The 45,850-nt window shown below is 41.3% G+C and carries 47 protein-coding genes and 2 pseudogenes; 29 read left to right on the forward strand and 20 right to left on the reverse strand.

The annotated features are described in order from the left end of the window. Positions 1–603: 603 nt before the first annotated feature. The 18 genes from AABI08_RS08415 to AABI08_RS03285 all read left to right on the forward strand — a co-directional run bounded on the left by AABI08_RS08415 (position 604) and on the right by AABI08_RS03285 (position 13,523). A complete protein-coding gene (locus AABI08_RS08415) occupies positions 604–708 on the forward strand; it encodes a putative holin-like toxin (RefSeq protein ID WP_421823466.1) in 105 nt (34 codons plus the stop codon). A gap of 205 nt (positions 709–913) precedes the next feature. Then, positions 914–1,288, forward strand: coding sequence for an ASCH domain-containing protein (locus AABI08_RS03210; RefSeq protein WP_338344218.1), 375 nt, complete (start codon positions 914–916; stop codon positions 1,286–1,288). Positions 1,289–1,314: 26 nt separating this feature from the next. Further along, complete coding sequence (locus AABI08_RS03215; RefSeq protein WP_338344220.1) at positions 1,315–1,503, forward strand: hypothetical protein; 189 nt, start codon at positions 1,315–1,317, stop codon at positions 1,501–1,503. A gap of 129 nt (positions 1,504–1,632) precedes the next feature. Beyond that, positions 1,633–1,737 carry a putative holin-like toxin gene (locus AABI08_RS08420; RefSeq protein ID WP_421823466.1) on the forward strand — a complete coding sequence of 35 codons (105 nt, stop codon included), beginning with the start codon at positions 1,633–1,635 and terminating at the stop codon, positions 1,735–1,737. 206 nt (positions 1,738–1,943) lie between these two features. Continuing rightward, the gene (locus AABI08_RS03220; RefSeq protein WP_338343768.1) at positions 1,944–2,486 is read left to right on the forward strand and encodes a DUF3801 domain-containing protein; all 543 of its coding nucleotides are present in this window, start codon (positions 1,944–1,946) and stop codon (positions 2,484–2,486) included. Next, positions 2,486–4,276: a VirD4-like conjugal transfer protein, CD1115 family gene (locus AABI08_RS03225; protein WP_338344221.1), complete on the forward strand. Its 1,791-nt coding sequence runs from the start codon at positions 2,486–2,488 to the stop codon at positions 4,274–4,276. The genes AABI08_RS03220 and AABI08_RS03225 overlap by 1 nt, the downstream gene beginning before the upstream one ends. 89 nt (positions 4,277–4,365) lie before the next feature. Further along, a complete protein-coding gene (locus tag AABI08_RS03230; protein WP_338343766.1) occupies positions 4,366–4,566 on the forward strand; it encodes a hypothetical protein in 201 nt (66 codons plus the stop codon). 71 nt (positions 4,567–4,637) lie between these two features. Next, positions 4,638–5,744: a toprim domain-containing protein gene (locus AABI08_RS03235; RefSeq protein ID WP_338343765.1), complete on the forward strand. Its 1,107-nt coding sequence runs from the start codon at positions 4,638–4,640 to the stop codon at positions 5,742–5,744. Positions 5,745–5,756: 12 nt separating this feature from the next. Further along, positions 5,757–6,920: a hypothetical protein gene (locus tag AABI08_RS03240; protein ID WP_338344222.1), complete on the forward strand. Its 1,164-nt coding sequence runs from the start codon at positions 5,757–5,759 to the stop codon at positions 6,918–6,920. Positions 6,921–6,993: 73 nt separating this feature from the next. After that, positions 6,994–8,724: an ArdC-like ssDNA-binding domain-containing protein gene (locus AABI08_RS03245; protein WP_338343763.1), complete on the forward strand. Its 1,731-nt coding sequence runs from the start codon at positions 6,994–6,996 to the stop codon at positions 8,722–8,724. 93 nt (positions 8,725–8,817) lie between these two features. Beyond that, positions 8,818–9,090, forward strand: a complete 273-nt coding sequence (locus tag AABI08_RS03250; protein WP_338343762.1) for a hypothetical protein — start codon at positions 8,818–8,820, stop codon at positions 9,088–9,090. Between the two features lie 233 nt (positions 9,091–9,323). Beyond that, complete coding sequence (locus AABI08_RS03255) at positions 9,324–9,671, forward strand: plasmid mobilization protein (protein WP_338343761.1); 348 nt, start codon at positions 9,324–9,326, stop codon at positions 9,669–9,671. 16 nt (positions 9,672–9,687) lie between these two features. Then, positions 9,688–11,334 (forward strand): relaxase/mobilization nuclease domain-containing protein, encoded by a 1,647-nt coding sequence (locus AABI08_RS03260; RefSeq protein WP_338343760.1) that lies wholly within the window; start codon positions 9,688–9,690, stop codon positions 11,332–11,334. Positions 11,335–11,347: 13 nt separating this feature from the next. Beyond that, positions 11,348–11,827, forward strand: coding sequence for a hypothetical protein (locus AABI08_RS03265; RefSeq protein ID WP_338343759.1), 480 nt, complete (start codon positions 11,348–11,350; stop codon positions 11,825–11,827). A 162-nt stretch (positions 11,828–11,989) separates the two neighbouring features. Next, positions 11,990–12,313 (forward strand): hypothetical protein, encoded by a 324-nt coding sequence (locus AABI08_RS03270; protein ID WP_338343758.1) that lies wholly within the window; start codon positions 11,990–11,992, stop codon positions 12,311–12,313. Between the two features lie 55 nt (positions 12,314–12,368). After that, positions 12,369–12,599 (forward strand): hypothetical protein, encoded by a 231-nt coding sequence (locus AABI08_RS03275; protein WP_338343757.1) that lies wholly within the window; start codon positions 12,369–12,371, stop codon positions 12,597–12,599. A 66-nt stretch (positions 12,600–12,665) separates the two neighbouring features. After that, the gene (locus AABI08_RS03280; protein WP_338343756.1) at positions 12,666–12,962 is read left to right on the forward strand and encodes a hypothetical protein; all 297 of its coding nucleotides are present in this window, start codon (positions 12,666–12,668) and stop codon (positions 12,960–12,962) included. A gap of 15 nt (positions 12,963–12,977) precedes the next feature. Then, the gene (locus AABI08_RS03285; RefSeq protein WP_338343755.1) at positions 12,978–13,523 is read left to right on the forward strand and encodes a hypothetical protein; all 546 of its coding nucleotides are present in this window, start codon (positions 12,978–12,980) and stop codon (positions 13,521–13,523) included. Between the two features lie 276 nt (positions 13,524–13,799). Here AABI08_RS03285 and AABI08_RS03290 read toward each other — a convergent pair whose 3' ends face one another. Then, positions 13,800–14,795 carry a hypothetical protein gene (locus tag AABI08_RS03290; protein WP_338343754.1) on the reverse strand — a complete coding sequence of 332 codons (996 nt, stop codon included), beginning with the start codon at positions 14,793–14,795 and terminating at the stop codon, positions 13,800–13,802. 329 nt (positions 14,796–15,124) lie between these two features. Here AABI08_RS03290 and AABI08_RS03295 point away from each other — a divergent pair, with 329 nt between their 5' ends. The 3 genes from AABI08_RS03295 to AABI08_RS03305 all read left to right on the forward strand — a co-directional run bounded on the left by AABI08_RS03295 (position 15,125) and on the right by AABI08_RS03305 (position 19,228). After that, a complete protein-coding gene (locus AABI08_RS03295; protein WP_338343753.1) occupies positions 15,125–17,200 on the forward strand; it encodes a DNA topoisomerase in 2,076 nt (691 codons plus the stop codon). A gap of 68 nt (positions 17,201–17,268) precedes the next feature. Beyond that, positions 17,269–17,526, forward strand: coding sequence for a hypothetical protein (locus AABI08_RS03300; protein WP_338343752.1), 258 nt, complete (start codon positions 17,269–17,271; stop codon positions 17,524–17,526). Between the two features lie 631 nt (positions 17,527–18,157). Further along, positions 18,158–19,228: an IS30 family transposase gene (locus AABI08_RS03305; RefSeq protein WP_338344226.1), complete on the forward strand. Its 1,071-nt coding sequence runs from the start codon at positions 18,158–18,160 to the stop codon at positions 19,226–19,228. 469 nt (positions 19,229–19,697) lie between these two features. Here AABI08_RS03305 and AABI08_RS03310 read toward each other — a convergent pair whose 3' ends face one another. Next, positions 19,698–20,750 carry an IS30 family transposase gene (locus AABI08_RS03310; protein ID WP_421823467.1) on the reverse strand — a complete coding sequence of 351 codons (1,053 nt, stop codon included), beginning with the start codon at positions 20,748–20,750 and terminating at the stop codon, positions 19,698–19,700. A gap of 443 nt (positions 20,751–21,193) precedes the next feature. Further along, positions 21,194–21,355: pseudogene (locus tag AABI08_RS03315) on the reverse strand (mucin-binding protein); the annotation flags it as partial. 138 nt (positions 21,356–21,493) lie between these two features. Here AABI08_RS03315 and AABI08_RS03320 point away from each other — a divergent pair. Both AABI08_RS03320 and AABI08_RS03325 read left to right on the forward strand, forming a co-directional pair. Beyond that, positions 21,494–21,829 (forward strand): FAD:protein FMN transferase, encoded by a 336-nt coding sequence (locus AABI08_RS03320; RefSeq protein ID WP_338344228.1) that lies wholly within the window; start codon positions 21,494–21,496, stop codon positions 21,827–21,829. Next, positions 21,826–22,482: an FAD-binding oxidoreductase gene (locus AABI08_RS03325; protein ID WP_338344230.1), complete on the forward strand. Its 657-nt coding sequence runs from the start codon at positions 21,826–21,828 to the stop codon at positions 22,480–22,482. Before AABI08_RS03320 ends, AABI08_RS03325 begins: the two co-directional genes overlap by 4 nt. Positions 22,483–22,527: 45 nt before the next feature. Here the strand turns inward: AABI08_RS03325 and AABI08_RS03330 are convergent, their stop codons facing one another. Continuing rightward, positions 22,528–22,842 carry a SemiSWEET family transporter gene (locus AABI08_RS03330; protein WP_059393336.1) on the reverse strand — a complete coding sequence of 105 codons (315 nt, stop codon included), beginning with the start codon at positions 22,840–22,842 and terminating at the stop codon, positions 22,528–22,530. Between the two features lie 184 nt (positions 22,843–23,026). Between AABI08_RS03330 and AABI08_RS03335 the strand changes: the two genes are divergently transcribed. Further along, positions 23,027–23,527 carry a prolyl-tRNA synthetase associated domain-containing protein gene (locus tag AABI08_RS03335; RefSeq protein WP_338343744.1) on the forward strand — a complete coding sequence of 167 codons (501 nt, stop codon included), beginning with the start codon at positions 23,027–23,029 and terminating at the stop codon, positions 23,525–23,527. Between the two features lie 70 nt (positions 23,528–23,597). On the opposite strand, the gene AABI08_RS03340 is transcribed toward AABI08_RS03335, so the two are convergent. From AABI08_RS03340 to AABI08_RS03360, 5 genes are all read right to left on the reverse strand, one after another. Further along, positions 23,598–24,188 (reverse strand): helix-turn-helix domain-containing protein, encoded by a 591-nt coding sequence (locus AABI08_RS03340; RefSeq protein ID WP_338343743.1) that lies wholly within the window; start codon positions 24,186–24,188, stop codon positions 23,598–23,600. A 38-nt stretch (positions 24,189–24,226) separates the two neighbouring features. After that, a complete protein-coding gene (locus AABI08_RS03345) occupies positions 24,227–24,691 on the reverse strand; it encodes a 3,4-dihydroxy-2-butanone-4-phosphate synthase (RefSeq protein WP_338343742.1) in 465 nt (154 codons plus the stop codon). Beyond that, positions 24,645–24,863 carry a 3,4-dihydroxy-2-butanone-4-phosphate synthase gene (locus tag AABI08_RS03350; RefSeq protein ID WP_338343741.1) on the reverse strand — a complete coding sequence of 73 codons (219 nt, stop codon included), beginning with the start codon at positions 24,861–24,863 and terminating at the stop codon, positions 24,645–24,647. The genes AABI08_RS03345 and AABI08_RS03350 overlap by 47 nt, the downstream gene beginning before the upstream one ends. Before the next feature lie 253 nt (positions 24,864–25,116). Then, positions 25,117–25,425: a metal-sulfur cluster assembly factor gene (locus AABI08_RS03355; protein WP_338343740.1), complete on the reverse strand. Its 309-nt coding sequence runs from the start codon at positions 25,423–25,425 to the stop codon at positions 25,117–25,119. Beyond that, positions 25,367–26,278, reverse strand: a complete 912-nt coding sequence (locus AABI08_RS03360) for a helix-turn-helix domain-containing protein (RefSeq protein ID WP_338343739.1) — start codon at positions 26,276–26,278, stop codon at positions 25,367–25,369. Before AABI08_RS03360 ends, AABI08_RS03355 begins: the two co-directional genes overlap by 59 nt. A gap of 383 nt (positions 26,279–26,661) precedes the next feature. Between AABI08_RS03360 and ilvD the strand changes: the two genes are divergently transcribed. From ilvD to AABI08_RS03375, 3 genes and pseudogenes are all read left to right on the forward strand, one after another. Then, positions 26,662–28,401 (forward strand): dihydroxy-acid dehydratase, encoded by a 1,740-nt coding sequence (gene ilvD, locus AABI08_RS03365; protein WP_338343738.1) that lies wholly within the window; start codon positions 26,662–26,664, stop codon positions 28,399–28,401. An 18-nt stretch (positions 28,402–28,419) separates the two neighbouring features. Next, the gene (locus AABI08_RS03370; protein WP_338343737.1) at positions 28,420–28,737 is read left to right on the forward strand and encodes a metal-sulfur cluster assembly factor; all 318 of its coding nucleotides are present in this window, start codon (positions 28,420–28,422) and stop codon (positions 28,735–28,737) included. A gap of 19 nt (positions 28,738–28,756) precedes the next feature. Beyond that, a pseudogene (locus tag AABI08_RS03375) lies at positions 28,757–29,706 on the forward strand (bile acid:sodium symporter family protein). A 130-nt stretch (positions 29,707–29,836) separates the two neighbouring features. Here the strand turns inward: AABI08_RS03375 and AABI08_RS03380 are convergent. The 9 genes from AABI08_RS03380 to epsC form a co-directional block, all read right to left on the reverse strand. Further along, positions 29,837–30,058: a hypothetical protein gene (locus AABI08_RS03380; RefSeq protein WP_338343736.1), complete on the reverse strand. Its 222-nt coding sequence runs from the start codon at positions 30,056–30,058 to the stop codon at positions 29,837–29,839. A 32-nt stretch (positions 30,059–30,090) separates the two neighbouring features. Then, on the reverse strand, positions 30,091–32,733 hold the full coding sequence (locus tag AABI08_RS03385) for a cation-translocating P-type ATPase (RefSeq protein ID WP_338343735.1): 2,643 nt from the start codon (positions 32,731–32,733) through the stop codon (positions 30,091–30,093). A 523-nt stretch (positions 32,734–33,256) separates the two neighbouring features. Beyond that, positions 33,257–33,706, reverse strand: a complete 450-nt coding sequence (locus AABI08_RS03390; RefSeq protein ID WP_338343734.1) for a GNAT family N-acetyltransferase — start codon at positions 33,704–33,706, stop codon at positions 33,257–33,259. Between the two features lie 3 nt (positions 33,707–33,709). Further along, positions 33,710–34,717: a dTDP-glucose 4,6-dehydratase gene (gene rfbB / locus AABI08_RS03395; RefSeq protein WP_338343733.1), complete on the reverse strand. Its 1,008-nt coding sequence runs from the start codon at positions 34,715–34,717 to the stop codon at positions 33,710–33,712. 87 nt (positions 34,718–34,804) lie between these two features. Next, positions 34,805–36,334 carry a ClC family H(+)/Cl(-) exchange transporter gene (locus AABI08_RS03400; RefSeq protein WP_338343732.1) on the reverse strand — a complete coding sequence of 510 codons (1,530 nt, stop codon included), beginning with the start codon at positions 36,332–36,334 and terminating at the stop codon, positions 34,805–34,807. A gap of 111 nt (positions 36,335–36,445) precedes the next feature. Further along, a complete protein-coding gene (locus AABI08_RS03405; RefSeq protein ID WP_338343731.1) occupies positions 36,446–37,687 on the reverse strand; it encodes a glutamate-5-semialdehyde dehydrogenase in 1,242 nt (413 codons plus the stop codon). 3 nt (positions 37,688–37,690) lie between these two features. After that, on the reverse strand, positions 37,691–38,476 hold the full coding sequence (gene proB / locus AABI08_RS03410) for a glutamate 5-kinase (RefSeq protein ID WP_338343730.1): 786 nt from the start codon (positions 38,474–38,476) through the stop codon (positions 37,691–37,693). A 148-nt stretch (positions 38,477–38,624) separates the two neighbouring features. Then, positions 38,625–40,655 (reverse strand): KxYKxGKxW signal peptide domain-containing protein, encoded by a 2,031-nt coding sequence (locus AABI08_RS03415; protein ID WP_338343729.1) that lies wholly within the window; start codon positions 40,653–40,655, stop codon positions 38,625–38,627. A 291-nt stretch (positions 40,656–40,946) separates the two neighbouring features. Continuing rightward, positions 40,947–41,450: a serine O-acetyltransferase EpsC gene (epsC, locus tag AABI08_RS03420; protein ID WP_059393351.1), complete on the reverse strand. Its 504-nt coding sequence runs from the start codon at positions 41,448–41,450 to the stop codon at positions 40,947–40,949. A gap of 218 nt (positions 41,451–41,668) precedes the next feature. Between epsC and AABI08_RS03425 the strand changes: the two genes are divergently transcribed. Next, positions 41,669–42,871: an ammonium transporter gene (locus AABI08_RS03425; RefSeq protein ID WP_338343728.1), complete on the forward strand. Its 1,203-nt coding sequence runs from the start codon at positions 41,669–41,671 to the stop codon at positions 42,869–42,871. A gap of 66 nt (positions 42,872–42,937) precedes the next feature. Here the strand turns inward: AABI08_RS03425 and AABI08_RS03430 are convergent, their stop codons facing one another. Further along, the gene (locus tag AABI08_RS03430; protein WP_338343727.1) at positions 42,938–43,618 is read right to left on the reverse strand and encodes a type 1 glutamine amidotransferase; all 681 of its coding nucleotides are present in this window, start codon (positions 43,616–43,618) and stop codon (positions 42,938–42,940) included. A 125-nt stretch (positions 43,619–43,743) separates the two neighbouring features. Continuing rightward, positions 43,744–44,745 carry a YeiH family protein gene (locus AABI08_RS03435; protein ID WP_338343726.1) on the reverse strand — a complete coding sequence of 334 codons (1,002 nt, stop codon included), beginning with the start codon at positions 44,743–44,745 and terminating at the stop codon, positions 43,744–43,746. A gap of 254 nt (positions 44,746–44,999) precedes the next feature. Here AABI08_RS03435 and AABI08_RS03440 point away from each other — a divergent pair, with 254 nt between their 5' ends. After that, the gene (locus tag AABI08_RS03440) at positions 45,000–45,689 is read left to right on the forward strand and encodes a YjjG family noncanonical pyrimidine nucleotidase (protein WP_338343725.1); all 690 of its coding nucleotides are present in this window, start codon (positions 45,000–45,002) and stop codon (positions 45,687–45,689) included. The last annotated feature ends 161 nt before the right edge of the window (positions 45,690–45,850 follow it).

A 45,850-nucleotide genomic window follows, 5' to 3' on the forward strand; every position in this document is an offset into this window, starting at 1 on the left:
AGTTCATAATTAAATATTGACTTATATATCCCAAAACCCTTGCAATTTTTTCTATTTCTTTTGATGGCACAGCCATATTAACTAGTTGGTAACTTGATGTCGATAAATGGAAACATAGGATTATCAATAATATGCCAGTCAATAATGGAAAAAATGCTTCCGCACATTGCAAACCGTATTGAATGGTGCTTATGGTGCCCTGACTCAAATATTTTTCAAGAGGGACCAACGATTGGTAAAGTTCAACCATTGATAATTAATTGCGCAGCACAAAGTAAAAACGATTGATGCCGAAGATAATCGAGTATAGCGGAATATAGTATTTTGATATAAATTAATGATGGTGTTAATCCATGTCATTGTTTTTCTCCACAGTGACGTAATCGATATATTGTAGCATTAGCAGTTTTGGTGATTATTTTTACACTTATTTAAAATTAAAATAAACTCTAGAAAAAGTCTTAGTCACTCTAACTGGTCTAGATTTGCACATGGTATAATAAGACCCATAGTGAACAAGTGAAGATGGTGGCTATCCTCGATTGGAGGTGGTGCGTATGGTGTAATCAACCGACCCCCACATTCTAGGAAAGGAGATGCCCGATGTCCACCAAGGACGTCTTGACCTTACTATTCATGTTTGGAATGTTTATTCTTGCATTGATTGGTATTGTCATTGACCTAATTAAATTAAGTCAAAAAAAATAACCATCTCAACTTTGACGAGCTGATGGTTATTTAATAGCTATTAGGCTAGCCACCGTTTAACGGGTTCGCTAGGAGGAGTAGTTGTGTCCAGCAACTGCTCCTTTTTTAATGACTTTATTATAGCATGAATTATTCAAAAAGTAGAGAAGTAGAGAAAAGTAGAGTTTTCTCTACTTTTTTAAAACATTTTATATGGGAGGCACCAATGAGAATTTTGTTATCGATTAAACCGGAATATGTTTATAAAATTTTAGCTGGTACCAAAAAGTTTGAATATCGGCGCACAGTTTTCAAGAACAAAGATGTCGATTCGATGGTGATTTACGCAACGCTACCTGAGGGCTTGGTTGTTGCCGAAGTGGAAGTCCTTGACGTTTTATCCGGCAGCAAGACCCAAATTTGGCAAAGAACAAAAGAATATAGTGGTATATCACGTCGTGACTTATTTACATATTTTGAAGGCAAAAAAGAAGCTCACGCCATTCAATTAGGGAAAGTAACGCCTTACATTGAACCAAAGACTTTAAAGGGCTTTGATTCAAGAATCAAGTCGGCTCCACAGTCCTTTATCTATTTGTAAATTCCAGAAAATATAAGGAGGCCATTATGGGCAACACAATCGCGGTTGGTTATTATTCTAACCACCTTTTCATCGTCGGAAAAAGCAAAGCAGAAGTTTTGCGTAAATTACAAGATGCCTATCCACAACCTGGAAAAAGGCAATCCGGACAAAACATCAGTTCCAATTACTTGTACCCTGAGCCATTGCGAATCATTGAGAATGTACAACCATGAGGAATCGAAAGGGCGGCATGTTATAATAATGCTCATAGTGAACAAGTGAAGATGGTGGCTATCCTCGATTGGAGGTGGTGCGTATGGTGTAATCAACCGACCCCCACATTCTAGGAAAGGAGATGCCCGATGTCCACCAAGGACGTCTTGACCTTACTATTCATGTTTGGAATGTTTATTCTTGCATTGATTGGTATTGTCATTGACCTAATTAAATTAAGTCAAAAAAAATAACCATCTCTACTTTCGCCGGTCTGAGATAGTTATCTATCAGTAATTACTAAGGCTAGCCACCGTTTAACGGGTTCGCTAGGAGGAGTAGTTGTGTCCAGCAACTGCTCCTTTTTTAATGACTTTATTATAGCATGAATTATTTAAAAAGTAGAGAAGTAGAGAAAAGTAGAGTTTTCTCTACTTTTTTTATTTGGAAAGGAAAACTGATGGAACAAAAAGAAGCACTGCATAAATTTACGAATGGTGGTCAGACAACGGTTATACAAGTCTTAAAGGCTTTGAGCGTCTTAACCGGCGAGTCCTTACGTCACTATCTTTCAGACCGTGCTGCCCAGTATCGACAACGAACAGGCGAGCTGGGTTACTATCAATTCATGGCCGAAAAGTCTGGAAAGTCCATCACCACACTGCCAGCTTCTTTCAATCAACCAGTGAATCTGGAACGTTTACGAGAAGTGCTAGCTGAGCATGGTGTCGCTTTTGCCTTCCGCCAACATGATGGGCGAACGGATCTATTGTTTCGTTTTCAAGATAAAGAGGTCGTCAATAACGCCATGGACGATTTACTAAAGGATATTCATGATCCTGATGCTAAACTGTGGCAAGACATTGTGCAAGATCCCAACTTACGGTCCTCAGTCACCGAAGATCTCAAACAAGCCGAAAAGCAAGCGGCTACCACGATGCAAAAACAAGCACAAAATATGGCGCAAGCTGCACCAACTGCTGGGAAAGGAAGAACACGCTAATGCAACGATATAAAAAACAAATTGTGCCTCACTTATGGTTAGGGGGCGTTTTGGCAATCGTCTTTTATTTTTTAGCTAACTGTTTTTTAGCGATTCCAGTAAACAGTTTTGGCGAAAAGGAGTTCGCCTTTTTTACTTATAGTGTGCAAGCACAAGCCCCCTTACGGCATTGGTGGTTCTTACTGGGACCCTCGTTATGGTCACTATTGGCCGCATTCCTTGGGTTCTTATTGGCCATGCTGTTATATATCTATCGCAATGATCATGGCCTTTATCGGGTAGGAGAAGAGCATGGATCCGCTCGTTTCGCAACGACAAAAGAAATGACGAAATATGCCGATCAGGACTTTGCGAAAAATACCTTGCTTTCACAAAATGGTCAGATGGGGCTGTTCAATGCGCGCTTACCAATGCCTGTCCAACGGAACAAAAATATGGTCGTCATTGGGGGTGCTGGTTCTGGAAAGACCTTTACTTTTGTGAAGCCTAATTTAATGCAAATGAATGCCTCCATGGTGATTACCGATCCCAAGGGCCTATTGGTACATGAAGTTGGCCACATGTTACGTGAAGCCGGCTATCAAATTAAAGTTTTTGATTTAGCGAACTTAAGCAACTCGAATACTTTTAACGTCTTTGCTTATATGCCGACCGAACTTGACGTTGACCGTGTCTTGGAAAGTATCTCAATTTCAATTGCTGGAAATGAACAGAAACCTGATTTTTGGAAGTTAGCTTCGGATATGTTATTACGTTCGCTCATCGCTTTTTTATGGTTTGATGGTCGTGATAACGGCTACTTGCCACACATTGGTCAAGTTGCCGATTTATTACGTAACATTATCCGAGTTGATCCAGAAGAACCGAGTCAGGTCGAAAATTGGATGAATGAGCTGGAACAAAAACACCCTGGTAACTATGCGGTTAAACAATGGCGGAGTTTTGAAACCACGGGTGGTGCGGCGGAAACGAAGGCCGGGATTGTTGGTAACGCAGTCGCGGTCTTTGCTTCCTTTGATCACCAAGCTGTTCGGCAAATGATTGAATATGGCACCATGGACATTGGTTCCTGGAATGAAAAGAAGACGGCCGTCTTTATTTCAATTCCGGAGTTAAGTAGTTCGTATAATTTTTTGGCCTCGATGTTAGTGGCCACTTCGATTACGACGCTATCGAAGAAAGCCGATCAGGTCAATCAAGGACTTTTGCAGGTCCAACAACCTTTACAACATGTGCGCTATTATTTGGATGAGTTTGCCAATATTGGGAAGTTGCCCAACATTGATAAAGCGATGGCGACCTTGCGGAGTCGCGAGATGTCCATTGTGATCATCTTGCAGGCGCTTGATCAATTGAAGACAATGTACAACAAAGGATGGGCCAGCCTTTTGGCGACCGCCGACACGTTGCTTTTCTTAGGTGGTAATGAAAAAGAAACCACCGAATATTTATCCCAACGCTCTGGAAAGCAAACCATTTCGATTCGGAACCATTCCTTAAATTCGAAGGGTGGTGGTTCTGAAAATCGTCAAACACAAGCCCGTGACTTATTAACACCGGATGAAATTGGCCGTTTAGATGGTCAAAAGGCCTTGGTTTTCATTAATGGCGAGAATGTCTTGATGGATCAAAAATATTCAACTTTTGACCATCCGAATGCAAACAAATTAGCCAATAAGCCGACCGATGATCATTGGTATGAAGTGGTTCGTTATACCACACCATTCGCTGAGATGTGGCGTGCTGGCCAAGAAGAGGGCATTCCATTCATTGATCATGGCACGCTGTGAGGACTTGTAGCGGAAGAGAACAATATAAAAAGTAGAGAAAAGTAGAGCTTTCTCTACTTTTTTTATTCATTGAAAACAGGAGGAAAATGATGATGATGATTTTACTAGGACACGCCCACCATTCAACTGGTGGTGCCAATATGGTGCAAACAATTTTAAATGGCATTATTCGCGGTTTTTCATGGCGCGTTGGTTCCAACATTGGTCGTGGCATTCCGTTTGGTTTTTGCCTTTTAATCGCGGCCGTGGTGGCTATTTGTGCTTGGTACTTTTATCAAAAAAGGCGTTAAAGACAGCGTGATGAAAAGTAGAGAAAAGTAGAGAAAAGTAGAGAAAGAATACTTTTGGAAAGGAGAGGGAAATGAAAATTGAAGAAAGGGCACAGGTCTTAGAAAAGGCGCGCAAGTTAGACATGGTTGATGTGGCTCACGCTTTGGACATGTCATTAGATCCTTTGGGTGCGCATTATACGTGGCATGAACATGATAGCTTTGTCATTGATACACGTAAGAATATGTTTTATTGGAACAGTCGTCAATTTGGCGGTGATGTTGTCAAATTAGTGGAGACGATTAAGGAATGCGACTTTAATGGCGCCCTCCGTTTTTTAGCTGGTGTGCAAGGCAAAGCCTTTCAAGACACACCCCAACAACCTAAGGACTTTACCTACTCCCTCAAAGACCATCAAAAATTTAATTTAGCCAGCGAATACCTACAAAAAGAACGTGGTTTGAGTCCTGAGACCATTCGCTTTTTTAAGGAACAGGGACTGATCAGTCAGGCGAGTTATATCACTGATTATGCACATAAGAAAAGTGAGCCGGTTGTGGTCTTTAAAAATAAAGTGCAAGATGAAGTCTTGGGCATCAGTGTGCAAGGCGTTTGGCAGAAAAAAGAATACGGTAAAAGAGGGCATCTGAAGCGGACACAAGGGAATGGCTTTGCCGGTTTTCAAGTTGTTTTGGGTCAAGTACCACAGAAGCCAACTGCTGCACAGCCATTAAGAATCATTGCTTTTGAAGCACCAATTGATTTGTTGTCTTATTATGAGCTCTATCATCAAAAACTGGACAATGTCGTTTTAGTGGCCATGAATGGTCTCAAAAAGGGTGTGATTAGTCAAAGTATTGCCAATCAAATCAATCCCAAGATGGCGGCTGAGAAGAAGCCGGAATTAATGGACTTTTTAGAGGGTAATGAAATTTTTGATCGAAAGGCAATTCAAGTGATTCTAGCGGTCGATCATGATAAAGCAGGGCAGGAGTTCATTGATAATTTTGATTATCACCATGTTGACGTTGCTCCGCACCAGCCTCCTAAAATGGCCAATCAAGAAAAAATGGATTGGAATGATTTTTTAAAAGGAACCAAGGGGTTACAAATCAATCATCGTCCGAATTTTCAAACAAAATATAAACCGCAAAAGACTGTTGCCCCAAGTAAGCAACAGTCTTTTTCAATGCACTAAGAGGAGTCAATTATGCAGGACAAAATGTATTATGGCAGCACTGAGGGCTTGTTTCAGGAGCCTAGTTGGCCAACAGAAGGCTTTCCATTATTTGAACAGGTTGAACCTGCTATCCAGCGAGCCGGCCAGGACGGCTTTTTGTATGAAGTCAGCACTGAACCCTTGCTTTTTTTAAATGCCTTACGCCAAGACCGTTTTACTTTTTCCAAAACGGAACGGCAAACATTAATCGATTGGGTGCCGGCTACCAAGCAAAAGCAGGTCAATAATCTCACAAACGATTTTGATTTGGTTCGACATGTCATGGCGCAGGTTCAAAGCGCAGACCGACAAAAAGTCGCACAGTACCTAACGAAGATCAACTATGGTTATGCCCTGAATCAAGGGCAAGTGATTTTATTTGATGGGCAGTATTTAGATGTTTTGCATCAACAAAGTGTACGTGATTTTCAACAAAAGGCCATTGACCCTAGTCGCGTTGAATGGAAACAAATGAAGCAAGAAATCGTATCCGAAAGTGCGCTGCAAGTCGGATACTTGTCCGAAGTAAAGGCAAAAATGCTGGCCTTAGACCCTGACCTTTTTCAAAAGGTTTTCGCCCATAGTCATGGCGCGATGGTGGCATTACTACGCCATGCTAGTGAGGAATCACCAGAAAATATCGGGGCGTTTGACAACCTTTTGGTGACTGAAATGGTACGTCAGTTGAACTATCAAGATTTTAAAGAAGTCGCGCCATACTTTTTCAATTACCAGCAAATATTGAATGAACATGGTGAAACCGAATTTGTAGCAGAAGAATTTGAAACGGCGCCCGCCTTGCAAGAAGCCTTGGCGGCCGGCGCTTTGCAAAGTGTGAATGGTTTTGATGCACGAGCATTGCAAGAAAGCTATCAAAATCTTTTTCAAAGCTATTTTGAGCCGGCTACCGTTGAAAGCATCCTCAACGGGTTAGATTGGGTCAATCTGTTAAAAGATGATCAACAGGCCTTGGCGCAAAACAAGGAAGCTGATGAGACTTTTAGTCTTGAAGATTATGAAGAATTTATTGTCGCAGCGGATCCATACGGATTGATTCAATTTTATGGCGATGAAGAAGTACAAGCGTTGGTGTCAGGCGATGAAGAGCAAGTAGCGCAAAGCCAGGTTGCCGAAAACAAAGGGCCACAATTATAAGAGCAATAAAAAAAGCCGGGTTTCCCCGACTTTTCTTATTCTCATGGCACCAAAAAAGGAATTGCCTAACCTCATGGGACATTCAAGGCATGCCCTGCCTGTACAATTCCTTATCAAGATTATAGGAGAAGCGACGATGAAAGTCAAATTATTAAACCCAGAATTTTTGGGAAGTGAAGAGCTGAGGACTGGTTCTAATCAATTTTTAGTTAAAACAAATCGCATGTATGTTGGTATTTATGATGAGCAATTAGGATGGTTCATCCCGTTGGTGGGAAAACTTTCCAAAAGTGCTCCTCAAGATGGTGTATTTGAGACTCCTTTTCCAAATCACAACCCTCATTTGGTACGCCCTGGATTGAATTTTCAAAAAGCAGTCTTCATCGAAGATGAATCTGCTTTACGCGACATTAAACGAGGAATGCCCCACGCACAATATCAGTTCATTGAACGAAACCAGTCTCAAATACAGTCCGCCTTTGAAAACTATGTTCAAAGGATTGTTCAGCTGCCCTTACACCATCCGAACCTGCTAATGAGTTCTGTTCCATTCTATCCCAGAGGCATCGAGAAGTTATTGCAACAACGCGTCGATCGTTTCGGGCTGGAAGGACCAGTAACCACTTATCAACCAACAGAAGAAAAGGAGAACAAAAATATGTATGACAATGTCAAAACAACTAACCCAGCTCAATTAGCTAAAGACATCTTGGCTAAGGTTCAACAAGAAGACATCCAAACAAGTGGCTTAGTGCCTGATAATCAAGACGAAGAACTGGACGATAATTTACAAGAAATCATTCAAAGTAAAGATAAAAAACGCCTGAATCGTTATTTAAAACGAGGGCTCTCCAAATATCGACAGTCTGATTATTTGAGGAGTTATTTAAAGTATGCCGCCCAATTTCCGCAATATTCTAGTCGCAACCAACGACTCTTACATGAACAAGCGCCCTATGCCCGTCAGGTAGCCAGCTTCCAGCAATGGAAAAACTTGGGTAATCCCATCAAAAAAGGGGCCAAGTCGTTACGTATTTTCGCGCCTGTGACTGTTATTAAAAAAGACCGAGATGGTCAACCTATACTGGATGAAAATGGTCAAAAGCAACGCGAAACCTATTACAAATTGGTGCCAGTTTTTGATCAAACGCAAGTCACTGATCCTAAAAAAATCATCCAACCCGTCAAGCCAATTGAAGGCGAATTGGACGCTCCTGAACATCCGGATCGTTTTGAAAAAGCCATGCAAATCGTCACTGGCCTGACGATTGCCCAAGTTGGTTTTGGTGAAATGCCACCCAATCATCCAGAAGCCAATGGCTATTTTAATGCCGCACAAAACATCATTGTTTTGAAGAAAGGGCTGAGTCAAAATCAGACGGTTCATACGTTGTTGCATGAGGTGGTTCATAGTCGTTTGCACCAAAATGAAACCGTTGAATTTGGTAGCCAAACTTATCAAAGAGACGAGTTCGTCGCTGAAAGTGTGGCCTTTATTCTCGCCGAAAAATTAGGAATTGATACCAAGGAATATAGTTTTGGCTACCTTGATAGCTGGACGCAAGATGATCCAAAACTCGAAAAATTGACCGACGTCTTTCAACAAATCAGCGAAGAAGCGAAAACCTTGTCCGAACAAATTGAACAACGAATCGTTGAGTTGCAAAAGCGCAGTGAGCACCAAATGAAAATGCAAACGATAGTACAACCCAACCTTACCGAGACCAAAGAAGCACAAAATGAGGTAACAGCAGAACACACACCCAATGCAAATTTAACCCAAGCGACGGGGCCAAAGCTGTAAGAGCACCGTCGCATTTACAACAAATAAGCGGTGGCCCACAACAAAGTATGCGTCAAAAAATGAATCAAATTGCTAGCACAGGAGAAGAATAATATGTTTGAGAACCAAACGATTTACGAAACCATTTTGGCCGTTTTAACGGACGATTTTACGAAAGAACTAACGCCCGAAGATCTCATTTTAGATCCAATTGTCATGATGAAACGTGTTGAAACGCTTCAAAAAAGTTACGAGGAATTGGCACAAAAAGACCAACTAGCAGACTTGGATGAAACGTTAAAATGGCTAAAAAACAACCAAGGAAAACCAGCTTATCAGTCACTGTTTGACGATTTAAAAGCGGCTTATTTTGACGAAAAGCAATGACTTTGTGAAAGAATTTAACCGGGGATTGGGGCAGCGCCCCAAAGTTTACCCCCTTCATCTGCCTGCAGAAAAGGGGGTAATTTCAGCATGTGTGGCCACACATGCTAAACTTGCAAAAAGAGGATGACCCTCTTTTTTAGCCAACAGCTGTTGGCTTTTTTATATGTCATTGTTTTAGTGGATGCTGGCCATCATCCAAGTATTATTTCACAAAGGCGTAAAGGAGTTATCGGATGGTTTTGAACAATAATCGTAAGCGAAAAATTGTCAAAAGAGTGTCCTTAACGGAACAAGAAAATCAAGTTTTAAACCAACGCGTTCGAGCGAGTCAAAGTCCTAGTTTTCAAAATTATGCGTTGCAAATGTTGTTAACCGGACAAGTCGTGCATCGTGATTTTTCAGAATTAAAACAACTGCGTTTTGAGGTTGCTAAGTTAGGAGCCAATGTCAATCAGTTAGCTCGAGCGGCCCATGTTTACCGTCAAGTAGACGTCGAAGTGGTCGAAGAAATGATGACGAGTTTTCAAGAATTTAAAGAAGAGTTGGATGACTTACAACGGCAAATCATTCAAAAAGACTAGGAAAGGAGAGTGCTTGATGGTGTACACCAAAAGCTTTGTCATTCACTCGTTTGATAATTTACGTCATGCCGATCAGTATATTAAAAACAAAGAGAAAATTTCCAAAGCCCAACAACAAGCAGACTATTTGAAAAATGCGTTGACCTACGTTGAAAATTCTGAAAAAACAAATGGTCAAGAAATGCTTAGTGGTCATTTAATTGGTAATTTGGAAGATTCCTATAACGAGATGTTAGCCACCCAAATGTTAGCGTACATGGAAAAAGGAAAGGATTTAAATTTTGATGAACAGGGCCACTTGATTCCATTTGAGTATCAAGATTTACAAAAAATCACGGGAAGAGGCAGCCCACAATTAGCACATCATTTAATTCAATCCTTTAGTCCTGATGACCAATTAACACCCGAAGAAGTCCACGAGATTGGACGAAAGACGGTCATGGAATTAACCGGTGGGGACTATCAATTTGTGATCGCCACCCATTTAGATCAAGACCACTTGCATAACCATATTATCTTTAACCATCTTAGTTCACTGGACGGTTCAGCTTTTCGATGGCAGAAAGGAACCGCTAAACAATATGGCGATATTTCAAACAAAATTGCCAGTCGCTATGGGGCCAAAATCATTGAGCCTGGTATGAAGTCTAGCCACCAACGCTATACAAAATGGCAAACCGAGAACTTATACCGTCGGAAAATCAAGGCACGTTTAGACTACCTGTTAGCCAATGCCAATTCCAAGATGGACTTCTTAGAAAAAGCAGCGGCCATTCATTTACAAGTCGATACGAGTGGTCAACACACCAAATTTAAATTGGCCGATAGTGATCAAATCAAATGGACACGGGCACGTAGTTTGGATAAAAAGCAACCAGCATTTTATCAAATGGCCAACATGGAAAAGCGCTTAGCAGAAAATGATGTGCAGGTCAGCGTGGCAGAAGTCGTGGAAAACTACCAAGAAAATATTGAACAAGAGCAAGAAGACTTTGGCTGGCGGGTAATCATTGAACCTTGGCAGATTTATTCCAAAACGAGTCAAGGTTTGTATGTCAATGTGGACTTTGGCGCTGATGACCAAGCGCAAGTTTTGATTTATGGGTCACAATTAGATGAATTAGAAAACGGTCAGTATGCTTTTTTTGTCAAAGATAATGATTATTACAACATTACCCGGCCACAAAAAGGGCAAGGGGATAAACGTTTTATTAAAGGATCTACTTTAGCTAAGCAGCTTAGTCGCTATAATGGGCAACAGCCAATTCGAAAAGAACCGGTGATTGCTTCTTTAGCAGCAAAGCTCAAGGCCTTAGACTTTTATGCACAGCATGGTGATGGTACGTTACGGAGTGGTCAGGCCAAACAAATCGAACAAAACCTAGTCGCAGCGATGGCTACAGCCAAAGAGCGATTGGCAGATCTTGACGATAAGATTGTGCAATTGCGACAAGAAATGTCACAGCAGTTAGATGATCCCAACGTGAGGGCAAATCTAAAAAAAGAGTTGAACGCTTTAAGCATTAGCCGTGACTTATTGCATGAACAATATGAACAAGCAGTCCATGATTTAGACTACCACCGTGGCATCCATGCCAAGATGACCAATGTCTATGAACAACAAGAAAAAAAGGCCCCTCAAAAAGAGGGGCCAACTTTATAAAAAGGAGTCAATCATGACAGGAGAAAAAAGAAATATCGTCAGTATTGGTACTCGTCCCGAAATTGGTTTGCCAAAAGATTGGGCGAAAAGGCTAAGATACTATCACTTTTTAGAAATTGGGTATAATGTGGTCAATTTATACAGACTATCCATCGAGCAAACCTTACCAATTGAGGGCCCGGTCAAAACGAACATTGTTTTGCGTAATGTTGCTGGTGAGTTTTTGTTTAGAGAGCCGATTACAGTGGCCACAATCCAAAACCATGATGAATTATATCGTTGCGTTCAACATTGTGTACGCTTTTATGATGGTCAAAAGTATTTTGTTGCTTCTGATAACGCCATAAACCTTAACCGGATATTAGAACTACCAATCAAGAATCACGAGGTTTTAACCCGGTTGTTTTCTGATGGTGCTAATCTAGCAGAAGAAATTAACAAACTTTTCTTAGAGGAATATGATGAATATTTCCGCCATATGGAGGATTATTAGTGTTTCTCTTTTTCTGGATATTTTTTAATTCTATCAGCGTTATCGTAGCATCTGAAGGGGATTAGCTTCTCCTTTCAGAGTTTAAAGAAGTTCTGAAAATCTAACTAAACATATCACTAATAATTAAAAGAACAAACATTAAAAAACACAAGGAGTTTATCCATGATCAAAACAGAATACATGAAAAGACAGAATAATATGAACAATCGGCTCAGTGAGAATGACTTGTTAGCGATTCGGGCTGAATTTGATAAAAGTATAAAACAGCAGACCAACTTTGTTGAGAAAAATTTTGTTAGTAGTGCCACTTTTAATGAATTTAAAGGGGGATACGCAAGGATACTGAAAACTTTAGAAGAAACAGATAAACGACTTGATGAAGAAAAAGCCAGTAAAGGTGAGATGCAAATATTGTTGACTATTTTTGGTTTTCTTATTGTAGTAGCAACAGTTGCAATTATTACTAAACTCTGTCTCAATATCTGAATCAACTACACGAAAGGAAATACTACCATGACAAAATATCTGGGAGCGTACAATTATGAATAATAAAAAAGAACAATTGAATCTTTTAATATGGTTAATTGAAACCCGATGTCCAAATTTATATAAGCAAATTTCCAGTGTGCCACATACTCCTACTTTAAAAAATGACATTGAATTACAGGCTCAGGAACTTTTAACCGAGTATGAAATAGAATTAAATGACCAAGATGTTGACAGGGAATGTTTATATAAAAAATCACTCATCCGGAATAGTGATGAAATCTGACACATAGGGCGTTCTTGGAGAAAAAGCCCCCTCAAAAAGAGGGACCCACATTATAGGAGAATCAACATGAAAAAAACATCATTGACAGTAGTTTTGAATATTATGAAAAAACTAATAAAGTATTGGTGGCGATGGTCACAGCGCTGTTCATTTGGAATTGTTTGCTTCTTATTCTTAGGAAACCTACAAACTGCTTTCATCGTCAAAAATCAGGGTGCTCAGACAACGAACCTGCCAAGCGAACAGTTGGGAAACCTTTACACTTTGTTTAGCTGGTTGTTATTAACTGGCCTACTTTGGCTACCCCTTTTCATCGCTATAATCGAACTATTGCTGAATAGCAAGTCAAAAAAGATCAGATAAAGCGGAGGACCTGACATGAAAACAATCGTTCGACAACGTGTACTTACAAATTCAAAAGGACAGTATCTTTCTAAGAAGATACTGTCCAATATTCGACTGTCCTTAGATAAAGATCCAGAGTGGACTTTTAATATTAAAAAGGCCTTGGTGTTGTCCAATCCCTTGTTACCCACAGAATCTAAAATAAAGACATTTTTAGACCAAAAGCAGGTTTTCTATACAGAGAAATGCTTCACATGGACAATTAAAAAAGTATCGGCACCAGTAGAAAAAATAAGTTTCAATTCTGAATGCCTTCTGGAATTTTTTCCGGGTCTTTATTTAGCAAATAATCCACTATTGGAACATACAGATAATATGAGACTAGAATTGACTGATCATATTAATCAGGCCTATTTATTATCCGAAGATACACAACAGTTTTTATATCACAATTTTAATCATTTATTATCATCAAATTCTTTTTGCTACTGTCGTTTACAACTAGACAGTAGCAAGGAGGAGCCCTTTAATTCAACATTATATGAGTTAATGAAAGAAGGAAAATTTTCATGGAATTGAGAAACACAAAGACTTATCAAAACTTAGTAACAATTGGTGATCTGGACAGTTTAAAGTATTTAAAAGACTATTTGATGGTGGACTTATCAGAAGAGGAGTGGCCCATTTTTTGGGATACTTACCTACTGGAATGTCTTGATGGTGTTCAATCATTAGTTTCGGATATTACTGCAGGGGTACCAGCTTTTCAGTTTCTAACCGAAGGCGAGGAACTGGAACGGTACAAAGCCTCTTTATTGAGCTCCTTTATGATGTTCACCGCTGTTTATGAACAGGTTAAACAGAATTCTTATTTCTTTCAAAATATGGCTTTGCAAGAGTATATTGAGTATCACCCAAGAAAACAAAAGCATCTGATAACGTATCTGAATAAAGAATAAGATTATAAAACACTTTATTTGAAGAGCTTTGTTGATGTGCAGGCTTCATTAAATACCCCGCAATGGCACAAACACGGTATTTATCAGATTGGCTGTTAATAAATTTTAACAGTTCGGCCGCATTTTCATTTGTCAGAGCCTGATTATTAAGCTCTTCTATTGAGCAGATTTTCGCCATGACAAATGGATTGCCTTCAGAGTTTTCAATACTTGTATAAATTTTGGCGCGAACAAAATTGTCATTTAGATCAAATTTAGCGTATCCAAAGAAAATATTGATAGTGGCGACTTCTAAATCTATTTCTTGACTTTGAAAAAGGTTAATGACTAAATCGTTAAATGTACGTTCCGATTCAAGTCCGTTTATCTGCCGATCTTTTGGCTTTCTCCAGGTAATGTTAGAGGATTCATTTAAGTTTGTTGAAGGATCCATAATTCTTTGGACAATGGCGAGCAAACCATGAATATTATGATTTTTTAGGCCAGAATGACCAACATTTTTCCTTGGAGTGATATCCTTTTTTGGCTTTTTTTCAGAGGGAGAACCGTGCAAAATATATTTTGTCTTCACAATAGCAGGTTCATTTGCTGTATATTTATTGACTTCTTCATCAGGAAGATCATAGGTGCCATTTTGAACTGTGCACGCTTTAATGTGACCTTCTTTCCCCATTCGAGCAAATGATCGATTTTTTGGCAAGCGTTGTTCATTTTGGATAACACGCCAACCCCTTATTGACATTTGTGCATAACAATTCGGGAAAGGACAATGAAAATTTTGTGACTCTTTTGGATGATCACCATAACCCAATTTGCTTTTTCCGAGAGGGGAAAGCGCAAAATCAATGGAAACAATACAATCCAATCGGCGACTAAAAGCATATTCGCTCATAATAAAACTCCATTTCTACCAATCACGGCACAAATGGAGCAAATATTTTTTCAAGCATCTTGAAAAACCTTATGTATGTCGTTATAATAAACGCATAAGGTTTTGCTCCATTCACAATTACCGTTACCGGCTAAAGTAAATGTATGTGACTGGAATATTTTTATTTGTAAGCAAGTTTAGCATAAGCCATGTGGTTTTGCAAAACGTGAAAGAGTCTCGTATGAGGCTCTTTTTGCTTTTTATACACCTAAAAACAGACAGGCGCTCACAAGGGCGTCTTTTTTGTTTGTCTCAATATCTGAATCAACTACACGAAAGGAAACACTACCATGACAAAATATCTGATTTTAACCGAAAAGCCTAGCGCTCGTCGAAACTTTGAAAAGGCATTAGGGGGTCTTTCGGGCCATTTTGCTGATTTTGACTATGAGCTAACCAATCTCAGAGGACACGTGATGACCTTAGCTGAGCCACAAGACCAAGTCCCTGATACGCTCACGACTCAAATAAAGTCCTGGGACCTCAAAGATTTACCGTGGGATTTAAACCAGTTTAACTGGAAACGAACGTATATTGTCAGTAAAAACCCACGAACTGGTAAACAAGAAAGCACCAAATCACTTTTAGACGATTTCAAGAAAAAAGCCAGTCAAGGCTTTGATGGGATTGTCATTGCGACCGATACTGATCCCTCTGGGGAAGGGGACTTGCTCGCTTGGGAAGCCATTGATGCCATTAAATGGACCGGTCCTGTCTATCGCGCAAACTTTGTGGATGAAAGTGAAAAGGGATTACGAAAAGCCCTTGAACACTTAAAGCCTATTTTAAGCTTTCAAGAGCACGGTCCCTTACAAAAAGGACTTGCCCGTAATAAATGGGACTTTGCCTCGATGCAGCTAACTCGAGCGGCAACGACCTTGACTAAAAAACAAGGCTACCCCTTTGTTTCACGGCAGGGTCGCTTAAAGTCTGCGATGATTTTACGAGTATACCAGCAATTAGAAGCCATCAAGAATTACCAGCGGGTACCGTTCTTTGAAAATCGTTATCATGATGAAAATGGGCATACTTATGCACGATCTGTTAACAAGGATGAAGCACCTGATTTTCGTTATACTAGTCAAGAAGAGGCCCAAATACAAGAAACATTACCTGAAACAGCCACCCCCGTGGTGATCAGTACGCAACCAAAAGAAACACAACCACCCAAGTTATTGGACTTGGCTTCACTATCGGCTATTTTAGCTAAAGAAGGCTTTCAAGCAAAAGAAGTGGCCGCCACTTATCAAAAACTTTATGAAGCCAAAATTGTTTCTTATCCACGAACAGAAGATAAGACGATTACCCCCGAACAGTATGAAGACTTGCGACCATTAGTGGATAAGATCGCCCAAACCGTCGGCGTTGACGTAAGTTTGCTTACTAGGCGAGAACCGCGAAAGACTCATGTTCAAGAAAAAGGGGCGCACGGAGCCAATCGACCAGGTCCTGTGGTGCCAAGTTCTCTGGAGGGGTTGCTGACTTATGGCCCCTCAGCACCAAAAATTTATGAAGTCTTAGCGAAAAACTACTTAGCGATGATGGCTGAAAATTATCACTATACGCAAATCAAAGCTCAGTTAGCTGAGTTACCAAACTTTACGACGACCATTAACCAACCTCAAAGTCAGGGGTGGCACCTGGTTTATCAAGATCAAGATGAGGAAGAGGACCAAACTCGTTCAACGCAAGGCATTGGTCAACAGGCTCGTCGTTTTCTTTATGAAGGCCAAAACAAAAAGCCGACTGCGCCAACCTGGAAATGGTTAAAAACTTTTCTTGAAAGATATAATATTGGGACTGGTGCCACGCGAACCAATACGTATGGGGAATTGACGAGCGGTAAAAATGCCTATATGATTGACCAAAAAGGAAAGATTAGCTTAACGGATAGTGGTCTGGCAGCGGCGATTTTGGTGCAAGATACTTATATTGCCAATCCGAAGACCACGAAGCGTGTTTTTGATATTTTTGATCAAGTCGGCCGCTTTGAGATGACAGCCGATGAGGCCTTACATTCCTTGAACGTAACGGTGGCGCATGATTTGCCCATTATGGCTGAAAACGTTAAACAACTCGAAAATGCTATTGAAAAACCAACCAGCTATGAACCGAAAGAAAAAGTCAGCGGTGAGTGGCACGGAGAAGAAGTGACGTTTAACGCATCCTTTTCGGGCCATCGTTTTACGGCAGAAGAGGTGGCACAATTGTTAGCCGGTGAAGTGATTACCTTTCAAGCGATGAGTAAAAAAGGCAAGAGTTATACAGCTAAAGGTCAACTTGCTAAAAAGCGCTATAAAGGCAAAGACTTTATTGGTTTTGATTTAATCTTAGATAAAAAGAAAACCCGTAAAATGAAAAAGTAGAGAAAAGTAGAGAAAAGTAGAGAAAAGTAGAGGAAGGTAGAGAAAGGCAGTTTAAAAGGGAGGTTAAAATGTTACAAAGAGAATACGCAAAGAAGTTATTAAGAGAGCGTGGATCGCGTTATGAACGCCTACCAAACTTAGAAATCGCGATGAAAGTAGCGAATATCATGGTGAAACGATTCCCAGAGGGACTTAATTTATCTCAAAAGCGTCACTTAGCTGACCAACTGTCGATTACGGATAAGAGTTTGGAGCGTTTGCTCGATCTCTTGTCAGAAAATGGGCGCTATGAACTAATCGAAGTAGAGAAAAGAAGAGAAAAGTAGAGAAAAGTAGAGAAAACTCTACCTTTTATTTAGAATTTATCATATAATGATTACATCCTGAAAGGTTTTTGAGGGAGTAAAAATGAAACGTCGCCTTGCTACTTATCCGATTACTGCTTGTGTGAAATTTGCTGTCTTTTTCCAGACATTTTTTGGCAAGGCGATCCTACTGATAATCAGTCAGTAGGCTTTTTTATTATCGTTATCCTTGTTTCTTGACAAGGTTAATAAGTCGCGGTATAAATAAGTTAACTCAAATAATATTTTTGAGCGAAAAAGGGTTTCGACCACCGCCTGAAATCTGTAATCAGTATTTTGTTTTCAAAAATCTCCCTTTTTGATACAAAAATTTGTTGTCGAATGTGATCTGTTTCGTGATTATTAAATTACTTCCTATAACACAAGTAACGATGTAAGATAAAAACCTTTTGTTCATTCATTTTAAATAATATTCCTTTCAATCGGGCGGTCCTGCTGTTAACACAGCAGGCTTTTTTGTTTGACCGTAATGACCGAAGTCAAAGTAGAGAAAAGTAGAGAAAAATCTACTTTTCTCTACTTTTTAGTATGTATTCAAGGCTTTCGCTTGCTATAATTTTTGGGTATCAAATGTTAGAGGAGAATAGGCGATATGGGGCAGAAACATCTACAACTCGCACAACGAGTTCAAATTGAAACGCTGCTAAAAGAAGGTCGTAATCTCAGCTTCATAGCCAATGTATTGGGCTATTCAAGAGCGACGATTACCAAAGAAATTCAACGAACAACACTCCATGCAACGATGGAAAGAAAAGTAAGTACACGTATATCATGGAGGATGTACAAAGCACTTGAAGGTCAAGCGCTGGCTGACCAAAAACAACGGCTTAAGAAAAAAGCACCAACAAAGTTAACGCCTCGACGCGAAAAATTAGTTAAAGAATATATCATGAAACATAAATGGTCCCCGGAGCAAATCGCCAACGGGCCGTTACGAATTGGTGTATCCTTTAAAACCATCTATAACTGGGTGAATCATAAAAGAATTAAGGGACTCGATTACTGGGCGTTGCGAGATAAAGGTAAACGACAACGGTATCATAAACGAGCGTTAAGTTGGAGTGAACGGAAAAGTTTGTATTTAAAAAAAGAAGATCAAAAAAGAGCAACGCATCAATATTCAATTGATTATCGACCGAGCGTCATTGAAAACAGGCATCGCTTTGGGCATTGGGAATTGGACGGTGTTGAATCTCGGCAGTCCAGTTATTTACTGTTAACTTTTGTCGAAAGATTTAGTCGTTATGCGGTATCAATGGTTGTAAAGGATAAGTCCGCTTATACAATTAGCCAAGCTATATCCAAGTTTTGTAAAAGATATGAAGGCTGTGTTGATAGTGTAACGTGTGATCGCGGCAGCGAGTTCATTGCCTTGCAAACACGTCAAGTTTTGGATCAACATGGCGTTAAATATTATTTTGCCCACGCATATTCACCGTATGAGCGCGGAACGAACGAGAACTTTAATAAACTGTTGCGAGAGTATTATCCCAAGAAGACGGATTTCGCTCAAATTAGCCAGTCTGAGCTCAATGAAAACGTGATGAGTGTCAACAGACGTCCCATGCGAACACACCGTTATAGAAGCCGATTACAGGCATTTAAGCGGCATTGTCAGTATCGACGAATTGTTGTCGAGAAACTGTTTTTAAAGCCAGTATAAGACCATTTTATTCAATATTTATTTTAAACCAGTCCAACAGACTGGCTTTTTGTCGTGCCGTTAAAAGTTAACAAATTGGCAACGATGAATTAATTGCGGTATAATTGGCGTATTCAACGAAAAAAGAACCCAATTTTACGGTTTTTTTATTCACTAAAAAAAAATAGTCAAAAAAGCATAAAAATAAAAAAGCCTTAGTACCAGGCCTCAGAGCAGTTTCAAATTTAAATTGTTAATTTAGGGGTTGCAAATTTCCTTAGATACTCTACTTTACATAATATATATTATCGAAAGTAAATGAACTAAGGCATTTGTCAACCCCTAATGCAACAGTTTAAAAATATAATTTGAAAAAACCTTTATAAAGCTGATTATACCAATGTTTTTCAGCTTTTTTTAAAATTTATGCTCACTAAAAAGACTTGCCTATTTTTATCATAGCCAAGAATCCATTTATGGGTTCTTTTTTTTATGTAATTCCGGTTACGTGAAGATGTTGATAACTGAGATGCCGTTTAAAGGCGCTTAAACGCGTTTTAAAGCCGTGCAAAGCCATGGGACGTGTATTGATACTCATAACTGCTTTCTGGAGCTTTACAGGGCTAATATGAGCGAAATTAGTTTTCTTAGGAAAATATTCTCTTAAAGCACGATTGAAATTCTCGTTGGAACCACGTTCGTGTGGTGAGTACGCATGAGCATAGTAATATTTAATGTGATGCTTTTGAAAAACTCGCTGGGTCATGGCTGCTAAAAACTCAGTGCCACGATCGCAAGTAACGGATTTAACAGATCCTTGATATTTAGTTAAAAAAACCTCGATAGCTTCACTTATCGAATAAGCGTACTTATTTTTAACAAGCAAAACTTCGGCATATCTCGTTTTTCTTTCGACAAAAGTTAACAACAAATGACTGGATTGCATCGATTCTACGCCATCCAATTCCCAATGCCCAAACACTTCACGGCGTTCGATTGCCATTGGTCGTCTTTCAATCGTATGTTGTTGGATGACAGCTCGCTTATCAGAATTTGACTGATGTAGGCTCTTCATTACTTTTTGACTTAAAGCGCGCTTATACCGTTTCCCCTTCAGTCGTAAACTTTTATTTGAGAGACCCTCAATTTTATTATGGTTAATCCAATTGTATATACAACGGACTGACACACCAAAATTACGACTGCTGTAAACAATTTGTTCTGGTGACCACTTATCTTCTAGAATTCGCTTTTTGATGATGGTGGCTCGGTGATTGGATAATTTACGCGGACGCATCCTTATTTTTGAATGCTTGTTATATTCGGCAAGCTGATGAGCAGAAAGTGCCCGATACATTTTTTTAGCACGATTAACGGGTAAACGCAGGCCCATCCTCTGTTGTTTGGCGGCACGTTGTATTTCTCTGGTAATAGTGGAGCGAGCAAAACCTAGGCGAGTGGCGATTTGTGATAGTGAGTAACCTTCTCCAATCCAGGTCTCTAATTTAACACGATCTTCTAAAGTTAAGTGACGGCAATCCATTGTAAATACCTCTTGATATAAGACAAATATTTTGATTAATTTACATTGTGATAAAAATAGAAAACTATCTAATATTATAATATTAAGAACCGACTTTTTCTTCACGTCAATATTATTTACTGGTGTAAAAACAAAATAAAAGCCACCAATTTCCAATCGGATTTGGTGGCTTTTATTGTCATTTGGAAGCTGTCGCCGTAGCAACAACGCTGTTATTATAAAAAAATGAACTGCTGACGAACAGATTGAACATAAAAAGTTAGTTCATACCCCCTGCCCCTTCCGCTTTTCTCGCTGTTAAATTAACGTACTGATAAGTTTTATCATTTTTGCGGATATAGTTTTCCAATTTATTTAGCACTCATTACTTCTTTCTCTTACGAGGTGAGAAAATTCCAAGCCCCGCAAAACTAGCAATTAAAGCAAATAAAAAGTTTGAATGCGGTGTAACCTTTCAAGGTTGGACTCGTTACTGCCGTAAAGCTCTGATCGGCTGTCCAATTACCATAAGTTTTTTCACCGGTTACAGCATCGGTTGAGACGCTGCGAGTAAAGGTGATTGGCGTTGCGACATAGTCGTCAGCTGCCTTGGTACCATCTGCGTATGCGATTACGGTTCCTTCCAATGAAGTTGACCAACCAATTAGGACCGGCGTGTACCAATTCTCGGTTAGGTAGTGTCCATTTACTGGTCGAGTTCCATTCATAATTTGTTGCATTTCGTCCCGTGTGAAGTAACCTGGATGACGGGCATTGAAGACCCACGTCAACCAGGATACTTGATTGGCAAGTACCCGTTAACCAATGCTGCACTTGCTACCTCCGGGGTTAATAAACGTGGCGAACACATTAAACGAGTTGCCAGTCCACTGATGCAGGTCACCATTGTTGACCACTCATTAACGATTGCCGATACCTGGGCAACTGCCGGAATGGCCGCCGGAACCAAACGATTTTTAGAGCTAATTAAAAAACATCAATTGACTGGTGTGTTAATTGATGCCAAAATTGGTGAAATCAGTTTTGAGAAAGGTCAGGTTCAGTTCGGAGTCAATTGGGTGATACCAGAGGAACCGTGACGACTAACGAGGTACTAGCGCCAAATGTTCAGGAGCTAACGATTACGCCTCAGAAGCATTATCACTTAAATTTGAAAATGGGCGATTTCGTCTTTATCTCCTTTCCTGATTTAAAAGGACTTAAGGAATATCATCCGTTTTCCATCGTCAATCCACCTAGTGATGATAGTCAGCACATTAAGTTAGCCATCCGCGGTGATGGTGATTTCACGAAGCTCCTTTCTGAATTTAAACCAGGAGTGGCGGTTAAATTAAGTGGTGGTTACGGCCGTTATCATTCTTTCCTAGAAGATAATGATCAAGACCATCACATCGTCATGATTGCTGGTGGTATTGGTGTGACGCCATTGCTTTCAATCGTAGAAGGTTCCCCAGAACGTCATATCTCATTGTTTTATTCCGCCCATTACGACCACGATTTAATCTATTTAAATCAGCTAAAGAATTGGCACCAACGTGAGAACTTTGATTTGCATTATCAGGTTGGTCGCTATTCCGAAGCCGATGTTTTAAACCACCAATTGCACGACTTACCAAATAACGCCATCTTTCTCATTTCTGGTCCGGCCCCCATGATTCGCTATTGGAAACGGGTTTTAAAGAAAAATGGTATTCGAAATGGGCAAATTTACGCCGAAGAATTTACTTGGTAATAAAGAAAAGCCCGGTCGATATGACCGAGCTTTTTTATGTTGATATTAGTGAATATAAATCGTTATCACTGTGAACAAGCCAAACAAAATCCCTGGGACGTTCGAAATAATAATTGGCCAATCTTTATACGTTTTAGTCCAGCCATAGCCAGCCCAGAACGACGCGTTAATCATCGCTACGAGTGGCTGTAAAACACCGACTGGATGCCCTGAAAAATTGCTAATAATTTGCGGGATATAAGAAACATACATCGCAATACATGTGAATGTAGCAGCTTTACTGAGGAGCTTCAGCTGTTTAACACGTTTTTCAGGGACAGCATTCTCACCTGTAGGATATTCTGAAGTATCAATTCTCATAAAAATTTCCTTTCTCCGTTGTTCATACCTCAAATTATAGCTGTTTTCAGCGTACATAGCGAGTAAAAATGAAACAATGTTGCTTTTTATGCAACATTTTTAGCCGTTATTCAAACAATTGCAATGATGAAGCAACTCTTGCTAATGATATAATGTGACCTATATGAAAAGCCGAGGTAAAAGCATGAATAAAAGTGAAGTCTTTGAGTATTTGAAGCAAAAAAATGTTTGGCACGAAATTACAGAACACCAAGCGCTATTTAGTATGGATAACATTGTTGATGTTGATTTACCATACCCAGACGCCGATGCAAAAAATCTTTTTGTCCGCGATGATAAAAAACGCAATTATTATCTGATTACCGTTAAGGGCGATAAAAGAGTTGACTTGAAGGCCTTCCGCAAGGAAAATCAGACTCGCCCATTATCGTTTGCTTCAGAAGAAGACTTGCTAAGATTAATGGGCTTAATTCCTGGCTCGGTTTCCCCCTTTGGTCTCCTGAATGATGAAGACCGCCAAGTCAATTTTTTCCTTGATGAGGAATTTTTAAAAGAACCCGGACTAATCGGGATTCACCCAAATGAAAACACGGCAACGGTCTGGCTGAAGACCGTTGATCTCCTCGAAATGATTCAAGAACATGGAAATGAAGTTACGACTGTCCCTATCCCTGAGCGTAACTAAGCACGGTCTATCTAAAAAGCTGCAACACTATTCTTGAGTGTTGTAGCTTTTTTAAGTCATTTAATTCTTTTTAGGAGACAATTTGATGGTATTGCTCCTGGGCAACTTGTACAATTGGTACTTGCTGTGAACTGCATGTACCTAATTTTTTACCGATATGTTGGACAAGCCAGGCAGGCAAATAAGGTCTGGCAAGGAGAACTAGGTAAGCGTCGAAACTTAAAAACGTTTCGATATCCTCAAAATAGCTAAACAAGTCTTCATCCGCAGACACCGGTTGGCCAAGTCGGAGCATAATAATCGTTTCCAAAACTTGCTCATGACGGAGTAGATGTTCTTTTTGTGCTAAACGAACCATGATTCGTTTCAAAACCCGTTGATCATCAACAAACCGATAAGCTTTTTCAGCCCAATCAATAGTGGCAAAACCATCAAAAACGTTGGCTTCACCGATGTCTGCCAATGTTAAGCCCATATAACGCAATAATTGAATAGCGGTACTCAAATGGATATCTGTTTGGCCACGTTCAAACTTTGAAATCACACTCGTCGATAAGCCCGTTGCTTCAGCCAAATCATTGGCAGACATGCCACGAGTTTCACGTAATTCACGAATCATGGCGCCTAAACGTTGAACCTCCGCAAAGACATCTTTCGACATGGTCCCCCACCCCTTTTACATTCTTAATTTCACTTTTATTATTCAGCAATCGCTTTTAATTCAGCTTGCTCTCGTAAGTACACTTGCAAATCAGCAATTGAAATCATTGGTAATTGCCATTTTTTGGCTAACTGAACTAAATCAGCCTGACGAGCCATATGACCATCTGGTAAAAGAATCTCGATGATTGCCGCTACCGGTGCCGTTCCAGCTAATTTGGCCAAATCAACACCCGCTTCGGTATGACCATTACGCTCCAAGACACCTCCCGACTTTGCCACCAATGGAAATGTGTGACCTGGGTGGACAAAGTCTTTTTCCGTCGCATCGTCCTTACTCAATTGGGCAATCGTCCGAGCACGGTCGAAGGCAGACACACCAGTCGTGACCCCTGTTGACACATGTTCACCATCAACCGAAATTGCAAAGGCGGTCTGATTCGTTTCATGATTATCATCAACCATTTGCCGTAAACCAAATTTTTCGGCTAGTTCGGGTGCCATTGGTGCACACAGCAACCCGCGAGGCATTGGTAACCATGAAGTTAACCGTTTCAGGCGTTATATTCTCGCCAAGGGCAATCAAATCGCCCTCATTCTCTCGATCTTCGTTGTCCACAACAATGACCGGTTGTCCCTTCTTCAATACTGCCAATGCATCCGTAATCTTATCCATTTTTTCTTCCTCCTCTGTGCTTAAATGAGTGACTTTATCTTACCCGTTAAAACTCAGCGAACAGAAAAAATTTCCTATAAGAAAAATAAACATTTTAAAAATCAGCCCATATTCTGATAATAGCAAGAATTCAGCCAAAAATTCGTATATAAATCGAAACTTTTGAAACAGGATTATGATAATAAACGTTCAAAAAACGAACAATTCCTATTGGAAATTATAAAAAAGGCTGACCGAAAAAGCAAATGTCCTTTTATAACCCAAGAGCAATTCGGGCATAGGGTGACAGCCGTCCACGATTCCATGCCGGTTCCCAAGTCAAGACGACCTCGGCTTCTTGAATTTCACTCAATGAAAGTAATTGATTGCGAATATCGTTTTCTAAAATTTTGGTTAACGGGCAGCCCAATGTCGTCAGTGTCAAATCAACGATTGCGCGATTCCCCTGAACAGTTACCTGATTAATCAGTCCAAGGTTGACGATATCAATTTTCAATTCTGGATCAATTACCCGAGAAAGAGATGTTGTAATCTTCTTTTGCATTTCTTTTTGATTGGCCATTGCTTACCTCCGCTTTACTCGCTTGATAATTTTGAATGGATAACAAAATCAACTGGTTATTGTGAATCTTGGCAATGATTCGAGCACTCTCAATCAGTTCATTCATAATAATCTGCTGGTAATGATACTGCTCCCCCACCTGGGCAAGTTGCCAATAAAAGTTTTCCAGAAACAAGGTGGTACTATTGATTTTGGCGACGTCAATGCCGTCGGCTGCAATTTGAGCGGCAACTGAAAAATTCTGATTTTGTAATTGAAACTCCGCTAACAAATAGAAGATACCCATTTGTAAGCCAACCTGTTGTGAAAAATCAATCTGATTTTGTTGCTGCGATAACTTGCTAAAAATACTATTCGCGCGACGCCTATCTTCTTTGAGATGGTAGTAAAACATGGTAGTCGCCTGAAAGAATACCGCTTGTATGGCTCCTAATTGACGATTGGCTAACTTTTTCTGGATGGCATGTGCCTGTGCAAAGTCTAGTTTTAAAATCACTAAATGAAAATAAGATAGCAGCCAGTAGTCATTTTGCTCATCATGACTAAATTGATTTAAATCAGCTTCGGCTAACAATGTTGCCGCCAATTGGCCATCTTGATGAAAGAGTACATGTTGCAATCGCTTGAGGTATTGTTCATTTTGATTGACCGAATGTGTCCGGCTAACCGGGAAGACATCATCTAACGTCAAACCGAGACGTTCACATAACTGAACCATAATTTCAAACGTTGGTACACTCTGCTGATTTTCAAACTTGGATAAGGTCGATTGTGTACAGATGTCTTTGCAAAGGTCACTTTGAGAAAGCTTCAGAATGTTTCGCCGTTCAACAAACTTTTCAGTATTGATCATAATTCTCCCCACTATGAAATGAAAAAAGCAGCTAACATCAGTTAGCTGCTTTTTGAAACCACCTCTAACTGCCTACTCAATTTTTAATTAGTAGGCAATCAACGAAAAATAAACTACTAATTATCAAAAAATAATAGGTAGTTTGACGACAATCACAGTATTCAAAATTAATTCATTGCGATATTCCATTTTATGTATTCGTTTTCTAATTTTTTTATAATGTTAATCTTAATTCGAAACAGTCAATTGTCAACTTTTACTACTGATTTCACCCGTAAGCCTGTAAGATGATGATTCCTGTTATATAAAATTAGAATATTTTCTTGTTTCGCCATCCGATTAGATTAGAATTTGATTAAATTCAAGAACAAAAGGAGCAAAACATGAAAGATGAATTTTCTTTTACAGTTACAAGCGATGATTTGAAACAGCGTTCTGATCATATTAAATTAGGGGTCCATCAAGCCCCTGCTCGCTCTCTACTTTATGCAACAGGACAAGTTCAAAATCCCGAGGATATGAAGAAGCCCTTTATTGCCATTTGCAATTCATACGTCGAAATTGTCCCAGGTCATACCCATCTGCGAGAATTAGCCGATATCGCGAAAGAAGCAATTCGTGAAGCGGGCGGTATTCCTTTTGAATTTAATACAATCGGCGTTGACGACGGCATCGCGATGGGCCATTCCGGGATGCGCTATTCCCTACCATCACGGGAATTAATTGCTGATTCCGCTGAAACAGTGATTACTGCTCACTGGTTTGATGGCGTCTTTTTCTTGCCAAACTGCGACAAAATCACACCCGGAATGTTGATGGCTTCCCTGCGGTGCAACGTCCCTTCGATTTTCGTTTCGGGCGGCCCAATGAAAGCCGGACTAGATGCCAAGGGTAACGCCGCTACCCTTTCAACAATGTTTGAAGCAGTTGGCTCATTTAAATCAGGATTGATGACCAAAGACGAATTCTTGCAAATGGAACAAAACGTTTGTCCAACGTGTGGTTCTTGTGCGGGGATGTTCACAGCCAATTCAATGAACACCTTAATGGAAATGCTTGGAGTTACCCTACCCTATAACGGGACAGCATTGGCGACCTCAACAGAACGGCGTGACCTGATTCGCGAAGGTGCTAAGCAACTAATGCGCTTAGTCAAAGAAAACGTGAAACCAAAAGATTTGATTACCAAAGAAGCGCTTGACGATGCCATTGCGCTTGATATGGCCATGGGCGGTTCAACAAACACCGTTCTTCATGTTTTAGCAATTGCTCATGAAGCAGGAATTGACTATAACCAAGAAGATATCAATAAGATTGCCAAAAAAGTTCCTTATCTAGCCAAAATTGCGCCATCATCCAACTGGTCAATGGAAGATGTTCATCAGGCAGGTGGTATCCCAGCAATCATGAACGAACTTGTCCGCATGGGTAATATTTTACATCCTGATCGCATGACCGTGACTGGGAAAACCATTCGAGAAAACGTGGCTAACCACGAAATTTTAAATGACGAAATTATCAGGCGCTTTGATGTAAATCCTTATTCCAAAGAAGGTGGCATCTCCATCCTCTACGGTAACCTTGCACCGGATGGCGCAGCCATTAAAGCTGGTGGGGTCGATGCCAGTGTCAAACAGTTTACGGGAGAAGCCATTGTGTTCGACTCAGAAGGCGACGCTGTCAAGGCCATTGATGCTGGTCAAATTCATGCCGGTCACGTAGTGGTTATCCGTTATGAAGGACCAAAGGGAGGACCAGGCATGCCCGAAATGCTTGGTCCAACATCCGCTTTAACTGGGATGGGACTAGGAAAAGAAGTTGCCTTGATTACTGATGGCCGTTTTTCCGGAGCAACTCGCGGTATCTCAGTTGGACATGTCAGTCCCGAGGCAGCTGATCAAGGACCAATCGCTTTAATTCATGATGGCGATCAAATTACGATTGATTTGGTTGACCGGTCAATCCACTTACATGTTAGTGACGCAAAATTAGCAGAGCGAAAAACACAATTAAAACCTTTTAAGCCTAAAATCAAGCATGGTTGGATTGCTCGCTACCAAAGTCTTGTGACTTCAGCAAATACCGGTGCTGTCTTAAAGGGAGCTGATGAACTTTTCGGTTAAAGAAACGAGGTATCTTTCATGGAAACTGAAGCAGAAGACCTTAAAAACAGAATGGTCCAGGCGCTTTCAGAAGTAATTGATCCTGAGTTGAAATGTGACATCATCAATCTTGGTTTAGTTTACGGATTATCGATGGATAATCATCATTGCGTAACTGTTCAATTAACATTAACCACGATGGGCTGTCCCTTAACAGAGGCTTTAAAAACCATGATTGAACGTGCCTTAATGAATCTCGTTGAGGTCGAAAAAGTCGTCGTCGAACTCGTCTGGAGCCCCGCCTGGAATAAAAATATGATGAGCGACTATGCCAAACTTGTTTTAGGAGTCTATTAACAAAAAAGGAAAGAAAAATATGCAAAAAGCCAAACAATTGTCCGATATAATTAATAAATTTTTTACTCTCTTTGTCCTGCTAATCGTCTTAATTGCACTCTTTTTACCTAAGCCAGGAACAGTGATTGCCACAACCAAAGTTGGTAACCTTTCCGCCGTCTCAATCTTATTAATGATTGTTTTGTTTGGCATGGCATGGGCATTACATTAACACCAGCTGATTTTAAACGGGTAGCCCAAAGGCCTGTTCAAGCGTTAATGGGGACTGTTGCTCACTACGTTATTATGCCCTTCTTGGCATTCTTGTTAGTACACTTATTTGATTTAACTGTTGCTGCAGCCGTTGGCGTTATTTTAGTTGGTTCTGACCCATCCGGAACCTCCTCCAATGTCATGTCATTTTTAGCCGGTGGTGATGTTGCATTGGACGTGTCCATTGGCTTGCTTTCAACATTATTGGCACCGTTTATGTTGCCATTGCTGCTCAAAATGTTAGCAGGAAAATGGGTTGATGTGCCCTTCCAGTCAATGTTTTTATCAGCATTTGAAATTGTAGTTATCCCAGTCGCTTTGGGATTGACTGTTCATATGATTTTTCAAAAACATGTTCAAAAAATTATCCACGTGATGCCATTAGTTTCGCAAGTGATGATTGTTTTGATTATTCTGGCCGTTTTGTCCGCTAATTCAAAAACGATTCTTGCTGTTAGTACACTTGCTTTAATTCCAATTGTTATGTTGCATAATTTATTGGGCTATCTATTTGGTTTTTTGTTTGCCAAACTATTCAAAATGGACACTGCCCAACAGAAGGCAATTACGTTTGAAGTTGGTATGCAAGACTCGGCCCTTGCGTCCACGCTAGCAATTTCATTTTTCGAACCTGCTTCCGCCATTTCAGCAGTTATTTTTTCTGTCTGGCACAATATCTCGGGATCCGTTTTAGCCTCCATTTGGAAAAATCATTAAGAGTTCTTCCATTCATGGCAATACAAAAAGTCGGTATTTTAGCCGACTTTTTATGATTAAAAATCAAACCCACTAGACAGAAAAAGGCCCGTTGCTCAAGCAACGGGCCTTCTTTTTCACTATTAATATTTTATGGTAGTAAGTGCTGCTTTGCTTTGCGAAACACCCATACAACCAGACTTAGTCCTGAATAAATCGAAACGAAGATGATAAAGTTCAAGAAGAGATTATCCTGAATAGCGGGATAAACCTTTTCAACCTGGTTAATACCAATAAAACTACCTAAGATAATGAAAATACTGCTAATTGAAAAGCCTCTTTTTCGGCGTTCGGGTTGCGATTTCGCTTGCATGCGCATTTACCTTTCGAGTAAGTTGTTAGTCATTAAACCTGAAAGAGCTTGGGACTGATTTTCTTCAGGATTTCTAAGATAATTGTCGGCACAACAGTTAAGAGAACGATGATCAGCCAATGGCTAGCTGATAAGCCAACCAAGCCGAAGAGTCCTTGAACACCCGGAATCACGGAAACGGCAATGGTAATCAATGTGGCTAAGATGGCCATATTAACCAACGATGGGTTAGCACCATAACGAATTGAAAAGAGCGACTTTTCAGAACGGATATTGAAAACGTGAATAATCGACGTTAATGACAAGACCACGAAGGCCATTGTCTGACCAACCTCTTCTGAAGTAGCGATACCACCCATGGCCACATTTTGACCAAGCCAGATGGCTCCTAAGGTCACCAACGCGAAGAGCGATGCGTTTAAGGCAATCTGTCGGCCAACTCCCTGGCTAAACAGTGATGCATTTTTGGGCATTGGCGCCTTATCCATCACGTTTGTTAACATTGGTTCGCGACTCAAGGCGAATCCTGGCAAACCATCGGCTACAAGGTTGATAAAGAGCAGATGGATTGGGAGTAACGGTGAACCCCAGCCTAAGATCATGGCAATCAAGATAGCAATTAATTCCGAGATGTTAGCGGACAAAAGGAAATTAATGGTCTTACGAACCTTAACATAAACGCCTCGTCCTTCTTCGATGGCACTAATAATTGTCGCAAAGTTGTCATCCGTCAAAACGATATCAGAAGCACCACGGGCAACATCGGTTCCGGTTTGACCCATAGAAATACCAACATTGGCTGCCTTCAGGGCCGGTGCATCATTGACGCCATCACCCGTCATGGCAATCGTAGCATCTTGTCGCTGCCATGACTTGATAATTCTGATTTTATCAGTTGGCGTTACACGAGCATAAACACTATAATCTTTAACATTCTTATCCAATTCAGCATCGGATAATTGCGCCAATTCGGCACCAGTTAATGTTTTGTCACCGGGTTGTAAAATCCCGATTTCACGAGCAATGGCACTCGCCGTTTCAACGTGGTCACCGGTAATCATCACCGTCTTAACCCCGGCTTGTCTTGCCTGGGCAACAGCCGCTGCCGATTCCAGACGTGGTGGATCAATAATACCGACCAAGCCGACCAATTCTAAGTTACTTTCATAAAATTCCTGAGTTGGTTCTTCAGGCAGCTGATCAAAGACATGCTTGGTAATAGTCAACACACGCAGTGCCTGACGACCGAAAGTTTGGTTAACCTTTTCGGCTTCGGCAACATCACCCTTTGCCAACATTGGTGCCAACACATCAAAGGCTCCCTTAGTGATGGCAATGTAACCACCATCTGGTCGCTGATGAACGGTTGTCATCCGCTTTTTTGTTGAATTAAATGGTACCTGATCAACTACAGGATATTCAGTCAATAAGTCTTCTCGACTTTTAATTGGGTCAATAGCCCTCACCAAAGCAACTTCCGTTGGCAAGCCATCAAAACGAGTTTCCCCATCTTCATCTTCCGCTACGGTAACGTTTGTTGACATTGCTGCCAGTGACAAAACTTCCTCGGCCTCAGGTGTGATACCATCTGCTGTGGCTGATAACTGATTTTGACTCGCTTGCCAAACTTGACGAACTGTCATCTTGTTTTGCGTCAAAGTTCCAGTTTTATCCGAAGCGATGACATTGGTTGTTCCCAACGTTTCCACCGCTGGTAATCGACGAATAATAGCGTGCTTCTTGGCAATCCGTTGAACACCAAGGGCCAACGTCATAGTCACAATCACTGGCAACGTTTCCGGCACAATGGCAACGGCTAAGGAGATGGCCGTTAAGAAGATGTGCTTCAAATCCATCCCTTGGGCAATTCCCAGCGTCAAGACGACAATCGCCGAGATAATGGCCAAATAAGAAATATTACGACCTAATTGAGCCAAACGACGTTGCAATGGTGTCAATGGCGTGCTGTTTTCGTTGTTCAACAGGCTGGCAATCTTACCCATTTCGGTTGCCATTCCGACGGCCGTGACAATGGCAAGCCCATGACCGTTAACAACGGTCGTACCACGATAAACCATCGTTACTCGTTCACCGAGGTCGACGTCCTTGTCTCCCTCAAAAGTAGCCTCCGCATCTTTTTCAACGGGTAAACTTTCACCAGTTAATGCAGACTCTTCTGTCTGCAATTCAACAGCTTCAATTAAACGCGCATCAGCGGCGATGGATCGTCCGTTTTCTAAGAGCAAAATATCGCCGACAACAACGTCATCCGAATCAATTAATTCCGGCTGGCCGTCACGCAAAACCTTAACCTGGCTCTTATTCAAATCCTTCAAGGCGGCTAAAGAGCTCTCCGCCTTTCCTTCTTGGAAAATGGACAATGCTGAGTTGATGACCACAATCCCAATCACCAACAGACTTTCGAAGTAATTATTACTTCCTTCCAAATAAGTGGCGACAGAGGAAATCCCGGCCGCAATCAGCAAAATGATAGTTGCCACATCCTTTAAACTAAGCAAAATTTTCTTAGCTAATGATGTCTTTTTTTCAGCAACGAAAACGTTTTTCCCGTGTTCTTGCCGGCTTTTCTCGACCTGATTTTCCGAAAGCCCTTGGTCCGGTTTTGTCCCAAGAGCCTTGAGTGTTGCTTGAACTCCTTTTTGGAATGCTTGCATGAGTATTCCTTTCAATGGTTCATGAGAAGGTATCACACCAGAGATGGTCTCCTGGCCACGGCACGTCTTCTCTTGCGTGACCGTGTTGGCAGTTGCATACTACTCAAAGTTCGGCGCCGACAATAAAGTGGTGTAAGTCCCCGAATTTTGAAATCGTGTCTCTTCATAGATAAAAAGCGAACAATTTCGGCTAATCGTTTGCGATTAACATGTAGGTTTTTAGCTAATTGGAATACTGGCACAATTAACTGTCAAAATTAATATTCAGATATGTATGAAAGTACGACGCCATCAGAGTGAATAAAAGTATTCTTAAACTAATAAGTATGACTAATATTATTGTAGCATACTTATAACAATTTTTGTAAGTTTTAAAGGATAAAATAATATTTCTAATAAAAAACGCTGTTAAATCAGTGATTATATACTTTAATTAGAATAATATTGATTAAAAAAACACCTATACCAATTTCGGAAGGCGTTTACCGATCGAACACTCCGTCTCGCTTTACGGAATAAACCGTCAATCACTTACTAAGACAAATTTCTTTTGCGTTTTCACTTCTTCAAAGCCAAGATGTCGATAAAAGGCATGGGCATCTTGGCGATTTGCACCAGAATTAAGCCGGATGATTCGAATTTTTCGGTTTTTGCCCGCCTCCTCTAACCACTCAATTAAAGCCGTGCCAATTCCCTGCCCCTGCGCTGACTGGTTGACCGCCAATGCCAAAATATTCAACGCAGAATCAGCATATATTTCCTGATAAACTTCGGCATGAAGATAACCCAAAATCTCGTGTTGTGAATTTTCAGCAACCGCCAACAGATGGTGACGTTGATCTTCCAGCAATTGCAATAACTGATTTTTCGCCTTCTCAATTGGATAATCATACCCCAACTCATTTGTGTTGAGCGTATGAAGGGCTGCTAAATCGAGCAACGTTGCCTCACGAATAAAAAATTCTTCAACCATTTTTTATCGACGTCCTTCCTGAAGGTACTTAGCTTCGACAATCGAGTGCGCTTTCTGCCACCAATCCTGGTGATTTTGGTACCAGGTAATTGTTTCTTTCAGCCCGGCATCAAAAGTAAAGACCGGGTGCCAGTCAAGGGCTGCCATCGTCCGGCTAGCATCCAAGGCGTAACGCTGATCATGACCCGGTCGGTCAGCAACATGCAAAATATTCGAGGAATCCTGGCCCAACTGATGCAAGATTTTTTGCACAACTGTTAAATTACTCAACTGACAATTAGCCGAAAAAAGATAGGTTTGACCGTTTTTTCCCTTTTCCAACACAGCTAACAGACCTCGCACGTGGTCCGTCACGTGTAGCCAATCACGCACCTGCTTCCCCGAACCAAATACTTGGGGCTTTTCATCACTCATAACAGTAGCAATTGTCCTTGGAATTAGTTTTTCAACATATTGATAAGGGCCGTAATTATTCGACGAATTTGAAATCGTAGCCTGAATACCAAAAGACCGGACCCAAGCCCGAACTAGGTGGTCGGAGCTCGCCTTGGTTGCCGAATATGGTGACGAAGGTTGATAGCGGAATTCCTCTTGAAAAGCCGCCGTGGAATCAATCGGTAAGTCACCAAAAACTTCATCCGTCGAAACGTGGTGATAGAAAACATGGTATTTGCGAACCGCTTCCAGCAACGTATAGGTACCAATAATATTCGTATCCAAAAATGGCCTTGGGTCGGCTAACGAATTATCATTATGGCTCTCCGCCGCAAAGTTAATCACGACATCGACGGTCTGAACCAGCTGATTAACCAGTGGCGCGTCACAAATATCGCCAACCACTACATGCAGTCGTTCAGTTGGTAAATCAGCTAGATTTTCTAAATTACCGGCGTAAGTCAACTTATCTAAAACAGTGATTTCGACTTTATGATTGTGCTCCAACAGATAACGAACGAAGTTAGCGCCAATAAAACCAGCGCCTCCCGTTACGAGTATTTTCTGATAGCCCATGACCTTCTCTCCTTGTGCTGATTTTAAAAAAATATTATAACAAAAGGGCTTCCTCAGCAAACACTGAATTGGACCTTTTCAATATTTTTACATTTTCAATAGAAGCGATGCCCGAACTTTTTTCGATTCGGCTTGTGCCGTCCGAACATAGATGGTATCTCCCGGCCGTAAAATCAGGTCTCCAGCTGGTAGTAAGCTTTGATTTCCCCGCTTCACCATCGTAATTAAGCTTTGACTGAGCCAATCAATATCGCGAATTTCACGGTCCTCTAAAACTGTACCGGCCAAAACTGGCACTTCCAAGGTAATCAACTGCTGGCCACCATCCTCTTCCTGATTTTGCAAAAGACGGTTCAACAATGATTCATAGATTGGTGCACCGTTGCACAAGTCGACCACTAGGTAAGCAACTAAGCTGACAAAGGCCAACGGCAAAAAATGGGTTACGGAACCGACCATCTCAATAATCAGGATGATGGCAGTAAAAGGCGCCTTCCCGATAGCCGCAAAATAAGCCGCCATGCCGATAACCACGAAATCAATGAGATAGGACGCAGATAACCAGCCAAAAATAACAAAGAGCTGACCAATGATGGCACCATTTAAAGCACCGAGTGTCAAAATTGGTAGAAAAATTCCTCCGGGAAGGCCTGAACCGTAACTAATCATCGAAAAGATAAAGCGAACCAGTACCATGGCCAATAAAATTTTGATGCCTGGAACGTGATGACCAAGCGCTAAGACTAAATTATTGCCCCCACCAAGACCGTTTGACCAAAAAAGACCTAACGGAATAACAAGCATCAGTGGAATCAAACCATTCAGGTATTTTGGTAAGTGTGTCCATTGATAGATCTTCTGGCTGGCCAAGAGCGTTTTTTGGTACAGAAAACCAAGCAAACCGAGAACAAGTCCCAAAATTAATAGAAGACCATAGAGGCGGACTGGGATGATTGGTAATTGTCCAACCGCCAAAACCGGCGTCTGGCCGAAAACAATCGTGGAAATTGCATCAGCAATCACAGAACCGGCCAATGCCCCCAGCCAGATAACCGGCGAAAAACTATGGTAGATTTCTTCCAAGACGAACATCACACCAGCTAACGGTGCATTAAAGGCGGCAGCCAAACCCGAAGCCGTACCGGCCGCAATCAGTGACTTTTTTTGACTATGATCAACCTTGATGGTTTCAGCAACCCCCTGTCCGACGGCGGCTCCAAGTTGAATCGAGGGGCCTTCGCGTCCCAACATCAGGCCCGAACCAATAGCTAAGATACCGGCAACAAATTTCCGCCATAGAATCGAAAAATAATTTAAATGCAGTTGATCCATCAACTGCCCTTCAACCTGCGGAATCCCAGAACCCGCGATATTGGGTTCCTTTTTCACTAACATCGCGACAATCACGCCGATTACTAAATTAATAAAAACAACGAGAACAAGCATTGACCAGTGGCCGTTTTTAATGTACGTATACATATCACGCCACCACGAAAGCGAGTGTTCAATGCTCATTCGAAAAACAGACACCACAATCCCGGTTAAAACACCAACCAAAGCCCCGTTAATAATGACCATCAATCGATTTGTATTAAAATGAAAGGTATTTTTTTGCATATTTTTAGTTTACACCTTTTTATTCTAAAATCGTAACAGAAAACAAAAATAGTTCAAAAAGATTGATAACTTTTTGAACTATTTAACAAGAAATCGTCTGGGTGCTTGATTTTAATGACGAGTTTGGCCATCGCCAAAAACTTCGTAATTAATAGTAGTCAACGCTGGCAAGCCCATTGGCCCACGAGCGTGCAACTTTTGCGTGGAGATACCGATTTCGGCACCAAAGCCAAATTCAAAACCGTCCGTAAAGCGGCTCGAAACATTTTGGTACACCACCGCTGCATCCACTCGGTTCATAAAATCAGCAACATGTTGAGCATTTTGACCAAGAATAGTTTCAGAATGGTGAGTCGTATGCGCATTAATCCAATCAATGGCAGCATCGATATCGGTCACAACCTTAATCGCCATGATTAAATCATTGTATTCCGTATCCCAATCAATTGGTGTGGCTAGTGAGAGACGGCCATCAATAGCCACAGCCTGGTCGTCGCCGCGTAGTTCAACACCAGCTTCAATCAAGGCCGAAGCCACCTTCGGCAAGAATTCAGCAGCAATTTTCTCATGAATCAATAGCTTTTCGGCGGCGTTGCAGACAGCGGGCTTTTGCGTTTTTGCATTGACAATCACTTCGATTGCCTGATCCTGGTCGGCATCTTCATCCACAAAGATGTGCGTGTTGCCTGCCCCAGTTTCAATCACTCGTACGGTGGCATTCGTCACCACAAAGTCAATAAAGCTGCCAGATCCCCGAGGAATTAAGACGTCTACGTATTGACGAAGGTGGAGCAACTCGTTAACAGAATCATGTGTGGTATCGGTGATCAATTGAATAATATTAGGATTCAATTGATGGTCCGTCAGTACGGAACGGAGCACCTGCGCCAAGGCAATATTGGAATGGATTGCTTCTTTACCACCACGTAAAATCACGGCGTTACCTGATTTGAACGTCAAGGCGGCTGCATCCACCGTCACATTCGGACGGGCCTCATAGACCATTGCTACCACTCCAAGTGGAACAGTTTTCTTGATAATTTTGAATCCAGATGGGTGTTCCCAATTTTCATATGGGCCAGCCAATGGATCGTCAAGATCCGCCACGGCAGCCAAGGAAGTAGCGATGCCCTCAATCGTCGCATCATCAAGCGTTAGGCGATTGCGCATTGGGCCAGAAAGTGCTGTTGCACTGGCTAAATCCGTTTGGTTTGCGGCCATAATAGCTGACTTTTGTTCCCGCAAGGCTTCAGCCATCGACAATAAAATTTGGTTGCGGTCTTGTGTTGATAATTGCGCAACAACTTGTGCTGCTTCTTTGGCCTGTTGGCCAATTTTTTCAACTATTGTCATCGTCTATTCCTCAAAAAGTGTCCCAATTTCTTCTCCCGCAATCACAGCAAGAATATTGGCCGGGTCATTCCCATTCACTAAGGCCATTTTTTGACCATTTTTCATCGTTAAATCAGCTGCCGCTAACTTCGTGCTCATGCCACCAGTGCCCAAACCGGAAGTTGAACCCGTTGCACTAAGCCAAATTGTTTCCGTAATCTCTTCAACTCGGTGAATTGGCTTGGCATTTTGATCAATATTTGGGTTAGCCGTATAAAGTGCATCAACATCACTCAAAATAATTAAGCCATCGGCTTGAATTTGCTTCGCCACTAATGCGGCTAAGCGGTCGTTATCACCAAACGAGTGTTGGTGATCCAACTCGTCAACGGCAATCACATCGTTTTCGTTAATAATCGGAATCACACCTTGGTCAAAAAGTGTTTCAATGGCGTTTGTAGTATTTTCTAGCATGACTGGGTTATCAAAGACATCATAAGTCAAAAGAACCTGCCCAACCTGCTGCTGATAGAAGGCAAAGCTTTGGTGGTACAAAGACATTAAATACCCCTGCCCAATGGCAGCGAGCGCCTGTTGCTTTGGAATTTCCTTTGGTCGCTGGTGCAAATTCATCTGGTTCAAAGCGACTCCAATGGCACCTGAAGTCACCAATAGCACCTGGTGACCATCCTTTTGCAAGGTCGATAGTGTTTGAGCTAAACGGTTCACAACCGGGTATTTGATTTGCCCATCCAGGTCCACAATGGTACTTGTTCCCACTTTTACAACAATTTTCTGCCAGTCTGCCATGCACTTTTTCCTTCATTAAGTTTATTCTATTATAGCAAGAAAACAGGATAGTAGCGCAATAAAAAGAAGCTAAGCTCAGTTTTGAGCCTAGCTTCAAGTGACAGAAGAGAGGACAATGTCCTAATTTTTATCAATCCAATCGTTTGTTTTAGATTACGGCAACGTTCATGGAAGCTGGTGCACCATAGCCAGTTGGCTGCACATTGGAGTTCAAATACTGCCAATCACTTGTTGACAGCCAATAATTGGCACCACGAGCAATTTGTAGTGGATCAGCAATCTTAAAGCCACCATTTTGGTAACCGTAAATCAGTTGAACATGGAAGTTGTTACTTGCATTATTAAGCTGCAAGTTCCATGGGACGTAGGTAATAACTGGGTTCCATGATAATAATTGAACCAGCACGTCATTGACACCGGCTCCCGTGATGTCCTTGGTTTGAACGCCAAAGACGCCGTTCAAGTTTCGGGCCAAAGCAGAGGCCAAAACCGTTTGAGTATACCATTGGCCGTAGCCAAATGGGTTGCCATGGAAACCTTGGTCAGCTGAAACGTTAAAACCATAACCAATCTGATTATAAATGTCGTGAATATTTGGCACATTCTTGCCCTTGGCGGAAAGCGCCATCTGGAATGAAACGCCTTCACAACCTTCTGGTGCGCCTAGTTGTCCTTGGTTCAAAGAAACATGAGGAAAATCAATATTCAACTGGCTAACATCTAAACGACCGTTACCATCGAACGAAACTGAACGGCCCAAAACATTTTGGTTACCAGTCAATGCACGACCATCACCACCAGCATAATAGATACTGTTACCATCCGTATAGTATTGGTTAGTTCGCATGTAATAAGTACCATCATCACCAAAGAAATAAGTACCGTTATCAATGCCTTGAATACCTTGTACAGCGCGGCCATCTTGATCCGTATAATATGTTAGCCCCCACGCATTCCGCCAACCCTGATTTTGCCGAACACCATCGACAAACCAGTAATAAGTGCCAGTGTAGGCTTTAAAGCCAGTATAAAGATTACCGTTATCATACCAACGGTAACCACCATTTTGAGCTGATCCATCCCACAAATAACCATTTAACGGCCGTTCATAGTAGGTATTGTCATCACCAAAATCATATAACTTACTATCAATAATCCGGCTGCCCTGGACAGCACGACCATCTTGATCAGTGTAGTAAGTTAAGCCCCAGGCACTACGCCAACCTTCATTTTGTCGAACACCATCCAAGAACCAATAGTAAGTGCCCATATAACCACGAAAGCCAGAATATAGTTGACCATTGTCGTACCAACGATATCCACCATTTTGCGCTGAACCGTCATAAAGGTAACCAGTTGATCGCAAGTAATACGTGTTATCATTACCAAAATCAAAATCCTGACCATTAATGTTTTGAATACCCTGGACAGCACGACCATCTTGGTCTGTATAATAGTTCAGATTCCAAGCATTCCGCCAACCCTGATTTTGTCGGACACCATCAACAAACCAGTAATAAGTTCCCTCATGATATTGGAAGCCTGTGTAGGGCTTTCCATCAACAAACCAATTCCAACCACCATTCGCTCCTGAAACATCAGGTGAATAGATATAACCATTAACATGCTGCTGAGCAAAATTAGTCAGTGCCGTATCGCGTTGACTCGGTTGATTGTCAGTCGCTTTTTGATTATTACTAGTCGTTGCTGCAGATTGATTATTAGTCACAGTCTTTTGATTTTGGTCAGATGACGTTGACTGACTATCACTAGTACTTACGGTAGATTGACTTTCAGTTGTTTTGGCTGATTGCTTTGAATCATCAGCCGATTGTTGAGTACTTTCTGAGCCAGTGTTCGTACTATTTGTAGTCGTTGTCTTGACGTTCGCATCACTAGTTGCTGCTGTGTTGTTTGAGCCCTGTGCTAAATCACTTTTATCGTTAACCGTGTCCGCTTGATTTGTATCATTTGAACTGCCACTTGTAGCCTGATCAGCAGCCTTCTGTTGGCTTTGCCCTGATGAGTTCACCGTGGCAGTCGCCGTTGCCTGGTTGTTACTTTGTGCGCTAGTTACATCAGCACTCGCGGAAATACCCGCGAAAGTTAAGGCACCAGCAATCGCCACTCCCATCATGACCCAGTTTTTACCCGATTTAAACATCTTAATTCGCATCATAAAACCATCTCTCTTTAATTTATAATATCTTACGTAATATATTATACATATTAGCAATTAATATAAAAGTTTTACTTTCTATCTAAATCAGGCTCCTAATCAGTTGATTTTAAATTAACAAAAAAGCAAAGTTAACTTTGCTTTTTTCTATGAATCGTTTCAATTTTAATTAGGAAAAGACGACATAATTGACAGGCCGCATTAATGCGCGCTCTGAGCCATTTACAAAAAATTTACGACACTTTTATCAACAGTTGTCCTCTTTCAAAAACTCAACCCAGCTGATTTTCATTAATTAACCACACGGGCAGGAATACCCACAACCGTCTGACCAGCAAGAATGTCTTGCAAAACAACAGCATTGGCACCGACTTTGCTATCCTGGCCAATATGGATGTTCCCAATTACCTTAGCACCAGCACCGATTAAGACTCGGTCGCCAATGGTTGGATGACGCCGCACGCCATCTTTCACAGCGCAACGTGCCCCTAAGGTGACGCCCTGGTAAATCGTCACATCATCGCCAATCACGGTTTCTTCACCAATCACGACGTTGACACCGTGATCAATCACTAGATTTTTACCAATTGTTGCACCGGGATGAATATCAATCCCGGTTTTTCTCTTACTATGGGTCGCAAGTAACTGAGCCAAAAATGGGTGGCCATGCGTCCAGAGGTAATGGCTTTTGCGATAAGCCCTGACCGCCTTATAACCAGTATGGAAAAGCAAAACCTGGTAGCGGTGCTGTAAAGCAGGATCACGTCGAATAAAATCATCAGCAGTGTCAAACATGAGTTCTCCTTATTGATAAAAACCCTGGCGTATTCGGTCACCAGGTCAGCAATTCATCGCGTTTCCCGAATATTTACTGACGAATATACCCCCCTTTGCCTAACAAGGCATATAATCTTTGTCAGGAAAGCTACCAAATTTAAATTGGTACAGTTATAACAAGCGGTATGATAAGACCTGTAATAAATAGCAGGGAAACAGTACTTGGAGGAATTCACATGGATAGTGGAAGTATTGCTTGGGTCCTGACATCAGCCGTTTTGGTTTGGATCATGACCCCAGGTTTGGGATTGTTTTACGCAGGATTAGGCGACAAGAAAAACTTGTTGCATACGGTTGGTATATCAGTATTGCTGATTGGTCTAGCCACAGTCGTCTGGGCATTGTTAGGTTATAGCTTATCCTTTGGTGGATCTGGTTCCTTTATTGGAAACCTACATTACTTGGGACTGAACCACGTCTCCCTTTCAGGGTCTACTCGCGGTTTGAACATTCCAGATGGTGCCTTTGCCATCTTCCAAGGAATGTTCCCAATTATCACCATTACCATCATCACTGGTTCAGTGGTTGGACGGATGCGGTTGAAGTCAATGTTAACTTTCCTAACATTATGGTTGATTTTCATTTACGCTCCCCTTGCCCACATGGTTTGGGATAACGGTTTCTTAGCTAAATTGGGTGCTATTGACTTCGCTGGTGGTACTGTTGTTCACATCTCATCTGGTGTCACAGGCTTGGTATTGGCTTTGATTCTCGGCCCACGTAACAATCAAAAGCCACATCAAACGAATCCAATCTATGTTTTGGTTGGTGGTTTCTTACTCTGGGTTGGTTGGTTCGGATTCAACTCTGGTTCAGCTTTAGCTGCTAACAACCAAACCATCGTGGCTTTGATTAACTCATGGGTTGCCTCATCAGCAGCTGTTCTTTCATGGGGAGTGATTGCTTACCAGATTCAAAAGAAGGTCACACTCGATGGATTGGTAACCGGTGCCTTAGCTGGTTTGGTCGCAATTACGCCAGCAGCTGGTTACGTTCAACCATGGGCTGCTATTGTGATGGGCTTGATTGCTGGCGTCCTTGGTTTTGTCAGCATCACAACGATTAAGAACTTCTTTGGTTACGACGACACATTGGATGCCTTTGGTATTCACGGAATCGGCGGTACCGTTGGTGCTCTTCTGACCGGTGTCTTCGCTGATAAGAACTTGCCAGGTAGTGCCGCTGGTTTAATTTCTGGCCACTGGGACTTGCTTGGTCATCAAGCAATCGCCGTTTTGGTAACACTTGCTTTGGTCATTATTGGAACACTAGTTTTGGCTGGCGTTACTCGAGTGATTGCTGGCCCATTACGTGTAAGCGATGCTGATGAAAGCACTGGTTACGACAAATTGATTCACCTACTCGTTATCAAAGACTAAGTCAATTGAGTCAATGCACAATAAAAGGACTGTCATCAATGACAGCCCTTTTATTTTTGCCTAAATTTAATTTGTTTGGTCAACTAAATAGTCCAACAGCAAGAACATTATTCCCTGATTGTTGCTTGGGACACCGTGAGCTAAAATATCAGCTCCTGTTTGGTGCAAAGCATTTTTAGCGTCGTTGGCATACGCGCTATCATTAGCAACCATTTCGCGGACGTTGTCAGCCTCTGGCTCAAAGTGAAACTGTAATCCTAAGAGATTTTCAAAGACAAAACCCTGATTTTTGACCAAATCAGTACTGAATAACAGCTCTGCCTGATCAGGTATGGCAAACATTTGCTCATGCCAATGGAGCGCTTCCACTTTCTCCGGTAAGCCTGGAATACGGTCACTAACCCGCTTAACCGGTGCCCAACCAACTTCCTTATAAGGGGCATCAAGAACTTCGCCCCCAAGAACCTTAGCAATTTGCTGAGCACCATAGCACGCCCCAAAAATCGGCTTATGCTGGGCCATTAGTTGTGCAATTAATGACCGCTCTTCAGCAATCCAAGGCAAGTCATCATTAGGACTCATTGGTCCACCCAAAATAACTAAGAAATCAACATCTTCCGCCTTTGGCAAGACATCTTGAAAATGAGCTGGGTGGTGAACGGTCATCTCATGACCGTGTTTCTGTGACCAACGAGCAATGCTCCCTGGTCCTTCGTTTGGTGTATGTTGCAAAACATGAATGCGCATCAAAAAAGCCTCCTTTTTTCGACGGCAATTTGATACGGGTTTCGCCTGCATATGCCCTTAATATGATTATTTTAACACAAAAAAGTCCTGACGGTTGACGTCAGGACTAATTTTTCAACGAATATTTAAAAGAACAAATGAATCAAAACAACAGCGAGCAAAACTTGAACAGTGCCGACCAAGAAACCAAAACTAAGGAACTTGACCCCACTCTTTTTGATAACTGACCATTTCAAGTTCAAGCCAATCGCAGCCAAGTTGACTACGCCGAAGAAAGTTGACACCGTGTGGCTAAATTGATGAATTGGAGTCGGCAAAGCAATGATTGAATTCACTACCAGTAAGATAGCAAAGACGATGATATACCAAGGTAAAATCGTAATTTTAGCCTTTTCATCCTCTGCGACTGCTTCCTTTGCGTTCTTACGCTTGGCAATGTAAGCAAACAAAACAACCACAAAGACCAACATGATGACCCGTAACAGCTTAAACAGCGTTGCAAAGGTCACAACGTTTGAGTTAATCAAGGAAGCGGTTCCAACAACCTGCCCAACAGACTGGACTGTGCCACCAACTAAGGCCCCACGCAATAGATCATTATTACCAAATAAGAAGTGTGACAAACTTGGTAGTGTCAGCAAAAGCAACATTCCGGTCAGGGAAACGGTTGCGACTGCTGTTCGACGGTCGTCATCCTTGGCTTTGATAACGGGCGCAACGGCGGCAATGGCACTGGAACCACAGACAGCATTGCCGGCACCCATCAGCATCGTACTGTTATCATCGACCTTAAACAGGTACTTCCCCAACAAGAAGACAATCCCAATCACCAAGACCATATTAATAATGATAAAGACAATACCATTCAATCCTAATTTGGAAAGGGTTTTAAAGGTCAAAGTCGACCCCAGCAAAGCAATCCCAATCTCAATTGGATATTTTTCTGACCACTTAACCCCAGCACCATACAGGTCACCAGCAAAAATAGTGTTTCCCAACAAAATCCCAATAATCATGGCCAAACTTTCGGCTCCCAATTGCGGTAAATATTTACTCAAAAATTGGGCAAAAAGCGAAACCACGACTGCCAGGACAATCCCGACAACATGCTTCTTCTCGATTTTCATCAGACAATCATTCCTTCTTTCGTTAGCATTTTAACAAAAAATATTACCTCCCCATTAAACACCTAACCAGGGGGGCTTCGTCAAGTTTATCAAGATTAAAATTTGATAACAAAGGACGTTTTTTAATTATTTTTTAAAATCAGTTTGGCACGTCCCTTTTTCTTTTAAAATAAAACAAAAATTAAGGGGTTGTCTTTTAACCACCGTGTTATCATAATTAAAGTTAATTATAGTATAGAAAGTTGGATTGTAGCATGACCTATGAATACTTGATTTTTGACCTTGATGACACCCTCTTGGACTTTACTGGAGGCGAAATCGCCGCCATTCGTCAGCTTTTTTCAAATGAATTAGGCTTAACAGGCACTGATTTAGACCATGCACTAGAAACTTACCAAGAGATTAACCACCATCTCTGGCAACAATACGAATTCAAAGAAATTGCTCGCCAACAAATTTTTGAAGAGCGTTTCAAAAAGACCCTCGAAACTCTTGGAATCGACTATGATGCCGACCGACTTGAGCAAGAATACGCCACATTGCGTGACCATAATTATCGGATGCTCCCCTATGCCACCGAAATCTTGCAACACCTACAAAATCAATATACGATTATCGCTGGTACGAATGGCCAGGATGCCACTCAACGCCTGCGCCTCAAGGAAACTGGCTTAGATCAGTACTTTGACCAAATTTTCACTTCTGAAATGATTGGTGCTTCTAAACCCGACGCAGCCTTCTTCGACCGCATTTTCCAAGATAATCCACAAATGACCAAGGAAAATACAGTAATGATTGGGGATGGCTTAACTTCTGACATCCTAGGTGGCCAAAACTATCAACTCGACACTATTTGGATTAATCCCAATCACAAAGAAAGCCCGGCAGAAATCAAACCAACCCAGGTAGTTGAGGACTTGCCAACTTTGGAAGCACTCTTGTAATAATGAAAGCTGCGATTCTATCATCGTCAAATCAAAAAAGTCAGACCTGCAATGATATGAACCCCGAAATTTGGACAACCAAATTTCGGGGTTTTACTATGTCTAAATTATCAAAAGAAGACAAAGTTAATATTTATTATCTTTGGAAAAAACAATGCTAT

This window comes from Fructobacillus evanidus, assembly GCF_963580165.1.
GTDB lineage: Bacteria > Bacillota > Bacilli > Lactobacillales > Lactobacillaceae > Fructobacillus > Fructobacillus evanidus.

Excerpts from the sequence above, each read along its gene's own strand:
- AABI08_RS08415 (WP_421823466.1), top strand. The coding sequence starts at position 604 with ATGTCCACCAAGGACGTCTTGACCTTACTATTCATGTTTGGAATGTTT.
- AABI08_RS03210 (WP_338344218.1), top strand. The coding sequence starts at position 914 with ATGAGAATTTTGTTATCGATTAAACCGGAATATGTTTATAAAATTTTA.
- AABI08_RS03215 (WP_338344220.1), top strand. The coding sequence starts at position 1,315 with ATGGGCAACACAATCGCGGTTGGTTATTATTCTAACCACCTTTTCATC.
- AABI08_RS08420 (WP_421823466.1), top strand. The coding sequence starts at position 1,633 with ATGTCCACCAAGGACGTCTTGACCTTACTATTCATGTTTGGAATGTTT.
- AABI08_RS03220 (WP_338343768.1), top strand. The coding sequence starts at position 1,944 with ATGGAACAAAAAGAAGCACTGCATAAATTTACGAATGGTGGTCAGACA.
- AABI08_RS03225 (WP_338344221.1), top strand. The coding sequence starts at position 2,486 with ATGCAACGATATAAAAAACAAATTGTGCCTCACTTATGGTTAGGGGGC.
- AABI08_RS03230 (WP_338343766.1), top strand. The coding sequence starts at position 4,366 with ATGATGATGATTTTACTAGGACACGCCCACCATTCAACTGGTGGTGCC.
- AABI08_RS03235 (WP_338343765.1), top strand. The coding sequence starts at position 4,638 with ATGAAAATTGAAGAAAGGGCACAGGTCTTAGAAAAGGCGCGCAAGTTA.
- AABI08_RS03240 (WP_338344222.1), top strand. The coding sequence starts at position 5,757 with ATGCAGGACAAAATGTATTATGGCAGCACTGAGGGCTTGTTTCAGGAG.
- AABI08_RS03245 (WP_338343763.1), top strand. The coding sequence starts at position 6,994 with ATGGGACATTCAAGGCATGCCCTGCCTGTACAATTCCTTATCAAGATT.
- AABI08_RS03250 (WP_338343762.1), top strand. The coding sequence starts at position 8,818 with ATGTTTGAGAACCAAACGATTTACGAAACCATTTTGGCCGTTTTAACG.
- AABI08_RS03255 (WP_338343761.1), top strand. The coding sequence starts at position 9,324 with ATGGTTTTGAACAATAATCGTAAGCGAAAAATTGTCAAAAGAGTGTCC.
- AABI08_RS03260 (WP_338343760.1), top strand. The coding sequence starts at position 9,688 with ATGGTGTACACCAAAAGCTTTGTCATTCACTCGTTTGATAATTTACGT.
- AABI08_RS03265 (WP_338343759.1), top strand. The coding sequence starts at position 11,348 with ATGACAGGAGAAAAAAGAAATATCGTCAGTATTGGTACTCGTCCCGAA.
- AABI08_RS03270 (WP_338343758.1), top strand. The coding sequence starts at position 11,990 with ATGATCAAAACAGAATACATGAAAAGACAGAATAATATGAACAATCGG.
- AABI08_RS03275 (WP_338343757.1), top strand. The coding sequence starts at position 12,369 with ATGAATAATAAAAAAGAACAATTGAATCTTTTAATATGGTTAATTGAA.
- AABI08_RS03280 (WP_338343756.1), top strand. The coding sequence starts at position 12,666 with ATGAAAAAAACATCATTGACAGTAGTTTTGAATATTATGAAAAAACTA.
- AABI08_RS03285 (WP_338343755.1), top strand. The coding sequence starts at position 12,978 with ATGAAAACAATCGTTCGACAACGTGTACTTACAAATTCAAAAGGACAG.
- AABI08_RS03290 (WP_338343754.1), bottom strand. The coding sequence starts at position 14,795 with ATGAGCGAATATGCTTTTAGTCGCCGATTGGATTGTATTGTTTCCATT.
- AABI08_RS03295 (WP_338343753.1), top strand. The coding sequence starts at position 15,125 with ATGACAAAATATCTGATTTTAACCGAAAAGCCTAGCGCTCGTCGAAAC.
- AABI08_RS03300 (WP_338343752.1), top strand. The coding sequence starts at position 17,269 with ATGTTACAAAGAGAATACGCAAAGAAGTTATTAAGAGAGCGTGGATCG.
- AABI08_RS03305 (WP_338344226.1), top strand. The coding sequence starts at position 18,158 with ATGGGGCAGAAACATCTACAACTCGCACAACGAGTTCAAATTGAAACG.
- AABI08_RS03310 (WP_421823467.1), bottom strand. The coding sequence starts at position 20,750 with ATGGATTGCCGTCACTTAACTTTAGAAGATCGTGTTAAATTAGAGACC.
- AABI08_RS03320 (WP_338344228.1), top strand. The coding sequence starts at position 21,494 with ATGACGGGCATTGAAGACCCACGTCAACCAGGATACTTGATTGGCAAG.
- AABI08_RS03330 (WP_059393336.1), bottom strand. The coding sequence starts at position 22,842 with ATGAGAATTGATACTTCAGAATATCCTACAGGTGAGAATGCTGTCCCT.
- AABI08_RS03335 (WP_338343744.1), top strand. The coding sequence starts at position 23,027 with ATGAATAAAAGTGAAGTCTTTGAGTATTTGAAGCAAAAAAATGTTTGG.
- AABI08_RS03340 (WP_338343743.1), bottom strand. The coding sequence starts at position 24,188 with ATGTCGAAAGATGTCTTTGCGGAGGTTCAACGTTTAGGCGCCATGATT.
- AABI08_RS03345 (WP_338343742.1), bottom strand. The coding sequence starts at position 24,691 with ATGGCACCCGAACTAGCCGAAAAATTTGGTTTACGGCAAATGGTTGAT.
- AABI08_RS03350 (WP_338343741.1), bottom strand. The coding sequence starts at position 24,863 with ATGGATAAGATTACGGATGCATTGGCAGTATTGAAGAAGGGACAACCG.
- AABI08_RS03355 (WP_338343740.1), bottom strand. The coding sequence starts at position 25,425 with ATGGCCAATCAAAAAGAAATGCAAAAGAAGATTACAACATCTCTTTCT.
- AABI08_RS03360 (WP_338343739.1), bottom strand. The coding sequence starts at position 26,278 with ATGATCAATACTGAAAAGTTTGTTGAACGGCGAAACATTCTGAAGCTT.
- ilvD (WP_338343738.1), top strand. The coding sequence starts at position 26,662 with ATGAAAGATGAATTTTCTTTTACAGTTACAAGCGATGATTTGAAACAG.
- AABI08_RS03370 (WP_338343737.1), top strand. The coding sequence starts at position 28,420 with ATGGAAACTGAAGCAGAAGACCTTAAAAACAGAATGGTCCAGGCGCTT.
- AABI08_RS03380 (WP_338343736.1), bottom strand. The coding sequence starts at position 30,058 with ATGCAAGCGAAATCGCAACCCGAACGCCGAAAAAGAGGCTTTTCAATT.
- AABI08_RS03385 (WP_338343735.1), bottom strand. The coding sequence starts at position 32,733 with ATGCAAGCATTCCAAAAAGGAGTTCAAGCAACACTCAAGGCTCTTGGG.
- AABI08_RS03390 (WP_338343734.1), bottom strand. The coding sequence starts at position 33,706 with ATGGTTGAAGAATTTTTTATTCGTGAGGCAACGTTGCTCGATTTAGCA.
- rfbB (WP_338343733.1), bottom strand. The coding sequence starts at position 34,717 with ATGGGCTATCAGAAAATACTCGTAACGGGAGGCGCTGGTTTTATTGGC.
- AABI08_RS03400 (WP_338343732.1), bottom strand. The coding sequence starts at position 36,334 with ATGCAAAAAAATACCTTTCATTTTAATACAAATCGATTGATGGTCATT.
- AABI08_RS03405 (WP_338343731.1), bottom strand. The coding sequence starts at position 37,687 with ATGACAATAGTTGAAAAAATTGGCCAACAGGCCAAAGAAGCAGCACAA.
- proB (WP_338343730.1), bottom strand. The coding sequence starts at position 38,476 with ATGGCAGACTGGCAGAAAATTGTTGTAAAAGTGGGAACAAGTACCATT.
- AABI08_RS03415 (WP_338343729.1), bottom strand. The coding sequence starts at position 40,655 with ATGATGCGAATTAAGATGTTTAAATCGGGTAAAAACTGGGTCATGATG.
- epsC (WP_059393351.1), bottom strand. The coding sequence starts at position 41,450 with ATGTTTGACACTGCTGATGATTTTATTCGACGTGATCCTGCTTTACAG.
- AABI08_RS03425 (WP_338343728.1), top strand. The coding sequence starts at position 41,669 with ATGGATAGTGGAAGTATTGCTTGGGTCCTGACATCAGCCGTTTTGGTT.
- AABI08_RS03430 (WP_338343727.1), bottom strand. The coding sequence starts at position 43,618 with ATGCGCATTCATGTTTTGCAACATACACCAAACGAAGGACCAGGGAGC.
- AABI08_RS03435 (WP_338343726.1), bottom strand. The coding sequence starts at position 44,745 with ATGAAAATCGAGAAGAAGCATGTTGTCGGGATTGTCCTGGCAGTCGTG.
- AABI08_RS03440 (WP_338343725.1), top strand. The coding sequence starts at position 45,000 with ATGACCTATGAATACTTGATTTTTGACCTTGATGACACCCTCTTGGAC.